Below are 55,315 nucleotides of genomic sequence, written 5' to 3' on the forward strand. Positions count from 1 at the left end.
CATCACGAGCTCGACCGTGTCCAGGCTGTCGGCGCCGAGATCATCGATGAAGCTCGCGGCTTCAGTGACCTTGTCCGCATCGACACCAAGGTGTTCGACAACGATCTTCTTCACGCGTTCTGCGGTGTCGCTCATATGGGCATCCTCGTCTAAAGAATTCGCTTACTTCGTTAGCGGCACGATTGCCACTGATCAAGGCTTAAGATGTTCCCTCAAAGGGGCGGTTTTTCCGGCAGTTCTGGGCCGGACGACCGCTTCGGAGGCCGCATTACACGAAATCCTCGGCCTGTCCAAGGCGAAAACCCGGCATTCCACGGCGTTCCCCAGTCAACTCTCCCCAGAGTCCGCTGTTCTCAGATCATCGCCATGCCGCCGTTGACGTGAATTGTCTGCCCCGTCACGTAGCCGGCCTCGTTCGAAGCCAGGAAGACGACGGCCGCGGCGACTTCGTCGCCCGTCCCCATGCGCTTCATGGGAATCGCGCCCATGATGGCTTCCTTCTGCTTGTCGTTCAGCTTGCCGGTCATCGCCGATTCGATGAAGCCCGGCGCAACGCAGTTCACCGTCACGTTGCGGGTGGCGATCTCCTGCGCCAGCGACTTGGAGAATCCTATCATGCCGGCCTTGGAGGCACAGTAGTTCGCCTGGCCAGGGTTGCCGGTCACGCCCACCACGGAGGTTATGTTGATGATGCGGCCATGCCGGCGGCGCATCATCGGGTGAGTCAGTTCGCGAGTCAGCCGGAATACGGCCGTCAGATTGACCTCGATAACCGAATCCCAGTCCGCATCGGACATGCGCACGAACAGGCCGTCCCTGGTGATGCCGGCGTTGTTGACCAGGATATCGACGCCTTCGAGATCGGCCTCGGCCTTCTGGCCTAGCGCCTTCACCTCATCCCGGTCGGAGAGATTCGCCGGAAACACCATCACGCGGTCCCCGAGCTCAGCGGCCAGCGCCTCGAGTTTTTCCACGCGAGTGCCGTGCAGACCGACGATTGCGCCCTGCGCGTGCAGCAGCCGCGCCACCGACTCGCCTATGCCGCCGGTGGCGCCGGTCACGAGGGCTTTGCGCCCGGTCAGATCAAGCATTGGTTTCTTTCCCTTGTTCCTAAGGACGTGGTCGGAGCGATCATCGACAAACGTTGTGCCGATTTCCCATCGCCACGCCCAGGATGACGTTTCTCTTGTCCGGGGCATCGCAGTTCACTCTGCAGTCGCCCACGCGATAACTCCAGAAGTCGGCCAGCGGCGCCAAAATCCCGCTTGCCCGGCATGCGGCGACGCCGTCTTTGAGTGTTGCTGACCTGAGCATATCGGATCGAAACGATCCCCGCGCTACAAGGATCTGCCCAACCTCACCCCAACGCCGCTGCCGCCGCCTCCACGTCGGCGGGCGTCGACACATTGGCCGTCGACACGTCCTTCGCGATGCGCTTGGCAAGTCCCGACAGCACCTTGCCGGAACCGATCTCGTAGAGCGTGGTCACGCCATTCGCGGCGAACCACTCCACCGTCTCGCGCCACCGGACGCGCCCGGTCACCTGCTCGACCAACCGCTTCACGATCTCGTCCGGATCGGTGACAGGATTGACAGAGACGTTGCAAACGACCGGCACGATCGGCGCGCGCTTCCCGACTTTTGCCAGCGCGTCGCGCATGGCGTCGGCCGCCGGTCCCATCAGTGCGGAGTGGAAGGGAGCCGAAACCTGCAGCATCAGCGCACGCTTGGCGCCCTTGTCGGTGCAAAGCCGTGCCGCCTCCTCTACCGCCGCCTTGGCGCCAGAGATGACCAATTGGCCGCCGCCGTTGTCGTTGGCAACCTGGCAGGGCCCGCCCGCCTCGCGACAGGCGTCCTCGACCGCCTGCTGCTCCAGCCCCAGGATGGCGGCCATGGCCCCCTCGCCCGCCGGCACGGCCTCCTGCATCGCGTTGCCGCGGATGCGGAGCAGCCGCGCCGTATCGGCCAGCGAAAACGTGCCCGCCGCGCACAGCGCCGAGTATTCCCCCAGCGAGTGGCCGGCGACGTACGCGACCTTGTCCTTGAGCGAAACGCCTTGCGCTTCCAGCGCCTGCAGCGCGGCCATCGAAACGGCCATCAGCCCAGGCTGGGCGTTGGCGGTGAGTGTCAGGCGGTCCTCAGGCCCCTCCCACATAACCTGCGACAGCTTCTCGCCGAGCGCATCGTCCACCTCGTCGAAAACGCGCCTCGCCTCCGGGAACGCCTCGGCCAACGCCTTGCCCATGCCGACTGACTGGCTGCCCTGACCGGGGAAAGTGAATGCAATTGACATCTCGGGCTCTCCCAAGGTTTTTCGGATGTTGCCGCCGTGTTGCGCATCGCCGCGCGACGAGTCAAGGCCGCCGGTGGGCGCGCCCCGGAACTTCGGGGGGCGCATCCACAGCCCGCATCCTGCTGCGGGATATCACATCACCATCGCCAGCAGGAACCGCACGCAGACGGTCAGGATGAAGAGGCCGAAGAGGATCTCCAGCTTCCGACGCGACATGGAATGGGCCAGATTGACGCCGATCTGCGTCGTCAGGAAAGCCGTGGGGATGACGAGCGCGCAGCCGAGAAGCGACACGAAGCCAAGCGCGTCGGGAGGCAACCCGGCGCGCCCCCAGCCGGCCGCCACATAGCCCAGCGCACCGGGGATGGAGATCAGCATGCCGACGCCCGAGGATGTCGCAACCGCCTGATGGATGGGGCGGCCATGCAGGGTGAGAACGAGCGTGGACAGCGCCCCTCCGCCGATGCCCATGAGCGCGGACAGGAGGCCGACCACCATACCGTAGAGGCGCAGGATGTTTCCCGACGGCAATTGCTCTGCCAGCCGCCACGACTCGCGCCCGAACAGCAGCTTGGTGACAGTGATGCCGCCCACGATCACGAAGGCTCCCTGAAACACGGCGGGCGTGGCGTAGCGGGCGATCACCGAACCCAGGAGTACGCCGAGAATGATGGGCACGGCCCATTTGCGCAGGATGCCGGTGTCGACCGCGCCCTTGCGGTAGTGGCCGCGAAAGGAGCGGAACGATGTCGGGATGATGATGGCGAGCGAGGTGCCCACGGCCAGCGGCATGCGCACCTCGTCCTCTATCCCAAGGACCCCGAACACCTCGAACAGCACCGGGACGGTGATGGCGCCGCCGCCTACCCCGAATAGCCCGGCCAGAATGCCGGTGACGGCTCCCCCGAAAACCAGCATGCCGGCCAGCCAGAGCAGCGTTTCCAGATCGATTCCGTCGATCACTGCGGTTCGCCGCCCTGCATCGGATCGCTGTTGGTTGCCGCCAGCACCTTGGCCTCATAGAGCTGCAGCGTCAGCTCATACTGAGCCACCAGGCGCTGCACGGCGAGGTCGGCATTCCCTTCGAGGGCGGCATCGGCGATCGCGCGGTGCTCCGCATCCGAGTCGCGACGCGGATAGGTATTGATGCCCGAAATGTAGCGATACCTTTCGGCCTGATCCATCAGCTCCTCACAGAAGCGCAACAGCCATCGGGAGCCGCAGTTCGCAATCAGCGCCCGGTGGAAGTGCCGGTGCCGGGCTTCCCAGTCGCTATTGTCGTCCTTGAGCGACACATCCTCGCCGAAGCGGAACGGGGTGCGCAGCAGGCGATGCAGCGAAAGAACAACGCCGTCCTCCCAAGCCTCCGTCCGATTGCGCACCGATTCCGCCAGCGCCTTGCCTTCCAGCCAGCAGCGCGTCTTCACCAGTTCGCGGAAGTGATCAAGCGAGAGCGCCGGAACCGAAAAGCCGCGCTGGTCAGCGCGATCGACCAGCCGCTCAGCGGCCAGACGGTTGAGCGCTTCCCGGACGGGATTGGTGCCGGCGCCGTATCTTTGCGCGACCGTCTCGATCAGCAGCTTCTCGCCCGGCCCGTAGAGACTCTGCAACAGGTCGCGCTTCAGCTGATGATAGACGAGCGTCGCGCTGGTGGCCTTTTCGGCGCCCCGGCGTCCCGAGCCGCCCCGTTCCCTCGACGATCCGGCGTCGTCGCCGGGTTCGCCCTGTACCAAGATCGGCATGGAAGTCAGTCACGCTCCAGTTGCTTCGATGTGAGGCTCATAGCGCTACGGCGGCCGTCAGCGGGCGTCAATCTGCGCCGCCGTCGAACGATGCCAGAATACCAGCCGGCGCTCTATCAGCACCACCAGCCAGAAGAGCGCGAAGCCCAGGAGGCTGAGGTAGAGGATCAGCGAGAAGACCCGCGGCGTCTGCAATTGCGACGCCGCAACCCGGATGAGCTCGCCAAAACCCTTGCCGCCGCCGAGAAATTCCGCGGTGATCGCGCCCGCCATGACACCGACAGCGGCAATCTTCAGCCCCGTGAAGATCTGGGGCAGGCCCGTCGGCACCTTCATCTTGAACAGCGTCTGCCAGCGCGATGCGCCCATCGTCTTGAACAGCATGCGGGCGTTCTCGTCGGCGGCGTGGATGCCGGCTGCCGTGCCGACCACGATGGGGAAGGTTGCGACAAAAGCCGCAAGCGCCACCTTGGAGCTGATGCCGAAGCCCAGCCAGGCGAGAAACAGCGGCGCGAAGGCAACCTTCGGCATGGTGTCGATGGCCACCAGATAGGGCAGCACCGCTCGCTCGCCGAAAGCCGTCTCACCGACCAGCACGCCCAGGCTGAAGCCGATCAGCGTAGCGAGTACGAAACCGAGCAGCACCTCCTGCGTCGTGATCCAGAAGGCCGTCAGCATGTAGCCGCCCGTCAGGAGATTGGCGCCGACCGTCAGGATGTCCTGCCAGGTTTCGGCGGGCGACGGCAGGATGATCGGCGACACGATCCTGAAGAAATGTATGCCCTGCCAAACGGCGAGGAACGTGATCAGCACGCCTGCGATCGCGACGGGGCGGGGAATGCGATCGATAAGCGGGACCTTTTCGGTCCAGACGGTATCGATTTCACCGGCGACATCGCTCATTTGAACGCCCCCTTGTCGAGCAAGGACCGAATGCGGTTGACGTAGGCCCCGAATGCCGGATCCACCATCATTTCCACCGTGCGCGGCCGCGGCAGGTCGATGTCGACGATCTCGACGATGCGGCCCGGCCTCGGCGACATGACGTAGATTTTGTCCGACAGGAACACCGCCTCCGGGATCGAATGGGTGATGAGGAAGGCGGTCGCGTTGCGCGCCATGCACACCCGCTGCAGCTCCAGGTTCATGAAGTCGCGCGACAGCTCGTCCAGCGCGCTGAACGGTTCGTCGAGCAGCAACACCTGCGGCCGCGTGATCAGCATCCGGCAGATCGCGGCGCGCTGCGCCATGCCGCCGGAAAGCTGATGCGAATAGACGCTGTCGAAACCTTTCAGGCCAACCAGCTCGAGCAACTCGCGCGCCTCGGCGTGGGTGTTCCGTGCGGCAGCGCGGCCGTCGCGGATTTCGATGGGAAGCACGATGTTCTCCAGCGTCGTGCGCCAAGGAAACAGCGTGGCCTGCTGGAACATCATGCCGATGTCCCGACGCGGCCCGGTGACGGGGGTGCCGTCAAGCACCACCCTGCCTGAGCTCGGCGGCGTCAGGCCGGCCATTATCTTGAGCAGGGTCGACTTGCCGCATCCCGACGGGCCGATCACCGAGGAGAAGCTGCCCTCGGCGAGTACGATGTCGGTCTTGCCCAGCGCCTCGATCTTGCCCTGTCCGTAGGTCTTGGTGACGCCCCGCAGCTCGTAGACCGGCCGCGCAGCGCGACCGGTCTCCTCGCGACGGTCGCCCATCGCCGCCTGTAACGTCATCTACTTGTTCCAGGTTTCCACGAACTCGTTCGTGTAGGCTTTGGTCAGGTCGTCCAGCGGCGCGGGGATCGACTTGGACTCGACCACGCTCTTGTGCCACTTTTCCCAGTCTTCGGGCGGCTGGTAGCCTGACGGGCGCGAGGCATCGAGCGGGGTCATGCGCTGCTTGACCGCTTCGAACACCGCCAGCGCGAACTTGCGATCTTCCGCCTCCTGCGGGTTGGCCACCGCAGCATGCTCGATCACCTTGTCGGTGTTGGCGGGATCGATGCCGAACTTGTAGCCCTTGACGATGGCGCGGCCGAATCCTTCGATCACCTTGGGGTTGGCCTCAATATAGGCGCGGTTCGCGGCGAAGCCGTTGGCGAAATAGCCCAAATATTCGTCAGGGGTGATCTCGCGCAGCGGAATGCCGCGGGATTCGATGATAACCATATCCACGACGGCCGCCGCATAGGCGTCGACCTCATTGTTGAGGAAGGCTGCGGCCGCGGTTCCGCCGTCGCCGACGGTCAAGAACTCGTAGTCCTTGCCTTCGGTCAGCCCCAGGCCGGTCATGATGTTGCGGGTGAAGCCCACCTCGGCGCCGTCGGCAGTGCCCACGCCAATGGTCGTGCCCTTGAGATCAGCCGGCGTCTTGGCAGTGGATTCCTCCCGCACGACCACGCCGAAGCCCGTTTTCGGATAAAGATTGTAGAGGAACACGACGTCCTCGCCGCGCGAGCGCGCCGCCAGAACGGGGCCTGGGCCCGGCTGACCGATCTGGCCCTGCCCGGACGCCAGCGTCTGCAGCACCGAAGCGGAGCCGTTCACCGCCTCGACCCGCACCTCGAGACCTTCCTCCTTGAAATAGCCCTCACCGATCGCGACGTGCAGCGGAAACACGTTCAGCGCAGAGGGGTTGGGCAGCACCACCGTGATCGGGGTTGTTTGCGCCATCGCGGCGGTGACCGTCGCCGCGGTCAGGGCGATACCTGCCAGGGTCGCCTTCAGAAAATGCATCGACATTCGTTTCCTCCCAAATGTTCCGCCCCCGCCGCTTCACTACCGTCCGGCCGGAACGCACGACCCGGATGCTAACGGAACCCATACATGTGTCAAAGGGCATTTTGCATTTTTGGAAGGATTCCAGACGACTCCATGCATCAGACATAAATCATACATTTTCCGCGATTGACTCGACGAACATGTATGATACCCATCGGGCAGTTCATACAAACGAGAACGGGAGGAATGATGATGGACGCGCGCACTGATTTTGTGATCGCACCTTCGCCACCGGTAAGCCTTGCGGTCGCGGGATCGGCCCAGCGCTTTCCCGTGCGCCGGATCTATTGCGTGGGGCGCAACTATGTCGCGCATGTCCAGGAAATGGGCGGCGACGTCGAGCGCGACCCGCCAATCTTTTTCCAGAAGCCGACCGATGCGATCGTCGCTTCCGGGGCCACTGTTCCCTATCCTTCGGTGACCAAGAACTTCCATCATGAGATCGAACTGGCGATCGCCATCGGCAAGGGCGGACGCAACATCTCCGAGGCGGAGGCGATGGATCACGTCTGGGGCTACTGCGTCGCGCTCGACATGACCCGCCGCGACATCCAGGGCAACGGCAAGCCTTGGGAGATCGGCAAATCCTTCGACTTTTCCTGCCCTTGCGGACCGATCAGCCCGGTCAGCAAAGTCGGCCACATCACGTCCGGAGCCATCAAGCTCACCGTCAACGGCCAAGTGCGGCAGGACTCCGACCTCAGCCTGCTGATCTGGACGCTGCCCGAGATCATCGCCCGCCTTTCGGAGTATTTCGACCTGCAACCGGGCGACATCGTGCTCACCGGCACGCCCCACGGCGTCGGCCCTGTCGAGGCGGGCGACAAGCTGGTCGGCACGGTCGCCGGCCTGGCGCCGCTCGAGGTGACCATCGGTCCGCAGCTCGCCTAGTCACCAGATGCGCCGGCGACCTCAATCAGGCGTCGGCGCATTGCCGGGTTTGCTGTCTGGGAAATTGGAGCTATTAGACAGGCAACTGTAGAACGCTCCGAAAGCCACGCCTATGCCAGCCTATCGTTCCCGTACAACCACTCATGGCCGCAACATGGCCGGCGCCCGCGGCCTGTGGCGCGCCACAGGCATGAAGGACTCCGACTTCGGCAAGCCGATCATCGCGGTGGTCAACTCCTTCACCCAGTTCGTGCCGGGCCACGTGCACCTTAAGGACCTCGGCCAACTCGTCGCCCGCGAGATCGAAAAGGCTGGCGGCGTCGCCAAGGAATTCAACACGATCGCCGTCGACGACGGCATCGCCATGGGCCATGACGGCATGCTCTATTCGCTGCCGTCGCGCGAAGTGATCGCCGACAGTGTCGAGTACATGGTCAACGCGCATTGCGCCGACGCCATGGTCTGCATCTCCAACTGCGACAAGATCACGCCCGGCATGCTGATGGCCGCCATGCGCCTCAACATCCCGGCCGTCTTCGTCTCCGGCGGCCCGATGGAAGCCGGCAAGGTCGTCTGGAAGGACAAGGTCACCGCCGTGGACTTGATCGACGCCATGGTGGCCGCCGCCGACGACAGCGTCTCCGACGAGGAGGTCAAGGTCATCGAGCGCTCCGCCTGCCCGACCTGCGGCTCCTGCTCGGGCATGTTCACCGCAAATTCCATGAACTGCCTCACCGAGGCGCTCGGCCTGTCGCTGCCCGGTAACGGCACTACGCTCGCCACCCATGCCGACCGCGAGCGACTGTTCGTCGAGGCCGGACATCTCTCGGTCGACCTCTGCCAGCGCTACTACGAGCAGGACGACGAGAGCGTGCTGCCGCGCAGGATCGCCTCGAAGCAGGCGTTCGAGAACGCCATGGCGCTCGACATCGCAATGGGCGGCTCGACCAACACGGTGCTGCACATCCTGGCCGCGGCCTATGAGGGCGGCGTCGACTTCACCATGGACGACATCGATGCGCTGTCGCGGAGGGTGCCGGTGCTGAGCAAGGTCGCGCCGGCCAAGGCCGACGTGCATGTCGAGGACGTGCACCGCGCAGGCGGCATCATGGCGATCCTCGGCGAACTCGACAAAGCCGGCCTCATCAACCGCGACTGCCCAACCGTCCATACGGCCACACTCGGCCAGGCCATCGAGCATTGGGACATCGGACGGACGAACAGCTCCAAGGTGCACGAGTTCTTCAAGGCGGCGCCGGGCGGCGTGCCCACCCAGGTCGCGTTCAGCCAGAACCGCCGCTGGGACGATCTCGACCTCGACCGTGAGAATGGCGTGATCCGTTCCGCCGAGCACCCGTTCTCCAAGGACGGCGGTCTCGCCGTGCTCAAGGGCAACATCGCGCTCGACGGCTGCGTGGTGAAGACCGCCGGCGTCGACGAGTCCATCCTGAAATTCACCGGTCCGGCAAAGGTGTTCGAGAGCCAGGATGCCGCCGTGAAGGGCATTTTGGGCAACGAGGTCAAGGCCGGGGATGTCGTCGTCATCCGCTACGAGGGCCCGAAGGGCGGTCCCGGCATGCAGGAAATGCTCTATCCGACGAGCTACCTGAAGTCGAAGGGCCTCGGCAAAGCCTGCGCGCTGTTGACCGACGGCCGTTTCTCCGGCGGCACGTCGGGCCTCTCCATCGGCCATGCCTCGCCGGAAGCGGCGACCGGCGGCGCGATCGGCCTCGTTCGCGAGGGCGACATCATCGAGATCGACATTCCCAACCGCACGATCAACCTCAAGGTCAGCGACGACGAGCTTCTGGCCCGCCGCGCCGAGCAGGATGTGAAGGGCTGGAAGCCGGTCGAGAAGCGCAAGCGCAACGTGACCACCGCGCTGCGCGCCTACGCCGCCTTCGCCACCAGCGCTGACAAAGGCGCCGTGCGCGTGGTGCCCGAGGAATAATCTCGGCAGGCTTCAGAGGCGACGACGACGCACCCTGAAAGCCAACCAGAAGACCACAAGAACAAGAATAGAACCTACCCGGGCAGCGCTCGCCGCCCGGGCAACTATGGAGATAGCCGTGGCGGACAACTCACGGATCCATCAGGCGAAGTTGCGCTCGAAGGTGATGAGCGTCGACGCCGCTGCGGCCCTGATCCCGAGCGGCAGCACCGTCGGCATGAGCGGCTTTACGGGTTCAGGCTATCCCAAGGCCGTGCCGCTGGCGCTGGCGGCGCGCATCGAGGCCGAACACGCCGCAGGCCGGCCCTTCGGCATCCGGGTATGGACCGGCGCTTCGACGGGTCCCGAGCTGGACGGTGCGCTTGCAAAGGCCGACGGCATCGAGTTCCGCCTGCCCTACAATTCCGATCCGATCGCGCGCGAGAAGATCAACCGCGGCGAGATGGAATATTTCGACATGCACCTCAGCCAGGTCGCCCCGATGGCCTGGCAGGGTTTTCTGGGGCCGCTCGACACGGCCCTGATCGAGGTCACCGGCATCCGCGAGGACGGCGCGTTGATCCCCTCTTCCTCGGTCGGCAACAACAAGACGTGGCTCGACCGCGCCGATCGCATCATCCTCGAGGTGAACAGCTGGCAGAACCCGGCGCTCGAAGGCATGCACGACCTCTACTACGGCACGGCGCTGCCGCCGAACCGCGTGCCGATCCCGTTGGTTCGGCCCGACGACCGTATCGGCGACACCTGCTTCCGCGTCGATCCCGACAAGATCGTCGCCATCGTCGAGACCGATTCGCCGGACCGCAACCAGCCGTTCACGCCTCCCGACGCCGTTGCCCGTTCGATTGCCGGCCATGTGATCGAGTTCTTCCGCCACGAGGTCGCCAAGGGGCGCCTGCCCGCCTCGCTGCTGCCGATCCAGTCGGGCGTCGGCAACATCGCCAATGCCGTGCTCACCGGCTTGGCCGAAGGCCCGTTCGACGGCATGACCGCCTACACGGAAGTGCTGCAGGACGGCATGCTGGACCTGCTTCGCGCGGGACGGCTGCGCATGGCGTCGGCTACGTCGCTCTCGCTTAGCCCGGACGCTGCCGCCGAGCTCAATGCCGAGATGGACGCGTTCCGAGACCGCATCATCCTGCGGCCCCAGGAGATCAGCAACCACCCGGAGCTGATCCGGCGCCTCGGCGTCCTTTCCATGAACGGGCTGATCGAGGCCGACATCTATGGCAACGTGAACTCCACCCATGTCATGGGCTCGCGCATCCAGAACGGCATCGGCGGCTCCGGCGATTTCGCCCGCAACGCCTACATCTCGATCTTCACGACGCCGTCGACGGCCAAGGGCGGCAAGATCTCGGCAATCGTGCCTCAGGTCAGCCACGTCGACCACATCACGCAGGACGTGCAGGTCATCGTGACCGAGCAGGGCCTGGCCGACCTGCGCGGACTGTCGCCGAAACAGCGCGCCGAGGTCATCATCGAGAACTGTGCGCATCCCGACTACAAGCCGACGCTTGCCGACTATTACAGGCGTGCGCGACAAGGTTCCTACGGCCAGCAGTCGCCTTCCCTGCTCGCCGAAGCCCTGTCCTGGCATCAGCGTTATATCGAGACCGGCTCGATGAAGCCCTGACCGATCTGGTCCTGCCAACACACTATCGCCACGTTTCTGCTGATTTGCTGAGTGCATGAGCGCACTCGGGGGATAAGAAGGTGCGCCTGGAGAGAGGTTGTTAACCATACTCGGCCATTCTCGGAACCGACCGGTTCAACGGTCGACTTCGAAGCCGGATCTCGCGGCTGCGCGCCCGAGCTCCACCGGACGCAAATTGGGTTGGTTGGTATGGCGTACATGAGTCGCAGGACCGCGCAGCCCGTCGCCCGCGGCAATGCCAACTCCGGCATCGTCCGCGTGACGCGTAAACTGGCCGCCGCGTCGGCTGGCATCGCCTTCGCGCTCTGGGGCGCCGCCGTGATGCTCAACCTTCCGTCAAATGGCCTGACGTCGCCGACCGTGGCGACTGCATCCGCCGCCTATGTCCACCCCATCTTCGCTGAGCCGAATCCGGCCTCTCAGGCGAAGCCCACCGAAAAGGCCGCGAGGCGCCGTCCAGCCATTTCAGGCAAGTCGGAGCGCGCCGCTCGCCTGCCCGGAGACACCGCGTCAGATCAAGCCGACGCGGCACGGCCGCCCGCCGGCGCCAAGTCGAAAAGCCGGCATTGGTCGGAAATCTTCACACAGCGGAACGTCGCCTTCGTGGCCGATCCGACCCTCAAGGCTCGGTTCGAGCGTGTCTCGCTTGAGAATCCGCGCGCCCGAGAAAAGCTCGCCGTCGTGCTTCAGGCCGCGGAGGCCGCTGAACCGCGAGCGACGCAGGCGGCAGTCGCCGCTGCGCCCGGCGGTCAGATGGCGGAACGCTTCGCTCCGGTTCCTCCGGCGACCCCAAGCCTTCCCGTGCTCGCCTACGCCGACCCCTCGCCTGCCGGCCAGACCGGCGCACTGGCGACGATGCCGGCCGCCACTGCCGTTGACGAGGCAGCCCGCGCGGCCGAGGACAACGAAGAGAACGATGCGGACGGAACCGCGCTCTCACCCGACTATGACGACACGCCCGAGGCGACGCCGGTGCCGCTCGCCCGCCCGCGCACCGACGACGACGTCAGGCCTGACCCGCGTGCCAGCGTGCCGGATCGGAGCGTCGCGCAAAAGCCTGCCGCCCGGCCGCGGGAAGATGTCGTCGAGGAGAAGCTGAAGCGCGAAGCCCAGCCGGCGCGCCGCGCCGAATCGAAGGTCGCCTATGCGCGACCGGACGACCCGTCCGACAAACCGTCCGGCGGTCTTTTCAGGAATCTCTTCGGTCCCCGCGCCGGCAGCGGCGTCGCCGTCTACGACATCAGCGCCGCGAAGGTGTACATGCCGGACGGTTCCGTGCTGGAGGCGCATTCGGGGATCGGCAAGATGGCCGACAATCCCCGATATGCGCATGTGAAGATGAATGGGCCCACGCCGCCCCACACCTACAATCTCAAGATGCGCGAGAAACGCTTTCACGGGGTCGAAGCGATCCGCATGCTGCCCGTCGACGGCAGGAACAAGCACGGCCGCGACGGTTTCCTGACGCACAGCTATCTTCTGCGCGGCGGACGCGCGGAGTCGCATGGCTGCGTCGCTTTCAAGAATTACGACAAGTTTCTGAACGCCTTCAAGAAAGGCAAAGTCAGGCAGCTTGTGGTGGTGCCCGGCGGCGGCAAGCCCGCCATACAGGTGGCCAAGAACGGCCGCGACGCGTAGCGCCGCTCTCAGCGTTCGGCGCGGGGTGGGCAATTCTCTGCGTGACGCCGACATTCGGCGAACGTTGCTCCTGTCGCACCAAGATGACGTCCGCCCCGACAGCGATGTCTGACGGCCCCCTGCGCGGCGGCGGTGAAGCCCTCCCCGGACGCGTCGGGATGCGCGCTTTCTCGATCGGATAAACCTTACGCGCTCTCCGCAGCCGGTTGCTTCGGCGCATGCAGGCCCGTCGATAGATTTGCGCCATCGCGCACAGGCGGCCTGTCGATGCGCATGACCGGAGCAACCCATGAAGCGTCATCACTATCTTCTCGCGGCAAGCATAACCCTCCTCCTTGCTGGAACGAGCCTGAGTTCAGCCCAACAACCGGCGAACGGGCCTTGCAGGCCGGACGGAACGATCGAGAGCATCCTCTGCCGTCCGACGGCGACAATACCTGCTTCGAACGAAGCCCTCCCGGGCGGCGGCCATGAGTCAAGCGGCCCCAAGACCGACGGCGGCGGCGATGGCGGTGATGGCGATGGCAGCGGCGGCGGTGACGGCGGCGGCGATGGCGATGGCGGCGACGGCGGCGGTGATGGCGGCGGCGGCGATGGCGGCGATGCCGGCGGCGATGGCGGCGATGGCGGCGGCGGTGATGGCGGCGACGGCGGCGATGGCGGTGGTGACGGCGGCGGTGGTGATGGCGGCGGCGGCGGCGATGGCGGCGGCGGCGATGGCGGCGATGCCGGCGGCGGTGACGGCGGTGGCGGCGGCGGTGACGGCGGCGATGCCGGCGGCGGTGACGGCGGCGATGGCGGCAATGGCGGCGGCGGCGGCGATGGCGGTGGTGACGGCGGCGATGGCGGCGGTGGTGACGGCGGTGACGGCGGCGGCGATGGCGATGGCGGCGGCGGTGACGGTGGTGACGGCGGTGACGGCGGCGGCGATGGCGATGGCGGCGACGGCGGCGGTGATGGCGGCGGCGGCGATGGCGATGGCGGCGGCGGCGGCGGTGACGGTGGTGACGGCGGCGGCGGCGGCGGCGATGGCGATGGCGGCGGCGGTGACGGCGGCGGTGACGGCGGCGGCGGTGACGGTGGTGACGGCGGCGGTGACGGCGGCGGCGATGGCGATGGCGGCGGCGGCGATGGCGGCGGTGACGGCGGCGGCGAAGGCGGTGACGGCGGCGCTGATGGCGGCGGTGATGGCGGTGACGACGGCGGTGATGGCGGCGGCAGCAACGGCGATGGCGGCGGCGGTGACGGCGGCGGCGAAGGCGGTGACGGCGGCGGTGATGGCGGCGGCAGCAACGGCGATGGCGGCGGTGGCGGTGACGGCGAAGGCGGCGAAGGCAGCAGCGAAGGCGGCGGCGGTGACGACGGCGGCGGCGGTGACGGCGGCGATGGCGGCGATGGCGGCGGTGGTGACGGCGGTGACGGCGGCGGAGGAAGCGATGAAGGCGGAAGCGGCGATGAGGGAGGAAGCAGTGCCGCCACTGGCTTCAGCGGAGGCAAGAGCAGCCATGGCAAAGATTTTAGCCGAAGCAGCGCAGCCAAGGGCTTTTACGAAAGCAAGGGCAGCCACAGCAAAGACGGCGGCGGCAAGGGCCTCTCAGGAAAGGACTTCGGCGCCAGCAAGAGCATGAGCACCCTCAACCACGCCAGCCACGACGGTGACGGCGGCGGTGGCGGAGGTCATGGAAGCGGCGCCGGCGGCGGAAATTCCTACCGCTAGATCGATGTCCGCGAAAACGTGAGCGTAGCGATGGAGGCCGGGACCTTTGCCGGCCTCCCATGATTCGATCAAGGCGATCGCGCGACCGCACCTGTCATCAGCATGGCAAGCCTTCAACTGCACATGGCCGAACCAGGCCGGGATGCCTGGATCGAGCGGTTGCCGCACCTGCCCGCGCTCAAGGGACCCGTCGCCTGATCACCGCCAGGTCGAGCGTCGTGCGGATGGAAAAGCCAATCCTTTCATAAAGATCGATAGCGGCCTGGTTGGTGTCGTAGGCGTGCAGGAACGGCTTCTCACCGCGCGCCATGATGCGGCCGGCGACAAACAGCGAGAGCCGCCTGCCAAGCCCCTTACCCTGAAAGTCCGGATGTGTGCACACCCCGCTCAGTTCTGCAAAGCCGTCCTGCTTCATCCGCTCGCCGGCCATCGCCACCAGCCTGCCGTTCACCTTGACCCCGAAGAATTGGCCGAGCGCCGCGGCGCGCAGCGTGAACGGACCGGGCTTCGTCAGCGTCGCCAGTTCCAGCATGTCCTCGGCATCCGCGTCCGACAGCCCTACGATATCAGGATCGCCCGATGCCGCGATGGGGCGCTGCGCAACCATCTGCACGACGCGTCCGGTTCCGGATGCTTCCGCGGATGGAGGCAGCACGACGCCGCCAGTCTGCACCACGACCAGCGTTTCGTCCCCCTCCAGCAGGTCCGACAGCGCCCGAAGGCTGTCATCATCGTCTCCGCCCGTTGCGGCAAAAGGGATGATGCCTCGCTGGTATCGGCGTGCGAGCGGTCCGCCCGCCGCGAATGGCGCCTGACGCGTCGTCAGCGCGCTCCACACGGGACGGTCGAGAATGTGCGCGGTCATGGCGCAACCTCTTTACCGTTCTGGGCCCGGCGATCGAGAGGCGTGGCCGTGAGCCGCCGCTCGATGTCGCCAAGCTGTCCCAGCAGTGGACCGGAGAGATCCGCGCAGACGTCCTTTACGGCTGCCTCGATGCGCGGCCAGACGTGCTTTCGCGAAAACTCGATCAGTCGCCGTCCCTCCGGCGTGAGCGTGACCACGCGACGCCGCTGGTCGTTGCCGGCCGGGCCCACCGCCAGAAGGCCCTGCCTGACCAGTTGCCCCACGGTGCGCGTCACACCCGGCTGGCTGATTCCGACGGCCAGCGCGAGATCGCCAATGCTCAGCGGTCCCTGACCATCGATCGCCGCCAGGATCGGGTACTGGCTGGATTGGATCGGCACGTCATATGCATCCATGATGCGCTGCGCGTCGGTCTGCAGCCGGTCGCCGATGCGCTTTAGGCGGGTCCCGAGGGTGAGAAAGCCGAATCCGCGAACGATGTCCTCAACCATTTCCTCACTCGCATTTGCATAACCTGTTATATAACACCTTATACACCCTGTCCACCACAGTTCTGTTGCGACATCATTGCTCCCGCGCAGCTGCCTGCATATTCTGGATCGCGCACGCCGCAGGAGAAGGTCGCATGGACTGGCATCACATGAAGAGCGCGCCGAAGGATGGCAGCCGGATCCTGGTGACGGTGAGGCCGTCCGAGCAGGGAGCCGCGGAAGTCGACGTCGCATACTGGGCCCGGGCCGACCAGTTCGGCATGGAAGGCTGGCGCGCCGCCGACTCCTATCCTGGACATATGATCGGCTACGCCGAGCCCGAGCTGAAATGCTGGATGCCCTTGCCCAGGGCCAATGCGGGGCAGGACGCCGCGACCATCGACGAGATGCCTGCGCCGTGGGAAGGCGAGGACGTCGAGGAACTTCATGGTTCCGGGATCTGAGGGACAGCGTCCATCCCGCGATCGCCGCCGCCGGATTGACTGGAAGTCAGCCCGCTGCGGGTGGCAAACGTCCGGGTTCTCCCAAGCCTTGCCAATCCACATCTCCTCCTGTATGGAGCGCCCCAATCTGCCGGTCCCGACTGGGGGCTGAACGGAGGGCCGGAGGTTTACCGAGGGATTCGTATCCCGAAGTTGCCTTCGTCGCGTCGGAATAGTCCGTCCGCCTCCCGTGTCTCCGCTCTCGACCGTCTCGACATGCGCCTTTCTTCTCCTGAGGGCGGCCGCAAGGCCACCGAAGGATCCAAGAGAAGTTGCAGAGGCTTAGCCGTTGGGCCGCCGGTAGAGACGATAAACTGAAGAAAGGCAAAGACGAGCATGGCTCTCTACGAACATGTGTTCCTTGCCCGCCAGGATCTGTCGCAGCAGCAGGTCGATGCACTTGTCGAAAACTACAAGGGCATCATCACTGCCGGTGGCGGCTCCGTCGGTCGGGTCGAGAACTGGGGACTGAAGTCCCTCACCTACCGCGTGAAGAAGAACCGCAAGGCCTACTACACGCTCATGGACATCACCGCGCCGGCGGAGGCCATCAAGGAGATGGAGCGCCAGCAGGGTCTGTCGGAAGACGTTCTGCGCTTCATGACCATCAAGGTCGAGAAGCACGAGGAAGGTGCCTCGGCCATGATGCAGAAGCGCGAAGAGCGCTCCGAGCGCGGCTTCGGCGATCGCGGTGATCGTCCGCGTGGCGGCTTTGGCGATCGCGACCGTGGTCCGCGCAGCTTTGGCGACCGCGACGGCGGCGACCGTGGTCCGCGCCGTCCGCGCGAAGAGGCAGCAGGAGCTAGCGAATAATGGTCGACATCAACCAGATCCCGACCCGGCGTCCTTTCCACCGCCGCCGCAAGACCTGCCCGTTCTCGGGCGCCAACGCGCCGCGCATCGACTACAAGGACGTGCGCCTGCTGCAGCGCTACATTTCCGAGCGCGGCAAGATCGTGCCGTCGCGCATCACGGCGGTCAGCCAGAAGAAGCAGCGCGAGCTCGCCCAGGCGATCAAGCGCGCCCGCTTCCTCGGCCTTCTGCCCTACGTGGTGAAGTAAGGCTTCCTGCGGGCGGCCTGGCCGCCCGCAACCCATCCCCGGCGATCGGCGCCGAGGTTGAGCATTCAATATCCGAGTTGGAGCTGCGGCTCCTAACTGCCGCGACAGGCAGGACAGCGAAATCGGCGGAAACGCCCCTTGCTTCCAGCCTGTCTCCAATTCCGCCAACTATGGCAACTGTGGAGATTCACAATGGAAGTCATTCTTCTCGAACGCATTTCGCGCCTTGGCCAGATGGGTGAAACCGTCAGGGTGAAGGACGGCTTCGCCCGCAACTTCCTGCTGCCGCAGGGCAAGGCGCTGCGCGCCAACGAAGCCAACAAGAAGAAATTCGAAGGCCAGCGCGCCCAGCTTGAAGCCCGCAACCTGGAGCGCAAGTCGGACGCGGAGAAGGTCGCCGAGAGCCTCGACGGCAAGGCATTTGTCGTGGTGCGCACCGCCGGCGAGACCGGCCAGCTCTACGGCTCGGTGTCGACGCGCGACATTTCCGATCTGCTGAGCGCCGAGGGCTTCACCGTCGCTCGCAACCAGGTCGAACTCAATCATCCGATCAAGACGATCGGCCTCAACAAGGTGGCGATCGCGCTGCATCCGGAGGTCGAGGTCACGATCACGCTCAACATCGCACGCAGCGCCGAAGAGGCGGAGCGTCAGGCCCAGGGCGAGACGCTCACCACCGCCGAGGCGATCTACGGCGAGGACATCAACGAGAACGCGCGACCGGACAGCTTCTTCGACCCGAACGCCGACGAAGGCGAGGAAGCGTAAGCTCGCCCACCAATTCCGTAACTGGACTAAAGACCCGGGCCTCGCGCCCGGGTTTTTTATTGTTCTGGCGCATTTCCCGTTGCGTTAGAATGACGCAGGATAAGGTAAGATAGCCTTACTTTGTTGAGTGCCTTCTGATGAACATTCTGCTTGAGCGCGTGATCCGTCGCCTGGTCAAGACGGGAAATCTCAAGGTTACCGGACCGAAGGGGTCGACAACGACCTTCGGCGACGGGAGCGGTCCGCCGGTCCACCTGCATATCAAGACCCGGCACGCAGAGCGGGCGATCACCATCGATCCCAGTCTCGGCCTGCCCGAATCCTTCATGGACGGCGAAATCGACTTCCTCGAAGGCGACGTGTTCGGCTTCCTGCGCATCGTCAACCAGGCCATCGGACCGACCGGAATTGTCGACACGGCATGGACGCGTGCGTTCGAGGGCCTGCGCGCCGCCTTCCGGCGGCTGCAGCAGGTGAACACGCAGGCGCGCTCGAAGCGCAACGTGCAGCGCCACTACGACCTTTCCGGGGAACTCTACCGGCTCTTCCTCGACGAGGACATGCAATACTCATGCGCGTATTTCGAGCGGCCCGACATGACGCTGGACGAGGCGCAGCAGGCCAAGAAGCGCCACATCGCCGCGAAGCTGAAGCTGAAGCCCGGGCAGACCGTGCTCGACATAGGCAGCGGATGGGGCGGTCTCGGCCTCTACCTCGCCAAGACATTCGAAGCGGAGGTGCTCGGCGTCACCCTCTCGACCGAACAGCATGGGGTTGCGACCCAGCGGGCGCAAGCGGCGGGCCTGGAGGATCGCGCGCATTTCGAGATCCGCGACTACCGCGATCTCAACGAGCGGTTTGACCGCATCGTCTCGGTCGGCATGTTCGAACATGTCGGCGTCAACCACTACCGCACCTTCTTCGACAAATGCGCGACGCTGCTGAAGCCCGACGGCGTCATGGTGCTCCATGCCATCGGCCGGTTCGGACCGCCGACCGCCACCGCGGCGTTCATCCGGAAGTACATCTTCCCGGGCGGCTACATCCCTGCCCTTTCCGAGGTCTTCCCGGCCATCGAGAAAGCCGGCCTCATGACGGACGATGTCGAGATCCTGCGGCTCCACTATGCCGACACCCTGAAACATTGGCGGGATCGGTTCCTCGCCAACCGCGACCGCGCAAGGGAGATCTACGACGAACGCTTCTGCCGCATGTGGGAATTCTATCTGTCCGGCTCGGAAGCGGCTTTCCGCTGGCAGGACCTGATGGTCTTCCAGATCCAGCTCACCAAGAGGAACGACGTGCTGCCAGTGACCCGCAGCTACATAGAGAAATGCGAGAAGGCGCTTTCGATGCACGAGATGGCGCACGGTGGATCTCTGGCGGAGGAGACGGAAGCAGCACCCGCCAAGCGCCGGACGGGCCGGCGGGTCTCGGGGAAGGATTAGCGGCGGACCGGCGCGCACACACGGCGGCGCCGTCGTGTCTTGTGCGGTCGCTCCGAACCACGTCCGGCAGCAGCTCGCCGGCTTGACCTGTTTCACAGCAGGCCCTAGCCAGACGCCAGCCCGCCGCAACCCGGACCAACCATGACCTACCCCCTCTTCATCGCCGCCGCACTGGCGGAAATCGCCGGCTGCTTTGCGTTCTGGGCATGGTGGCGCCTGGACAAGTCGCCTCTGTGGCTGCTGCCCGGCATCGCCTCTCTGATCCTCTTCGCTTGGCTGCTCTCGCTCGCAGATTCTCCCGCCGCAGGCCGTACCTACGCCGCCTATGGCGGAATCTACATTGTCGCCTCTCTGGGGTGGCTTTGGGCTGCCGAAGGCCTGCGGCCGGACCGCTGGGACGTCATCGGGGCCGCGATCTGCCTTGTTGGCGCCACGGTGATCTTCGCCGCGCCACGGAGCGTCTAGGACGATGGAACTCCCGGCGCCGCTCAGAGCGGCAATTGACGCAGTGCTCGATGGCATTTCCCTCAGCGATCTGCAACGCGCGGCCACCCGCCTTTCCACGCGCTATCGGGCCGAGACACAGGACGGCACGATGCATCTCGACGAGGAACTGGCCGTCAAGGCCTACCTCGCGACGCGCATGCCAGCGACCTACGCGGCAGTACGCTCGAGCTTCGACGCCGCCCGCGAGGTCCTGCCGGACTTCGAGCCGAAGACGTTTCTGGATGTGGGCGCAGGACCCGGCACCGCGCTCTGGGCAGCCGGAGCGTGCTGGCCGACAATTGCCAGCGCCACGCTGGTGGAAGGCAGCGCGCCGGCGCTCGCCACGGGCGCGCGCCTGGCAACCGCACATCCGGTCGCCGCGCAATGGCTAGCTGGCGACGTTTCAAGCGGACTGCGCGATCTCGCCCCGGCCGATCTCGTCAGCATCGCCTATGTCCTCGATGAGTTACCATCCCGGGCGATCGCTCCTCTCATCGAGCGCCTCTGGTCATTGACGGCAGGCGTCCTCATGGTAGTCGAGCCCGGCACGCCGGCCGGCTGGAAGCGCATCCTCGCCGTCCGAGAGCAGTTGATCGCGGGAGGAGCGCACATCGTTGCCCCATGCCCGCACATGGCATCCTGCCCGATCACCGAGCCCGACTGGTGCCATTTCTCACGCAAGGTTGCGCGCTCGCGCGTGCATCGCCTCGCCAAGGGCGCCGAGGCCCCGTGGGAGGAGGAAAAATTCGTCTACCTGGCGGCGTCACGCGCCCCTCAGCCGTCGCTCCCCCGCGCCCGCGTCATCGCGCCGCCGCGGACGGCCTCCGGTCGGGTCCGGCTGAAGCTCTGCAGCCTGGACGGAAGCGCTTGCGAACGGCTGCTGACCAAGCGTGACGGGCAAGCCTACCGCGACGCAAGACGCGCCGATTGGGGCGACGCGCTTTAGGGCGAAATCCTGGCAGCGAGATGCATCGCGTTTCGGCGCCGATGCCGTTGCGCGCGCACACCCGCTTCGCCTATGACTCGGACCCCTCCAACCTTGCACCTGCAATGAGCCTCGGCGAACCATGGACAAAGATCAGCTCCTGAAAGAGATCAACCGCGATCTTCCCGAGTTGGACTGGAAGGAAGGAGCTCGAGAATACCTTCAGAGCTATTTTACGAAGTATGATCGCTCGACCGTGGAGCACATGTCCTTCGCGAAGCCGCTGTTGCCGATCACACCGGAAGACCCGACAGGAAGCCTGATCGAATCGGTCTCCTACATCGCAAACTTTTCCAACGCAGTACGGCTTCTCGCCCTTCCCCGGGAAGCCCGCATTCTTGACGTCGCCTGTGGCGGCGGCTGGCTGTCGCACTGGCTCTCGCGACTTGGATACGACGTCTACGGGATAGACATCTCCGCCGACTTCATCGAACTGGCACGCAAGAGGATCGAGCGCGATCCGCATGTCTATGCCGCTGGCGCCGCCGAATTCGAGGTGCTGGACATCGAGACGACGCCATTGCCCGCTTCACGCCAGGGCAGCTTCGATGCCGTCATTCTGGAATCGTGCCTTCATCACTTCTTCGACCCCGTTACGGCGCTCGAGCACATTCGCGAGGGATTGAAGGAGGGCGGCGTCGCACTGATCGTCGAGGGCGAGAACCGGCAAGGCCCTATCCGGACGGAATATCTGGACGTCATGCTCGAAACCAGGACATTGGAGCGTCCGTATAGCCGCGAGACGCTGTTGAAGGCGCTGACCATGGCCGGGTTGGGCGAAGTCAGCTTCCTCGGATGCATCGATGGCTACATTTCCGAGCACGATCCCTCACGCGCGCAGTTGCTCGACTTGCTCAACGCGACCACCCACGGTCGGAACACATGCGTCGCCGCGGCGGATCCGACGGCTTTGCGACGCATCATCCCCGGGTATGGGGCGATCCCGGACACGCCGGTTACGCAGCCGCCCGCGCCGACGCCCCGCTACCCCTGGATACGGGGTCCGCTTCGCCGCGCGTTGCGACATTTGCGCGACAGGCTGTCCTGACCCTGATCGGCAAGGGTGACTTCGCCGTATGCGAAGAATGTTCTTGCTCCGTTCTGCGTCCGTGAGTAGATTCCACGCGCGAGTCAATCGGTTTCAAGGTACGTAGCGATCCTCCTGTGGATGGATGTCGTTTCGTTGTGAATTGCGGGATTCGGCGAGCGAAAATCGCCCCTCCTGCGAGCGCATCTGCTAGGCGAGACCCTGGGGCAGGGTGACGGGAAGATATGGCAGAAGCAGCACGTAAACTCAGCGTGGCGGAAGCGCCGCTGCACCGCGAGGCGCCGAACAATATCGAGGCGGAGCAGGCGCTGCTCGGCGCCATACTCGTCAACAATGACGCCTTCTATCGCGTCTCCGACTTCCTGAAGCCGGCGCATTTTTACGAGCCGCTGCACCGCAAGATCTTCGAAGTCGCCGCGCAGCTCATCCGCATGGGCAAGATCGCGACGCCGATCACGCTGAAAACCTTCCTGCCGGCCGACGAGAAGGTCGGCGACATCACTGTAGCCCACTATCTCGTGCGGCTTGCCACCGAGGCGGTGACCGTCATCAACGCAGTCGACTACGGCCGTGCGATCTACGATCTGGCGACCCGCCGCGCGCTGATCACCGTCGGCGAGGACATGGTCAACATCGCCTACGACGCCCCCGTAGACATGGCCCCCGCAGAGCAGATCGAGGACGCGGAGCGCCGACTTTTCGAGCTGGCCGAGACCGGCCGCTACGACGGCGGCTTCGAGAGTTTTTCGGACGCGATCAAGACGGCGATCGACATGGCCAGCGCTGCCTATATGCGCGATGGCCACCTTTCCGGCATCGCGAGCGGCCTGCGCGACCTCGATGCGCGCATGGGCGGGTTGCAGCCGTCCGACTTGATCGTGCTCGCCGGACGCCCCGGCATGGGCAAGACCTCGCTGGTCACCAACATCGCCTTCAACGTGGCGCATGCCTACGAGCCGGCCCAACAGGCCGACGGCTCGTTCAAGGCGGCCAATGGCGGCGTCGTCGGCTTCTTCTCGCTCGAAATGTCGTCGGAGCAGCTCGCTACCCGTATCATCTCCGAGCAGGCCGAGGTTCCCTCCTCGAAGATCCGGCGCGGCGACCTCACCGAATCCGATTTCGAGAAGCTGGTCGGCTGCACCCAGATGCTGCAGAAGATCCCGCTGTTCATCGATTCGACAGGCGGCATCTCGATCGCCCAGCTGGCGGCGCGGGCCAGGCGTCTGAAGCGGCAGCGCGGGCTCGACCTGATCATCATCGACTATATCCAGCTGATGCAGGGATCGAGCGCCAAGGCCTCTCAGAACCGCGTGCAGGAGATCACCGAGATCACCACCGGCCTGAAGGCGCTCGCCAAGGAACTCAACGTGCCCATCATCGCGCTGTCGCAGCTGTCGCGTCAGGTCGAGAACCGCGAGGACAAGCGTCCCCAGCTCTCGGACCTGCGCGAATCGGGCTCGATCGAGCAGGACGCCGACGTGGTGCTCTTCGTCTATCGCGAGGAGTACTACCTGAAGAACAAGGAGCCGAAGCCCGGCACCGAAGAACACCTGAAGTGGGAAGGCGAGATGAACGATTCGCGCGGCAAGGCCGAATGCATCGTCGCCAAGCAGCGCCACGGCCCCACCGGCACGGTTTCGCTGGGCTTCCAGGGCGAGTTCACGCGCTTCTTCGACCTGGCAGAGGAGCATCACCTGCCAGAGAGGTTTGGAATTGAGTGATCGCTCGTCGTCCCTCCCCACGCAGGGAGGGCTAAACCCTGGCTAAACCCCGCATCACCTTCATCTGCCAGTCCTGCGGCGCGGTCTCAAATCGCTGGGCAGGCAAGTGCGACGCGTGCGGCGAGTGGAACACGATCGTCGAGGAAGGCCCGTCTGGCGGCGGCATAGGCGGCGGCCCGGGTGGTCTGCGCTCTTCGCGGAAGGGACGTCCGGTCGCCCTCGCCAGCCTGTCGGGCGAAATCGAGGACGCTCCGCGCATCGTTTCGGGGATCGGGGAGCTGGACCGCGCCACGGGCGGCGGCTTCGTCCGCGGCTCGGCGCTTCTTGTCGGCGGCGATCCCGGCATCGGCAAGTCGACGCTGCTCATGCAGGCGGCAGCGGCGCTTGCACGCAACGGTCACCGGGTGGTCTACGTTTCGGGCGAGGAAGCGGTCGCCCAGGTGAGGCTGCGCGCGCAGCGGCTCGGTGCGGCCTCCGCGCCGGTGGAACTGGCCGCCGAGACCAATGTCGAGGACATCCTCGCCACGCTTGCCGAAGGAAAACGTCCCGACCTGGTGATCCTGGATTCGATCCAGACGCTGTGGACGGATCTGGCGGATTCCGCGCCCGGTACGGTGACCCAGGTGCGTGCGTCGGCGCAGTCGGTGATCCGCTATGCCAAGTCCACGGGATCCGCCGTGGTGCTGGTCGGGCACGTGACAAAGGAAGGCCAGATCGCCGGACCGCGAGTGGTCGAGCACATGGTCGACGGGGTTCTATATTTCGAAGGCGAAGGGGGCCATCACTACCGCATCCTGCGCACCGTGAAGAACCGCTTCGGTCCGACCGACGAGATCGGCGTCTTCGAGATGTCCGACGGCGGCTTGCGGGAAGTTTCCAACCCCTCGGAGCTATTCCTCGGCGAGCGGCACGCGAAGGCGCCGGGAGCCGCTGTCTTCGCCGGCATGGAAGGCACACGTCCCGTGCTGGTGGAAATCCAGGCACTGGTGGCGCCCTCCCCGCTCGGCACGCCCCGCCGGGCGATCGTCGGATGGGACGGTCCGCGCCTGTCGATGGTGCTGGCCGTCCTCGAGGCGCATTGCGGGGTGCGATTCGCGACCAACGACGTCTACCTGAACGTCGCAGGCGGCTACCGCATTTCGGAGCCCGCCGCCGACCTTGCGGTCGCGGCAGCTTTGGTGTCGTCGCTTACCGGACTTGCCCTGCCCGCCGATTGCGTCTATTTCGGCGAAATCAGCCTTTCGGGGGCGGTGAGGCCGGTGGCGCATGCGCAACAGCGGCTGAAGGAAGCGGAGAAGCTGGGGTTTGGACAGGCGGTCATGCCTGCCGGACTCGAGGAAACGTCGGCCGCCATGGTGCGCCGCTCCTTCCAGCCTTCGACGTTGGCCGACCTCGTGGCACGGATAGCAGGCTCTCGACGCGGCCGTCCGGACGACGACTGATACGGAATTTGGCGGAGCGAGGCCCACTATATGCCGATCACCCTGCTTGACGGAGTTCTCGTCGGCTTCACTCTGGTCTCGGCAATGCTCGCGATGGTCCGCGGCTTCTCCCGCGAGATCCTGTCCATTGCCTCGTGGGCGGCAGCGGCGGCAGCGGCCTTCTTCTTCTATCCGGCCGTAGTGCCCTATGTGCAGCCCTACATCGACAACGAGCAGCTGGCGATGATCGCGGCTGCGGCCGCCGTTTTCGTCATTGCGCTGATCGTGGTGACCGTCATCACCATGAAGATCGCCGACTTCATCATCGATTCGCGCGTCGGCGCGCTCGACCGCACGCTCGGCTTCCTCTACGGCGCGGCGCGCGGCATCCTGGTGGTTGCCGTCGGGCTTCTGTTCTTCAACTGGCTGGTGGGAACAAACCAGCCGGGCTGGGTGGCCGAGGCCAAGTCCCGCCCGTTGCTCGAAAGCATTGGCGCCTATCTGCAGGGCATGCTGCCCGAAGATCCGGAGAACTCGATCCTGAACCGGTTCTCGCCTGGCAATGGAGAGGAAGCGCCGGCCGATGGGGGCGCGGCCCCTGCCGACGGCGGCACCAACGCGGCGCCACCGGCCGAAGCGCCTGCGAACAATTGACCGTTGGCGCAGTTGCGCCACGAGTTCTATATAGCCGTTTGGCGGCAATGGCTCCGGTAGATCCGGGCGCGAGAGAACCCAAGCAATGGCAGACCAAGCTGACGTGCTTTTGGCGGAAGCGGACGATCATTTCCACGACGAATGCGGCGTGTTCGGCATCTTCGGCCGGCAGGATGCCGCGGCAATCGTGACGCTGGGGCTTCACGCCCTCCAGCACCGCGGCCAGGAGGCTGCCGGCATCGTGTCGTATGATGGCAACCAGTTCCATGTGGAGCGGCATGTCGGCCTGATCGGCGATACCTTCACCAAGCAAACCGTGCTCAACCGCCTGAAAGGCACGCGCGCGATCGGGCATACGCGCTATGCAACGACCGGCGGATCGGGGCTGCGCAACGTGCAGCCCTTCTTTGCCGAGCTGGCCGACGGCGGGTTGGCGATCGCCCACAACGGCAACATCACCAATGCCATGACGGTGCAGCGCCGCCTGCAGAAGGACGGCTCCATCTTCTCCTCCACCTCGGACACGGAGACGATCCTGCACCTCATCGCCACCAGCAAGGAGCGCGACACCAATGCGCGCTTCGTCGACGCGGTGCGGCAGATCGAGGGCGCGTTCTCACTGGTCGCGCTGACCTCCAAGAAGATGATCGGCGTGCGCGATCCGCTCGGCATCCGCCCGCTGGTGCTCGGCGACCTCGACGGCGCCTGGATCCTGGCGTCGGAGACCTGCGCGCTCGACATCATCGGCGCGCGTTTCGTGCGCGACCTCAAGCCCGGCGAGATGGTCGTCGTCACCACCAAGGGTGTCGAGAGCCATTTCCCCTTCGAAGCGCAGAAGCCGCGCTTCTGCATCTTCGAGTATGTCTACTTCGCCCGCCCCGATTCGATCGTCGAGGGCCGCAACGTCTATGACGTCCGCAAACGCATCGGCGCGGAACTTGCGCGCGAAAACCCCGTCGAAGCCGATATCGTCGTGCCGGTGCCGGATTCGGGCACGCCCGCGGCGATCGGCTTCGCGCAGGCAGCCAACCTCCCCTTCGAGCTTGGCATCATCCGCAACCACTATGTGGGCCGCACCTTCATCCAGCCGACCGATTCCATCCGCCACATGGGCGTGAAGCTGAAGCACAACGCCAATCGCCGCATCCTCGAGGGCAAGCGCGTGGTGCTGGTGGACGATTCCATCGTGCGCGGCACGACCAGCCAGAAGATCGTGCAGATGGTGCGCGACGCCGGCGCGCGTGAGGTGCACATGCGCATCGCTTCGCCGCCGACCCGGGCCTCTTGCTTCTACGGCGTGGATACGCCGGAAACGGCAAAGCTGTTGGCCTCGCGCATGTCGATCGAGGATATGGCCGAGTTCATTCGCGTCGATTCGCTCGGCTTCCTGTCGCTCGACGGACTTTATCGGGCAGTCGGCGAAGAGGGCCGCAACGAGGAGCAGCCGCAATTCTGCGACGCCTGCTTCTCGACCCAGTACCCGACGCGCCTGGTCGATCACGATGGCGCCGACAACGTGCGCACGCTGTCGCTGCTGGCGAGCGGCGGGCACTAGGCGCGATTACCAGGGATAGCTTCATGACCACGTTCCCCGATCTTTCCGGGCGCGTCGCGCTCGTCACCGGCGCCTCGCGCGGCATCGGCTATTTCATCGCCAAGTACATGGCCGAGGCCGGCGCGCATGTGGTCGCCGTCGCACGCACGGTCGGCGGGCTCGAAGAACTGGACGACGAGATCAAGGCGGCCGGGGGCCAGGCGACTCTGGTCCCACTCGACCTGACCGACATGGCCGGCATCGACCGTCTCGGCGGCGCCATTCATGAGCGCTGGGGCAAGCTCGACATCATGGTCGCAAACGCCGGGATACTCGGCGTGATCGCGCCAATCGGGCATGTCGAAGCCAAGGTCTTCGAGAAGGTGATGGCGACGAACGTCACTTCGGTGTGGCGGCTCATCCGCTCGGTGGATCCGCTGCTACGCCTGTCCGACGCGGGGCGCGCGATCACGCTGACATCGAGCCTCGCCCACAACTCGCGCGCCTTCTGGTCGCCCTATGCCGCTTCGAAGGCGGCGGTGGAGGCGATGACCCGCTCATGGGCGGAGGAGACGCAGAACATGGCGCTCCGCGTCAACTCTTTCGACCCTGGCCGCACCCGCACAGCCATGCGCGCACAGGCGGTTCCAGGCGAGGATCCCGAAACCGTGCCGCATCCCGCCGACGTGGCGAGGAAGGTGCTCCTGCTTGCCGACCCGACTCTGGCGGAAACCGGAAAGATCTACCAGGCGGTCAGCGATCGCTTCGTCACGCACCGTTCTCCGGAATAATCGTCCCCTTCCCTTCGTTCAGCTTCTGACATCCGCATACGACCGGGCGCCGTGCCGTTTCGTGTGCGTGCGCGAGCCATTGCGATCAGAAGCGGAAACGGAGGAACACCATGAAACGTGCACTCATCCTGTCGGCGGCGCTGCTCGCGGGCGGCATGGCCCTGGCGCAAGCGCAGGACACGACGATGAGCTTCTTCGTAACCAGCGCCGGCAGCGGCAAGGGCGCGGACCTCGGCGGCCTGGCCGGGGCGGATGCGCATTGTTCGCAACTCGCTGAGGCAGCCGGCGTCACCGGCAAGACCTGGCGCGCCTATCTCTCGACGAGCGACACCGACGCCAAGGACCGTATCGGCGCGGGGCCCTGGCACAACGCCAAGGGCGAGAAGATCGCCGACGACGTGGCGTCGCTGCACAGCGCTTCCAACGGCATCACCAAGCAGACTGCGCTCGACGAGAAGGGGAACGTGATCAACGGCCGCGGCGACACGCCAAACAAGCACGACATCCTGACCGGCACGATGCCGGACGGCGCCAAGAGCGACAAGACCTGCGGCGACTGGACAATGAGCGGCGCGGACGGCGCGGCGATCGTCGGTCATTCCGACCGCATGGGGCTGGACGACTCGGATGCCGCGAAACCCTGGAACTCGTCGCATCCGACGCGCGGCGGCTGCAGTCAGGAAGCGCTCAAGGGCACGGGCGGCGACGGCCTGTTCTACTGCTTCGCGGCGAACTGACTGGCGCAATGCCGCGCCGCTGAGGACATCCCCGGCGCGGCTTCTGTTTCTGCAACAGCCATCAGGCCCGGCGCTAAGGCGTCTCGTAGGGCTTGATCGGATCCAACTGGACTTCGGCCGCCTGCTCCCGCCGTGAGCGCAATGTGTAGGCCCGGGCGCTGAACGGCAGGAACACGAGATAGGCAAGCGCCGACACGGTAAGCGTCACCCAGGGGTAGTTCACCAGCAGCAGCACGTAGATCATCACGCCGAGGATGATCGGCAGGAACGCATCACGCGGTATGCGCTTGCCCATCGTCTTGGCGGACCAGACTGGCAGTCGGCTCACCAGGAGCAACGCCACCAGCAGGGTAAAGACGACGCTGCCATACGCGTAGGCCGGACCGGGCACCACGCCGTTGAAGACCAGATATGTCGGCAGCAGCACCAGCAATGCGCCGGCGGGCGCGGGAACGCCGACGAAATATTCCGCCTGCCAGGCCGGACGATCGTCGTCTTCATCCAATACGTTGAAGCGGGCCAGCCGCAAGCCGCACGCAATGGTGAAGATCAACGCGGCCATCCAGCCGAACGGGCCCGTGCCGTCGAGCAGGAACGCGTAGGTCACCAGCGCAGGGGCAGCGCCGAAGTTCACGATGTCGGCGAGCGAATCCATCTGCGCGCCAAAACGGGACGTAGCCTTGAGCGCGCGGGCCAGGCGCCCGTCGATACCGTCAAGAAATGCGGCAATCAACACCATCACGACCGCGGTCTCGAACCTGTCCTCGAACGCAAGTCGAATGCCGGACAAGCCAGCGCAGATGGCCAGCACTGTGATGAGGTTCGGAATGAGCATCCGGAAGGGAATCTCGCGGATGCGCGGACCGCCGCCGCCATGCGGCTCGAAGGAGGAGAAGGGGCGAGGCATCCGCCGGTCCTACGAGATGCGGTAGAGCGGGAGCGTCGGCGAGCCGTCCAGATCCGCGATGATCGTCTCGCCTCCCACCGCCGTCTGCCCTACCGCCACGCGCGGACGCGCGCCCTCCGGAAGATAGACGTCGACGCGGGATCCGAATCGGATGAGCCCGAAGCGCTCGCCCGTGCCGATGTTCTCGTTAGGCTCCGCCCAGCAGACGATTCGGCGCGCCACCAGTCCGGCGATCTGAACGACAGCGACAGGACCGTGCGGACTGTCGATGACAAGGCCGTTGCGCTCGTTCTCCGAGCTCGCCTTGTCCATCTCCGCGTTGAGGAATTTTCCGGCCCGATGCTGGATCGTGGTGATGCGCCCGCGGGTCGGGGCCCGGTTCACGTGGCAGGAGAAGACGTTCATGAAGACGGAGATCCGCGTCCGCTCTCCGTCGCCCAGGCCAAGCTCCTGAGGCGGCACGGCCGGTCCGACGGATGACACCACGCCGTCGGCGGGGCTGATGATGAGCCGGTCGTCAACGGGCGTCACCCGCTGCGGATCGCGATAGAAATATACGCACCAGGCCGTAAGGATCAGGCCGGCGAAGAACAGATAATCGGAAATGAGCCACAGAACCAGCGTGGCGACGGCAAACGCCGCAATAAACGGATAACCTTCGCGGTGGATAGGAACAAAGGTCTTCCGGATGGTGTCGGTAAGGCTCATCGCGCGTCGCAGGCTCCGTAATGGAGGCCTGATTAGACGAAACGACCGCCCACCGCAACGCGAAGCCGCTACGCAATCATGTCGGGCAATGGGTGAGCAGCTCGTACGCCTGGATGCGCGCGACAGCACCCCAGTTTCTGCGGGCCGTCTGCTTGGGTCTTGCGTCGCCTATGTCGCGCTGGCTTCCGCCGCCGGCAGCGCCAATCGGCTCGCTGCCGCGAGGGTGTCGTCAGCTGACCTCGGGAGTCCGCCGGCGCACCACAATGCCCAGTTCGTCCTCTTCGCGGGCAATGCGCAGCCGTTCTTCGGCCTCGGTCGCCTCGCGCTGGCGGCTCCACATGGCCGCATAGAGGCCGTTTGCAGCCAGAAGCTGCGGATGCGTGCCGCGCTCGGCAATCGCGCCATCCTTCAGCACAATGATCTCGTCGGCCGAAACCACTGTCGACAGACGGTGCGCGATCACCAGCGTCGTCCGTCCCTTGCTGACAAGATCGAGGGCTGCCTGGATTTCCCGCTCGGTGTGGGTGTCGAGGGCTGATGTCGCCTCGTCCAGGATGAGGATCGGCGGCGCCTTGAGGATGGTCCGGGCAATCGCAACGCGCTGTTTCTCGCCGCCTGACAGTTTCAGCCCGCGCTCACCGACCATTGACTTGAAGCCGTCCGGCAGCCGCTCGATGAAACCGGCGATCTGGGCGAGTTCGGCCGCCTGCCGAACGTCGGCCTCCGAGGCATCCGGTCGCCCGTAGCGGATGTTGTAGGCGATGGTGTCGTTGAACAGGACGGTGTCCTGGGGGACCATGCCGATCGATCGCCGAAGGCTTTCCTGCGTCACGTCGCGGAGGTCTTGGCCGTCGATCAGAATGGAGCCCGACTGGATGTCGTAGAAGCGGAACAGGAGCCGCGAGATCGTCGACTTGCCGGCGCCCGACGGACCCACGATGGCGACCGTCTTGCCTGCCGGCACTTCAAAACTGACGCCGCGCAGGATCGGCCGCGCCGCGTCATAGGCGAAATGAACGTCCCTGAACTCCACCCGTCCCGGTCCGACCGCCAGCGGCGGCGCGTCCGCGCGATCGACCACCTCCTGCTTCACGTCGAGCAGGTCGAACATGTTCTCGATGTCGGTCAGCCCCTGCCGGATCTCGCGGTAGATGAAGCCGATGAAGTTCAGCGGCACCGAAAGCTGCATCAGCATGGCGTTGACGAAGACGAAATCGCCGATGGTGTGCGTGCCGGCGGCAACCTCCCTCGCCGACATCAGCATCACGACCAGCATGCCCGCGCCGAAGATGGCGGCCTGGCCGAAGTTCAGCCAGCCGAGCGAGGTCCACGTCTTGGTCGCAGCGACCTCGTAGCGCGCCATGGAACGGTCGAAGCGCTGAGCCTCCATCTTCTCGTTGTTGAAGTATTTTACCGTCTCGAAGTTGAGCAACGAGTCGATCGCCTTGGTGTTGGCGTCGGTGTCGGATTCGTTCATCTCGCGGCGGATGGAGATACGCCAGTCGCTCGCCCAGACCGTGAACCATGTATAGAGCGCCACGGTCAGGGCAATGACGGCAACATAGAGCCATCCATAGGCGACCGCGAAGATGACGGCCGTCAGCGCGAACTCAATGACCGTCGGCAGCGTGTTCAGGATGGTGAAGCGGACGATCGCCTCGATACCCTTCACCCCGCGCTCGATGACGCGCGACAGACCGCCGGTGCGGCGTTCCAGGTGGAACCGGAGGGAGAGATCGTGCATGTGCACGAACGTCCTGTAGGCGAGCTTGCGCACCGCATACTGGCCGACGCTTGCAAAAAGAGCATCGCGCAGCTGGTTGAGACCAGCCTGGATAAGACGCACGACATTGTAGGCGATGACCAGCGCCGCCGGTACGACGAGGAAGGCCGGCAGCGGCGGCGCCGAGGCGGTGTTTCCGGTCAGCGCATCGGTCGCCCATTTGAAGAAATAGGGGACGGCGACGAGAACCAGCTTCGAGACGACGAGAAAGACCGTCGCCCAGACGACCCGTGCACGCAGATCCGCGCGGTCCACCGGCCACATGTAGGGCCAGAGGTTGCGCAACGTCGTCAGGGTCGACCCGGACTCGGCCGATACGGTTTTTGCGGTCACAATCAAGCTTTCGGGTTAGGCAGGCGGCAGCAGGCATCCGCAAAACGCGCCACCTGAGCGGAAAGTTCGGCCATTGTGGCGCGGTCGATCTCGTAGCGGGAACGCTGACGGTCCGGCGCATAGCTGAGCAGGCCGGCGTCCACCAGGATCTTCAGGTGCTGCGACACGGTCGACTGTGCGAGATCGAGGCAGGCGACCACGTCCTTGCAGCAACAAGGTCCAAGGCCAGCGACGCGCGCCAGGATTTCGATGCGGACGGGGTGTGAGAGGGCCGCCAGCTTCAGCGACACGTCACGGGATGCGACCGGTGCGCAGCAGTCGTCCTGAGATGCACTCGTTCCATTCATCGTTCATCGTCGATATACGATGAAGAGTTCTATCGCAAGCGCGGTCGCACCCTCATTCGGATTTCGACGTGGCCTGGTCGCCCATCCTGGTCATGTCGGCCGCTTCGCCCTCTTCGGTCTTGCCGGGAACGTTAAACACCTGGCCCGGCCAGATCAGATCGGGATCGCGGATCTGATCCTGGTTGGCGAGATAGATGGTCGAATAGCGAATGCCGCGGCCATAGACGCGCTTTGAGATCCGCCAGAGTGAATCTCCGCGTCGGATGATGACGGCGCTTGCAACCGGCTGCAACGCCGGCGCGGTCGCCTGCGTCGCGGTTGCCGCCGCTGCCACATCGGCGGGCTGAGATGCTGCCGGAGGCGCGGACTGGTCGGCGGTTCCCGCCGCGGTTGCGCCGGACGGCGCCGGCTCGCCTGTCGCTGCTGGCGCTTGTGCGGGTACCGCAGGTGCAGGCCATTCGCCCGTCTCCTGCTGGCCGGCGTTCCCGGACGGCTGTGCGTCTGCCGAGGCCGCGGCAGTTCCCTGCGCCCCGCTCGAAGGAGCCTCCCCCGCGGCCGGCGTGGCAGCGTTGGCGGGCGCGGCATCTGGTGCAGGGACGAAAGGGCCGCTGCCGCTCCCGACCGAGCCATCTGACGGCGGCGCTACCGCGGCGATATTCTCGCCCGGCTCCCGCTCGAAAGGAACCGCCGCCCGTGCAATGACCTGGACGCCATCGGGCCCGATCACATCGGCGCGCACGATGTAGTTGCCGACGGGCAGATCCTTGAGCGCCTCGACGAGGAACCGCCCCGCCGGGGACGCCTTCGATTCGCCGAGCGGGCTCTCGCCGGCGTAGACGCGGACGCTCGAACCAGCGGGCGCCCTTCCCGCGACGAAGACTTTGGGGCCGTCGATCTCGACAGCCTCCACCGCGACATCCGGGGTCGGGCCACCCGGCTGCGCAACGGCCGGCTGTTGCGCAGGCGTCGGTTCGGCGGCCGCCGTTTCGGCGGGCTTCGCCGGATCGGCCTGGGCAACGCTTTCATTTGGCTTCGCCTGACCGGCAGCGCCGTCTGAACCTGCCGGCTGCTCCGATGCAGCCTCCGCCGGCTTCTGTTCGGTTGGCTGGGCAGCGGTTGCTGAGGGCGCAGGCTGCGGCACGGTGATGATCTCGCTGGGCTTGCCCGGCTCCTCGATCATCGCCAGCACCTGGCCGCCGGCCTCCTTTGGAATGGAAACGATCGCAGTCTGGGTGGACGCGACGGCGGCTTGCGGATTGGTGGCGCGGATCGTGATCTGGTAGTCGCCGGGCGCAAGCGGCTTGTCGAGCACGATGACGAAATCGCCGCCTTCGCCTGCCCTCCCCTCACCGATCGCATCGCCGGCCGTGAGCAGCTCTACCCTTGCCTTCGGGGCCGCCTTGCCAGCGATCACCATGGAGCCGTCGGCCTCGACGCGAACAAGATCGAAGGTCGGCACGGGCGATCCGTCGGCTGGTGCGACCGGCTGCGGAGCGGCATCTTCGGCGATGGGTTTGTTCGGATCGATGGCGGCGATTTCAGGCGCCTGCGGTTTCTGTTCGCCCTGCGCGCCCTGGTCAGAGGCCGGCGCCGGCGACGCGGCCGGCTTTTCCGAGCCTTCGAGACGGCTCTCCTTTGTTGCGGCCTCGTCTCCGGTCTTCGCGGTGGCGGGCTTTTCAGGCGCTTCGGCGACAGCAGCAGGCGGCGATTTGAAGAGCGGATCCAGCGCGCCCGTCGCATAGGCCGCGACGCCTGCGACTGCGGTTCCGCCCGCCAGGAACAGCAACGCCTTCAATGGATTGATCATTCCCGCTTGCCCCTTCGCCGCCCAACCGATCTAGCCTGTTTTTGGTCGACCGACAAGAAATAGCCCTAACGTGACTTGACCGATCCGCGCGCGCGACCACCAATCAGGATATGAACACGATTCGGTCGATCTGCGTCTACTGCGGCTCCTCGCCCGGCCGTGATGCCAGCTATCTCGCCGCCGGACAGCGACTCGGCCGCTCGATTGGCGAAGCCGGCCTGCGCCTGGTGTATGGTGGAGGCACCAAGGGCATCATGGGCGCAGTCGCCGACGGCACGCGACGGGCGGGCGGCCAGGTCACCGGCATCATACCGCGCTTCCTGATGAACAAGGAAGCCACTGAGGCAGCACTCGGCCGCCTCGACGAACTCGTCGTGACCGAGAACATGCACCAGCGTAAACATATCATGTTCGAAAAATCCGACGCCTTTGTGGCGCTGCCCGGCGGCATCGGGACGGTGGAGGAAATCGTCGAGATCATGACGTGGGGCCAACTCGGCCACCACCGCAAGCCGATCGTCTTCGTCAACGTCAGGGGCTTCTGGTCGCCGATGCTCTCGATGCTCGATCACATGCGCAGCGAGGGTTTCATCCACACCGGCCACCTCGTGCAGCCGATCGTCGTGGACGAACCGACAGCCGTGGTGCCGGCCGTGCTTGCAACCGTTTCGGCGTCCGGCGAACCGACTGAAGGCGTCGATTCCGTCATCCAGAAGATGTGAGGTTCAGACAGTCGCGCGCAGATCCGCGACGATGGCTCCCGCCCGCACCACTTCGGCCTCGTGCCCCGGCTCGCGCCAAGTTTCCGCCAGCGCGGCCTCATACCATTCCCGCATGGGGACAAGATCAAGGAGCCGCGAAGGGTAGGCCGCGGCCGGTCCATCGAATTCGAGGCCGTAGGTCTGCGCGCGAAAAGCAACTGGAGCGTAGAACGCATCGACGGCGGTAAAGCGGTCGCCGGCCAGGAAGGGCCCGCCGAAGCGCTTCAGGCCGTCGTTCCAGAGATCGTTGAGGCGGAAGAGATCGTGCTTCAGCGCCGCCGATCTTTCGCCCAGCCGCACACGGACGCCGCAGTTCATAGTGCAGACGTCCCGCAGGGCGACATAGCTCGAGTGCATCTCGGCCGCGGCCGAACGCGCCCAGGCCCGCGCCCTTGCATCGGCCGGCCAGACATCCGGATGACGCTCGGCGAGATATTCCACGATGGCGAGCGAATCCCAGACCGGCCAGCCGTCGTCGACCAAACACGGTACGCGGCCGCTGGGCGAGAACTGCCGATAGAGCTCGAAACCGCCGCTGCTCGGGAACGGCGTCTGCCGCTCCTCGAAGGGGATGCCGAGCATGCGCAGCAGCACCCAGGGTCTGAGCGACCATGACGAATAGTTCTTGTTGGCGATGTGCAGCGTGTACATGCGGGACACCCCTCAGCTTTCCGGCCGCAACTTGCTGCCGGAGAAGATCGACCACGTATAGATGATGAGCGCGAACCAGATCAGGCCGAAGGCCATGGCCTGCACGCCGCCGAACGGCTCGCCGAAGACGAACACCGCGGTCAGCAGCACCATGGTCGGCGCGATGTACTGCATGAGCCCGATCGTCGACAGCCGGAGCAGCTTGGCTCCGAATGCATAGAGAAGGAGCGGTATCGATGTGATGGGCCCGCACAGTACCAGCAGCAGCATGTCGCCCGGCGCGGTAGGCAGGAAATGCCCCTCGCCCTGCGCCTGCAGCCAGACGATGTAGCCTAGCGCCGGCAAACAGAGGATCAGCACCTCGAGGAAAAAGCCCTGGCTCGGGCCGATCGGCAATGTCTTGCGCAGGTAGCCATAGACGGCGAAGGTCAGCGCAAGCGACAGCGACACCCACGGCAGACCGCCCGACTCGACCGTCAGCAGGACGACCGCGGCTGTCGCCAGAACAAGGGCGATCGTCTGCGGCAGGGTAAAGCGCTCGCCCAGAAACGCTGCGCCCATCGCGACGCTGACCAGCGGATTGATGTAATAGCCGAGCGCCGTTTCCACCGTGCGGTCCACGGCGATGGCCCAGACATAGATGCCCCAGTTCAGCGTGATCAGCGCAGCCGTCACGCCTGCCATCATCAAGGTGCGCGGCGAGCGAAACGCCGTCTTGAGGTCGGCCGTCCGGCCGAGCATCAAGAGAACCGCGGCAGCTATCGGCACCGACCAGAGAATGCGGTGCGCGACGACCTCGGCGGCGGGAATGTGCGCCACGGCCTTCATGAACACGGGCTGGGCGCCCCAGATCATGTAGGCGACGAGCGCGAACAGAAAGCCACGCGTGGCGGCATTCGTTTCGGGCTGGATCGGAACCTGGCTGTCCATGCCGGAAGCCTATGCGCCGATCGTGTTACCAACTCCATCGCAAAGTGCTGATGGATCGACCAATTCCGGTGATGGACCAACAGCCGGGTGCTACTCCGCCGCGGCCAGCCCCGCCATCTCCCGGTTTTTCATCAGTTTGTAGACGATCGAATCCATCAGCGCCTGGAACGAGGCGTCGATGATGTTGTCGGAAACGCCGACGGTCCACCAGCGCGCGCCGGTAGCGTCCTGTGATTCGATAAGCACGCGGGTGATCGCCTCGGTGCCGCCGTTGAGGATGCGCACCTTGTAGTCGGCCAGTTCCAGATCAACGATCTCGTGCTGGAACTTGCCGAGATCCTTGCGCAGCGCGATGTCGAGCGCGTTCACCGGACCGTGCCCCTCGGCGACCGACATCTTCTCCTCGCCATCGATCAAAACCTTCACGATCGCTTCCGACACCGTCTTCAGCTGGCCATTCGCGTCGAAGCGGCGTTCGACCATGCAGCGGAACGATGTGACATTGAAGAAATCCGGCACCGTATGCAGCATCCGCCGGGCCAGCAGCTCGAAGCTGGCGTCCGCACCCTCATAGGCATAGCCCTGCGCCTCGCGCTCCTTGACGATTGCGATCAGCGCATCGAGGCGCGTATCGGACTTCGGCACATCGATGCCGCGCCGATTCAGCTCGGCGATGAAATTGGCCTTGCCGCCCTGGTCCGACACCATGACCTTGCGACGGTTGCCGACCGATTCCGGCGGCACGTGCTCGTAGGTCTTTGGTTCCTTGAGAAGTGCGGAGGCGTGGATGCCCGCCTTGGTGGCGAAGGCGGACGCCCCGACATAGGGCGCCTGGGGCTCCGGCGCGCGGTTCAGGAGTTCGTCGAAGGCCCGCGACAGGCGCGAGATGCCGGCAAGCGCCTCTGCCGAGACACCGGTATCGAAGCGCGTGGAATAATAGGGTTTGAGGGCGAGCGTCGGAATCAGCGTGATGAGGTTGGCGTTGCCGCAGCGTTCGCCGACGCCGTTCAACGTGCCCTGCAGCTGACGCGCGCCCGCCTCGACCGCGGCGAGTGAATTGGCGATTGCCTGGCCAGTGTCGTCGTGAGCATGGATGCCGAGATTCCCGCCGGGAATGCCCGCCGCGATCACCGCGCCCACGATCTCACGCACCTCCTCGGGCTGCGTGCCGCCATTGGTGTCGCACAGCACCACCCAGCGCGCGCCGGCCTCGTAGGCCGTCCTGGCGCAGGCCAGCGCATAGTCCGGGTTCGCCTTGTAGCCATCGAAAAAGTGTTCGCAGTCGACCATCGCCTCCTTCCCGGCGGCGCGCGCCGCCTCCACCGAAGCGTGGATGGATTCGAGGTTCTCCTCATTCGTGCAGCCGAGCGCGACCCGGACGTGATAGTCCCAGGCCTTCGCGACGAAGCAGATGGCGTCCGACTTCGACTGGACGAGCGCAGCCAACCCCGGATCGTTCGACGCCGACACGCCTGCGCGCTTGGTCATGCCGAAAGCAACGAAGGTGGAGCGCTGCGTACGCTTCTGCCTGAAGAATTCGGTATCGGTCGGGTTCGCGCCCGGATAGCCGCCTTCGACATAATCCATGCCGAATTCGTCGAGCAGCTTGGCGATGGCGATCTTGTCTTCAACGGAGAAGTCGATGCCGGGGGTCTGCTGGCCGTCGCGCAGCGTGGTGTCGAAGAGATAGAGGCGCTCGCGAGAACCCTCCCCCTTCAATGCGGTGGCATAGCTCATCGCTTGCCCCCGAACGTGTCCGTCGCCCTGATCAGCCGGTCCAGGATGCCGGGTTCGGAGTAGGCATGGCCTGCGCCCTCGATGAGGTGAAATTCGGCTTCCGGCCATGCCTTGTGCAGCTGCCAGGCATATCTCGCCGGGCACGGCATGTCGTAACGGCCGTGCACGATGACACCCGGAATGCCTTTCAGCCTGTGGGCCTCGCGGATGAGTTGCCCCTCCTCCAGCCAGCCGGCGTGGACGAAATAGTGGTTTTCGATGCGGGCGAAGGCGACCGCAAAATCCTCCTCGCCGAACTTGTCGCTGGTTTCCGGTTCGGGCAACAGCGTGATCGTCTCGCCCTCCCACGTGCTCCAGGCCAGCGCGGCCTCGACCTGCGCGGCGCGGTCCGAGCCGACCAGGCGCTTGCGGTAGGCGCCCATCATGTCGCCGCGCTCGGGCTCCGGGATCGGCGCCTGAAAACGCTCCCACTTGTCCGGGAACATCTCGGATACGCCGAACTGGTAGTACCAGGCGAGTTCTGCCCTGGTCAGCGTATAGATGCCGCGCACCACGAGTTCACTGACGCGATCGGGGTGCTTTTCGGCGTAGGCAAGCGCGAGCGTGGAGCCCCACGAGCCGCCGAAGACGAGCCACTTGTCCACGCCCGCCCTCTCGCGCAACCGCTCGATGTCGGCGACGAGATGCCATGTGGTGTTGGCCTCCAGCGACGCGTTCGGCGTCGATTTTCCGCAGCCCCGCTGGTCGAAAAGCGTGATGTCATACAGCTTCGGGTCGAACAGCCTGCGATGTTGGGGAGACATCGCGCCGCCCGGCCCGCCATGCAGGAAGACCGCAGGCTTGGCACCCTTCGTGCCGCAGCGTTCCCAGTAGACGCTGTGACCGTCGCCGACGTCCAGCATGCCGGTCTCGAACGGCTCGATCTCGGGGTAGAGAGTACGCAGGTCAGAATTCATAGCTTCAATCCGTGGGCCGGCCAGGCCGTGGTTTCGTGGTCGGGATGCTGGAAGGAGATGATCGCCTCCTGGCGGACGTAGTAGTCCGGGTCCTCGTGCACGGGCGCTTCGAAGATGTGTTCCACCCAGGGAAGACGCCGCGAATAGTTGACCTGGATCTGAGGCGCGAGATCGGAGCGGTCGTCGAAGGCGCCGATCGCAATTTCGAGACCGTCCGGATGGCGATAGGTCATCGGCGTGCCGCAGCGCCGGCAAAAGCCGCGCTCGATGTTGACGGAAGACTGGAACCAGCTCGGCTCCTCGCGCGTCCATTCCACACCATCTCGCGGCGCCGTGACGAAGGCGCCGAAGAAGGACCCGAACTGTTTCTGGCACATGCGGCAATGACAGATCGAGGGGCGGCCGAGCTTGCCTTGGATGCGAAAGCGCACCGCACCGCACTGGCAGCCGCCGGTCCTGACATCGTACTCACTCATGATCTCGCCTCCTCCGGCCAGGTCTCGGTTTCATGGTCGGGATGCTGATGGCCGATGACCGATTTCAGGAATTCGTCAGCTGCCAGGCTGTCGCCCTGCCTCCTGAACGGGAGCGTGTGCAGCCGATCGAAGAAAGGCAGCATGTCGGCAGGATTGACCTGGATGACGGGCCCCGCCTTCGCGGGCTCGTCCAGCGCGCCGATGGCTACCTCGACGCCGCCCTCGTATTCGTAGGTGAGCGGCGTGCCGCACTTTGCGCAGAAGCCGCGTTTGACGACGTTCGAGCTCTGGAAATGCGAAGGCGCGCCGCGCGTCCATTCAAGCCCCTTTGCTGTCACCAGAGGCCCGAAAAACGAGCCGAACGCTTTCTGGCACATGCGGCAATGGCAGATCGAGGCCCGTCCGAGCCCGGCGGCCCGGAAACGCACGGCGCCGCATTGGCAACCGCCGGTGATACTCATTTGCGTCCCTCCGGCGGCCAGACGTCGGTATCGTGATCGGGATGCTGGTAGGACACGAATTCGTGCAGGTAGCTGCCCGCGTCCATGTCCTCCAGCGTGCCCTTGCCGGGAAGATCAGGGACGCCGTCCACGTAGGGCAGCTTTGCCTCGACGCCCCACTGGATCACCGGCGCGATCTCCTCCGGATGATCGAACGCCGCGATCGCCAGCGCCATCCCATCGGGCGCCTCGAAGGTCAGCGGCGTGCCGCACTCGCCGCAGAAGCCGCGACGGGAATGCGACGACGACTGGAATCTTTTCGGCTCGCTCCGGGTCCAGGTGACGTGCGCTCCACGGACCGAAACCAGCGGCAGGTAAAAATTGCCGCTGGCCTTCTGGCACATGCGGCAATGGCATACGGACGCGTCGCCCAGCGCGCCTTCGACATGGAAGCGCACCGCGCCGCACTGGCAGCCGCCGGAATAGTGCGGTCGGTTGTCGAGGCTCATCATGCGCCGGCCTCCGGCTTGTGGCAGACCGCCTCGATGTTGTTGCCGTCGGGGTCGAAGACGAATGCGCCGTAATAGTCCTTGTGGTAGTGCGGCCGCGGACCTGGCGCGCCGTTGTCCCTGCCTCCGGCGGCGATCGCCGCAGCATGAAAAGCGTCGACTTCGGCGCGGCTGTTGGCGGTGAAGGCGTAGTGACGCCCCGGTCCGGCGTCACTCCTCTCGTGCAGCCAGAAGTCGGGCTTCGTGCGCCCGTAGCCGCCCACCTTGACGCCGCCGGTATGTTGCTCCGGCACCATGAAGAGCAGCGACGCGCCCAACGGAGCGAACGCCTTGTCGTAGAAAGTCTTGGACTTTGCGAAGTCGGAAACGGATATGCCGACGTGGTCGATCATGGGCGTGGCTCCTCCTAAAGATCCAAAACCTGGCTCAACATAGCATCGAACGAGCGCTGCGGAGCGGCGCGCGTGCTGATCCCCTCACCTCTTAACCTCCCACGTGGTCACCCGCTCGCCGGTGGCAGGGTCCTTGCCGTCCTTGAGCTGGATGCCCTGCGCCAGAAGCTCATCACGGATGCGGTCGGCTTCCGGCCAGTTCCTGGCAGCAATCAAGCGCAGACGTTCGGTAATCCGACCTCCGATGGCGACCTCGTCCACCCCCGCACTGGTCACGTCAAAACCAAGGAATGCGAGGCTCGCCTTGAGGGAGCCGGCCGTCTGAGCGGATTCGGGCGCTTCCGCAGCAAGCTGGGTGAGTACCTGGAATGCCACATATGCGCCGAGGTCGTCGCTCAGCGCCGCTATAACATCTTCCTCGACCTGCCCGTCGTCGCCGGCCAAGTCTGCAGCGCGCTTCCACTTGCGAAGCGTGTTCTCCGCCTCCTCGAGCTTGCGCACGGAAAAATCGATCGGCTCGCGGTAGTGCGTCATCAGCATCGCCAGCCGCAGCACCTCGCCCGGCCATTTGCGGCCGCCGAATTTTTCCGTCTCGAGCAGTTCGTGGATGGTGACGAAGTTTCCTTCGCTCTTCGACATCTTGCGGCCTTCGACCTGCAGGAAGCCGTTGTGCATCCAGTAGTTCGCCATCACCTCGGTGCCGTGCGCGCAGCGCGACTGGGCGATCTCGTTCTCATGGTGCGGGAAGATGAGGTCGAGCCCGCCGCCATGGATGTCGAAAACCTCGCCAAGATAGGCGGCCGACATTGCCGAGCACTCGATGTGCCAGCCGGGGCGGCCGCGGATCACAACGGCCTCACCGCCCGGGACGCGGAATTGCGCGTCCCAGCCAGGCTCCTCAGGCGAGGACTGCTTCCACAGCACGAAGTCGCCAGGGTTCTTCTTGTGCGCGTCCACCTCGATGCGAGCACCGGCCTGCTGCTCGTCGAGTTTGCGCTTCGACAGTTGCCCGTAGTCTGCCATCGACGCCGTGTCGAACAGGATTTCGCCTGACGCAACATAGGCATGGCGGCGATCGATCAAGCGTTGAATCAAGGTGGCCATGTCCGCCTTGCCGTCGGCGCGGGGCAGCACGAATTCGGTGGCGCGCGGCTGGAACGTTGGCGGCAGGCAGCCCAGCGCGGCGACGTCCTTCTGGTACTGGTCGTTGGTCGTCTCGGTGACCCGGCGGATAGCCTCGTTCAGCGACAGCGTTCCTCCGGCAATCTCGCCGCCGAAGTCGCGCAGCGCCCGCGCGTTGATCTTGTCGTCCAAGTCCGTGATGTTGCGAACGTAGGTGACGTGATCCTCGCCATAGAGATGGCGGAGCAGGCGGAACAGCACATCGAAGACGATCGCCGGCCGCGCATTGCCGATATGGGCGAAGTCGTAGACGGTCGGCCCGCAGACATACATGCGCACATTCTTCGGATCGCGGGGAGCAAAGTCCTCCTTCGTCCGCGTCAGCGTGTTGTAGATGCGAAGTTTCTGAACCTTGTCGGACATCCAAAATCCCGGTCACGCAAAGGGCGTCGCCGCCCGGAGAACATCAAATTCGAGGCGCAATGACGCTCGGCCTGCTGGCCCGTCGTGTTTTGTCTATCTGTCGAGAGAAGGCGAAAACGACCGGACCAGCGCGAGCGCTAGCCAATAATGCAAATCCCACAAATGGTGGTCAGCGTTTTCATGGCCGGTTTATCGCCGTTTCGGGGTGTTGCCGTCAAGACGCATTCGCGGCTTTTCGCGTCGCCCTGCTGGCGGAACTGCAACAGGTAGGATTTGATTAAACATGTAGGGAGAAGAATCGCGGGCATGGGCGACAGACCGCATACAATGTCACGATTTCGACGGATTTGGGCGGCATCTGCGCCGATAAGCGTCACATTGACCTTGGGGAAGAGAAAATGACTCCGGCAAAAAGCGAAGCAGAACGCCTGCGAAAACAATACGCTGCGTTCACCAAGCACTACCGCGCGATCGGACCGGCTGCGATCGTCGCGGCGCTCCTGCACGCCAGGAAGCGCACGAACCTCAAGCCGAAGGCTGCCTGAGAAGTCTGTTCCGGCGCGGCCGGAAAACCTAAAGCAGCCTCATCTGTCGGTCATCGTCGACGCGGTGGTCGGCCTTCGCCAGTGGTGCGGGGCTTTGAAGCTCGACGCGCTGCTGCAGATCCGGGCCGGTATTGGCGACCTTGTTGACCTTGTCGGAAACCGGGATCGCCTCGAAAAAATCGGGATCAGCCGGCTGCATGAGATCGGCGACGTCGCGCGGCTCCTGATTGCGGCAATCGAGCCAGCGCGCAAAATCCTTCGGGTGAACGACCACCGGAGCGCGGTCGTGGATGGCCGCAAGCTCACCGCTCGAGCCGATAGTGAGGATCGCGCCGGTATCTATCTCCGAACCGCCCGGCTCCGCCCAGGTCTCCATCAGCCCGGCAAAGGCGACTGGCGACCCATCGCGCGGACGTACCCAATAGGGCTGCGACCGCTTCGCACCATCACGCTTCCATTCATAGAATCCCGAAGCGGGCACCAGCGTCCGCCTATGGCGCATCGCCGCCTTGAACGTGTTTTTCGCGGCGGCGGTCTCCGACCTTGCATTGATGAGCAGCGGAAGTTGTTTCGGATCCTTCGCCCAGGCGGGAATGAAGCCCCAGCGAACCAGAACCACACGGTTCTCCGGAAGATTGGAGCCAGGAGGGCGCGGATGGTCACGGATGACCATCATGATCGGCTCCGTCGGCGGAATGTTGTAGCGGGGCGGAAACGGCATGACATCGGCGACGCGGAACAGCGCGACGATGTCTTCCGGGGTGAGGTCGAGGGCGAAACGGCCGCACATGGAACGGATGCCTTGCTGCAAAATGTATGAGGGCCGCCTGTGCGGCGCGCCGGTCCGCCCTTATGTTGGGGATTCGAGCGGTGTCGGCAATGGGCGGCCGATTCTTGAATTGGTTGCCGCGGCTGAACAGGGGACGGTGAAGATGGACATACGACCGACATGCGCCGAAATCCCGGCGGTATCCGTCGCAGTCACCGAGCGCGGCAAAGTGCTTCTGGTCAAGCGCGGGCGGCCGCCGGCGCAAGGCCTCTATGCTTTTCCAGGCGGAAAGGTGGAGCATGGCGAGAACCTCGAGGAGGCTGCCCGACGCGAACTTCGCGAAGAAACCGGGCTAGAGGTGGGCGGCATTGCCCCGATCGTTGCCATTTCCATTCCCGCCGAGGGCGGCGCCTCACCGCATGCCTACCGGCTGACCGTATTCCGCGGCCAAGACCCCCGCGGCGCCCTTCTGGTCGGGGACGACGCCGCCGAGGCGGATTTTTTCACACTCGAGCAAGCTAGGCGCCTGCCGTTGACCGATTCCGTCATCGAGATCGTGGAGGAACTGCTCTCTCCTTCAGCCGCGCCATCGCGCTGACAAATTCATTCGCGACAAAGGTTTATGGCGCGCACTTCGATCATCCTGGCAGTTCTGGTGGGCCTCACCGCGGCGAAGCCGGCGGCCGCGGTCGAAGCGGCCTATGAGCAGGACCTGCTACGGCTTGCCGAGGTGCTGGGTTCCCTCCACTACCTGCGCAACCTCTGCGGCGAATCGGGCGACGCCTGGCGCAAGGAGATGGAGCAACTGCTGGAGACCGAGCGGCCAAGCGAAGCGAGGAAGGCAAAGTTCGTTGCCAGCTTCAATCGCGGCTACCGGTCGTTCGAGACCGTCTATTCGACATGCACGTCGTCCGCTGTCGAGTCGATCCGCCGCTACATGAAGGAAGGCGAGGCTCTGGCGCGAGACGTGGCGACGCGCTATGGCAATTAGGACACTGTTAACTTTTATGCCAAGGTCGGGGATGCGCCTGCGCGCGATCGTGCTAGAAGTGTTAATGGGACATTAAGGGGATCGCTCGAATTGACCCGATTCGGGACCCTGGGGCATGGAAGGGTGACAAAATGAGTGTCGAGCCTAACGCCAGCGAACTGGCCGCACTTGTTCGCGAAGAGAAGCGCCTCACAGCAATCGAAAGCCATGAAGAAGCCTGGGCGGAGAGCATCTGCGCCGGCATCGAGGCGGAAATTGTCGCGGAAGCCGCCCTCGCGACGGCGTTCTCCGAGTTGCTTCGCAGCAATGGAGAACGGGCAGCACTGTTGCTGATTGATCGCATGCGGGAAAAAGTGATCGCAGGGGACTTTGAACCGCAGCGTCTGCGTCACTAAGCGACGCTCACACCTCCCTCAATCGTGTATGGTCCGAATTCGATCGGAGAGTCGCGAGTTCGGAGTATGCGATCGATGAACCTGCATGTGCGCAGTCGGCGCGAAAGCAATCACCTGCACGCCTTGGTGTCGATTGCCTGCGGCCTCGGTCTTGCCATCGCATCCTACGGGGCCAGCACGACGACGGCTCATTCCCTGAGCGAGATCCAGCGCGAGCAGATCCCGCCGCCGACCACCCAGCCCGAGGCTACCCCTGGGGCTGACGAAACGGTTCCCCTGCCCGATCCGATCAACCCGGCCACGCCCAGCTCCGAGTTTCCGGAAGACCAGGCGCCGGCTCAGGAACAGACGCCAGGCGACCAGCAGGCGCCCGATGCGGACAACGCCGGATCGGAGGCCGACGGGCCGCTTCCCGAAATCCAGTACGACCTGAGCACGCTGCCAGAGCCTGTTCAGAGGACGCGAAGCCTGATCCTCGACGCGGCCAGGAGCGGCGACATCGAGAAGCTGCGTCCGCTGATCGGCTTGGGCGACGCACAGACGCAGCTGTCGCTCGGCGGCATCGACGGCGACCCGATCAAGTATCTGCAGGAACTGTCAGGCGACGAGCAAGGACAGGAAATCCTCGCCATCATCGAGGAAGTGCTCTCGGCTGGTTATGTGCACATGGAGCCAGGTACGGCGAACGATTTCTACGTCTGGCCGTATTTCTTCGCCATTCCGCTTGACCACCTGACCGCTCCGCAACGCGTCGAGCTGTTCAAGATTGTCACAGCCGGCGACTACGAGGACATGAAAACCTACGGCGCCTACATCTTCTACCGTGTCGGCATCACGCCCGACGGCAAGTGGTCGTTCTTCATCGCCGGAGACTGAAGGCTCAAAGTTTGGCGGCCTTTAGGATTTCGTTGATGCGGGTGATCCTAACCTTGTGTTTGCTCGGACGAGGCGTGTCGCCGCCTACGGCTGCAGCGCTTCGGCAAAGGCCACCGGCTGCCCCTGCCCCGGCGTGACGATTTCGCCTTCCCACATCACACGGGCGCCGCGGATGATCGTGCCGACCGGCCAGCCGGTGACCTTGCGGCCGTGATACGGCGTCCAGCCCGCGCGCGAGCCGGCCTGCTCGTTGGTGATGACCTCCTGCCGCTTCAGGTCCACGATGGTCAAGTCCGCGTCGTAGCCCGCTGCAATGCGGCCCTTTCGCGCCATGCCGAAGAGCCGTTGCGGACCATGGCTCGACAGGTCGACGAACCGCTCGATGGTCAGGCGGCCGGCATTCACATGGTCGAGCATGATCGGCACCAGCGTCTGCACGCCAGTCATGCCGGAGGGCGACGCAGGGTACGGCTTTGCCTTCTCCTCCAGCGTATGCGGCGCATGGTCGGAGCCGAGCACATCGATGACGCCTTGCGAAATTCCACTCCAGATGCCGTCGCGGTGGCGGGCGGCGCGCACCGGCGGGTTCATCTGGATCAGGTTGCCGAGCGCCGCGTAGTCGTCCGCCGTCAGCGTGAGGTGGTGTGGCGTCGCCTCGCAGCTCGCGACGTCCTTGTGGCGCTCGAGGAAGGCGATCTCCTCCGCCGTGGAGATGTGCAGGACGTGGATTCGCGCGCGGCTCTCGCGGGCGATGCGCACGAGACGCTCGGTGCACCGAAGCGCCGCGATTTCATCACGCCAGACGGGATGCGACGACGGATTGCCCTCGACGCGCTCGCCGAGCCGCTCGCGTAGGCGGAACTCGTCTTCTGAGTGGAAGGCGGCGCGCCGCCGCGTATTGCGCAGGATCGACGCCACGCCCTCGTCGTCCTCGACCAGCAGATCGCCGGTGGACGACCCCATGAAAACCTTGATGCCGGCAGCCCCGGGCAGCCGCTCCAACTCCGCCACGTCCTGCGCATTGTCGCGGGTGCCGCCGACCCAGAAGGCGAAATCGCAATGCATGCGGTTGCTCGCACGTCGTACCTTGTCCGCGAGCGCATCCTCGCTGGTCGTCAGGGGGTTGGTGTTCGGCATCTCGAAGACGGCGGTGACACCACCCAGCACGGCAGCGCGCGAGCCCGTCTCCAGGTCTTCCTTGTGCTCCATGCCGGGTTCTCGGAAATGAACCTGGCTGTCGACGACGCCGGGCAGGATATGCAGGCCGGTGCAGTCGATGGTCTCGCCGGCAGACGCCGCCCCGAGATTCCCCAGCCGCGCGATGCGGCCATTTCTGACGCCGACGTCGCGGACGCCCGCGCCGTCATGATTGACGACCGTGCCGCCCGTCAGGATGAGATCGTAGGTTTCCGGCATGACCTTGCTCCCAGAGATGCCGCGGCTTACGTAATGGCCGGCTCCATTGCAAGCGCAGGACTTATTCCATGCCCACCGTTCGGCTCACGGATCGCGCCATCATCAACGTCGCCGGCCCAGATGCCGAGCATCTCCTCCAGAACGTGATCACCACCGATCTCGACGCCTTGAAGGACAAGGATCTGAAACCAGGCGCGCTGCTCGCGCCCCAGGGCAAGATCCTGTTCGACTTCCTCATATCGCGCGCTGGCGAGAACGCCCTTCGGATCGATGTTCGGGCAGATGTGGCGGACGATCTCGTCAGGCGCCTGATCCTCTACCGGCTGCGTGCCAAGGCTGAAGTTTCCAAGCTGGATCAAGCCGATGTGATCGTTTCCTGGGACAATGATTCCGGCGCCTCAGAAAATGATTCAAGTCCTCTGACAGCGGGCGAGATGGTGGTCGATACTCGCTTTCGCGACGTCAGCGTGATTCGCACCTACGCGTCCGGCGCCCAAGCAACGGACGATGCAAACGCCTGGACGCGTCTTCGCATCGAACATGGGATCGCCGAAAGCGGGACCGACTACGGGCTCGGGGACGCCTTCCCGCATGATGTGCTTCTGGACGAAACCGGAGGCATCGGCCTTCGAAAGGGCTGCTATGTCGGCCAGGAAGTCGTGTCGCGCATGCAGCACCGCGGCACCGCTCGCCGCCGCGCGCTGATCATGACGGGGGACAGCCCCCTGCCCGCAAGCGGAACCCCAATAACGGCCAACGGACGCGAGGTGGGCGCGCTTGGCAGCGTCGACGACGCAAAAGCCCTGGCGATCGTCCGCATCGACCGGATCAAAGAAGCGCTCGATGCCGGCACGCCCATTCTCGCCGGGGAAGTTGCCGTGTCGCCCTCCATCCCTGCCTGGGCGAAATTCACCTATCCGCAGGCGGCAAAGGCGGAAGACGCCTGATGGCTGAACGCGAAGACGCGCCGCTCCGCGCCTGGCAGAGGATGCTGTCGGGACGGCGGCTGGACCTGCTCGATCCCTCGCCGCTGGACGTGGAGATCGGCGATATCGCCCACGGACTGGCGCGCGTCGCCCGTTGGAACGGGCAGACCGTGGGCGATCACGCATTTTCGGTGGCGCAGCATTCCCTGCTCGTGGAAGATATCTTTTGCCGCCGCCGGCCCAACGCCACCCCGGAAGAACGACTCGTCGCACTGCTCCACGACGCGCCCGAATATGTGATCGGCGACATGATCTCCCCCTTCAAAGCGGTCGTCGGGGGCGGCTACAAGCTTGTCGAGGAGCGGCTGCAACGGGCGATTCACCTCCGCTTCTCGCTGGACGCGCGCGTCGGCGACAGGCTCAGGAAGGAGATCAAGCGCGCTGATCGCGTCGCCGCCTACTTCGAAGCCACCTTGCTCGCCGGTTTCTCGGTAAGCGAGGCGACGAGGTTCTTCGGCCGGCCGGCCGGCATAGCGCTCTGCGAGGACGACCTGACGCCGATGCCGGTCAAACTGACCGAGAGCGCCTTCACCCGGCGCTTCGACCAGATCGAGGGCGAGCGGTCGCAGGTTGCCCGGCAGGCTGGCTGAGGACGCGAAAGCTCAACGGCCCTGCCGCTCCAGCCGGTCCAGGAACCACTGGGTGAGCCGGACCCACACCTCGTCCTTCTCGCCGCCGTCCTCGCAGCCATGCTCGAGATTGGGGTTGTCGTTCACTTCGATGACGAAGATACCGTCCGCAGTCTCCTTTAGGTCAACGCCGTAAAGACCGTCGCCGATGCATCGTGCGGCGCGGACAGCGGTATCGATCACCTCCCGCGGAGATTCCTTCAACCTGAAGATCCGGAAGCCGCCCTCTTGCCACTTGCCGTTGGCCTTGTGGTTGACGATCTGCCAGTGCTTCTTCGCCATCAGGTACTGGACGGCAAAAAGCGGCTGCCCGCCAAGCACGCCGATGCGCCAGTCGAATTCGGTCGGGATGAATTTCTGGGCGATCAGCAGGTCGGAATCCTCCATCCAGCGTGCGGCGAGGGTCTTCAGCTCTTCGAGACTCGAAACCTTCTTCACGCCGCGCGAGAACGAACTGTCCGGGATCTTGAGCACCAGTGGAAAGCCCAAGTGTCGGCGGCAAGTTGTAGATCGGATGGACCCGCAATCATCACGGTCGGGGGAACGGGAACCTTGTTGTAGGTCATCAGTTCGTTGAGATAGACCTTGTTGGTGCACCGGATCATCGACAGAGGGTCATCGATGACCGGCATGCCTTCCTGTTCCGCGCGGCGGGCGAAGCGGTAGGTGTGGTTGGAGATCGATGTGGTCTCTCGAATGAAGAGGGCGTCGTAGTTGGCTAGCTTCGCGAGGTCCTTGCGCCCGATCGGCTCGACCTCGACCCCCATCTTCTCGGCGATCCGCGACCAGTGACGCAGCGAGGAGATCGGCGATGGCGGCAGGGTCTCTTGTGGATCGACAAGCGTCGCGAAGGTGTAGCGGGCCGGCGTCCGCGCCCGTGAATCGCGCCACTCGCGGCTTGTGTAGGTCTCGAGGCCGGCGAGAAATCGCTTCTTCTCGTCCGGCGTCATCCGCAGCAGGGACAGGAAGCCGATCCTCCTGATCGAAGCCCAGCCCGCCTTGTCGCTGATCGTCACCTCGAGGGCAGGCGCACGAAACCAGTCGAAGAGCAGCCTGGCGAAGCGGTCCCAGGCCTTTGACGGTCCGATGCCGAAGAAGACGGCGACCTTCTCCGGAAATGAGCCGCCGAGATCCTTGCGGCACTTGTTCAGGGCGGTTTCCAGCTCCGGCAGCGCGTTCTCGTAGAGCTTCGGCTCCGACAGGTCGATCATGGTCTCGACCGAGGGAATGACCTTGTGGCCGCGGGACCCCGCCAGCAGCGAGGCATAATAGCCCCGGCTCTGGTAGTCGTAGCGGTTGGACAGGTTGATCACCTTGGGCCGCTGGCCGCTAAACAGGCCGGGATGCGCCAGGTAGTCCCGGCTGGTGATGATCTTGTGCGGCGTGTCGACCTGACTGAGGTCGGTCTGCCGGCCGGTGATGATGACCCAGCTCATGTGCGGTCGATTCGTCCGTCCAGAGGTTTAAGAAAGCGCAGCGCCGCTTCGCCATCGGCATAGTAGTCGGCCTTGTGTCCGATGCGTCGGTAGCCGGACCTCTCGTAGAGCGAGATGGCGCGCGCATTGTCGGCGCGGACCTCAAGCCGCATTCCGGATGCGCCACGTGCGTGCGCCTCCTGCTCGGCGGCGACGAGGAGCAGCCGTCCGACGCCCGATATGGGCGGGGATGCATCCGCAGCCAGCGAGTAGAGCCGCGCCGCGGCGTTTCCGCGGCGAAACAGCACGAGCGCGTACCCGACCAGACAGTCGCCCCAGTCGGCGACCAGAAGGCTGCAGCTGTGGCGCTCCAGGAACCTTCGGAAGGAGCGACGGGAGATCCGGTCGCCCGAAAAGGCGCGATGCTCGATCGCCAGCAGGGCGTCGAGATCGGTCATGCGGCCGGCGCGGATGGCAGCTGACATGCTTTCGTGGAGATGCTCGATCGAACAACCGCTGAGACCGACGAACCCAAGCGAATCGTCGTGTCCCTACCCCGTTGCGCTTTCGCGCCCGGAATCGGGCTGAATTGTGTCTGGCGTCACCGCGCTGTCAACTGCAAGAGAGGATTACCGGAGGATCCGGAGGCGGGCGGTGCCCTATTTCGGCATCTCCGCCGCGAGCAGCTGACGGTAGGCCGCATCCGCCATGGAAAGCAGCGCCTGCTCCGGCGCCGCACCCGCGATCGCGCAGCCATAGTCCTCGTCCATCCAGTAGAATGCCCGCGTATCCCCCTCCACCCTGGACTTGAAGCCGGTCTGGGCACGGCCCTTCTCGCGTGTGACATAGAGCGACACACGCTCTCCGGACGGATTCTGATACATGAACTGGGCCGCCGCCTTGCCTTGATCGGGCAGCAGGCGGCCGCCGATCAAATCATAACCCTGCGGCGACAGGTCCGGCGCCACCAGATGCACGCCCACTCGCTTGGACAGCCAGCCGAGCAGATGGTCGCGCTGGTCAGCCTTGACCTCGACCACGTGAAGCTTTTCCGCGGCGTACATGACATGCGCCTGGATGGCGTTTTCCGCGAACGCCCGGTCGTGCAAGGCGAGCGGCTGCTTCCAGAGGCCGAACCCGTACCCCGCCGCAGCGCCGGCGGCGAAGATCAGGACGGCGGCGGCCAGGTGACGAAGCGCCAGCCACTGGCGCGGCCTCCGCGCATCGGCGTCCAGCAGGCGCTGTAGGCGCTCTGGCACCGCTTCTTCCGCGATGGGTCCAAGCGCGTCCTGCAGGCGGGCGCGATCAGCCGCAAAGCGTGCGCTACGCGCCTTCATCTCGGGATTGGACTCGAGCCACGCGTCGAAGCTGCCCCGCTCCTCCGGCGGCATCTCACCGTCCAGCGCAAGATGGGCGTCCTGCTCGGTGAAATCGCGCCTGGTCATTTCTCGACGACCTTGATGGCGCGACGGCGGGCCGCGTCGTCGAGAAGACCGCGAAGCTCGTCCCGACCGCGCGCGATGCGCGACATGAGCGTGCCGGCGGGAATGCCGAGGACGTTCGCGGCTTCGGCATATGAGAACCCTTCGACCCCGACGATCAGCAGGGCGGCGCGACGCTCGGGCGAGATGGACTGCAGGGCGTCGATTATGTCCAGCGTGGCGACACTGTCGAACTGTGTCGCCGGCTGCGCCAGCGCTTCATTGGAATCGAGCGGCAGCATCGCCTGCTCGCCCCGGCGCGACACCTTCCTCATCTGGTCGACGAATAAATGATGCATAATCGTAAACAGCCACCGGCGCGGGTTTTCGCCCGTACGCCAATTGTCCATGCGGCCCAAAGCCCGCTCGAGCGTGTCCTGAACCAGGTCGTCGGCCTTGTCGCGCTCACGCAACAACGCCCGCGCATAGCGGCGCAGGCGCGGTATCTCCGAGAGGATTGCCGACTTCCTGTCGTCCATTTGTGTCTTGTCACATACCGGTCGTTCAACGCCCGCCGAGCAGAATTTATTCCCCGGGAAAGATCAACGAAATTGACCCATGGGCCAGATCAATTCGTTTGTCTCGTCGATCGTTCTCGATACTATCCCGCCATTTTTCACAAGGAACGCCCGGATGGCAACCGCCCCCGCTACTCCCCGCACAGCCGGCACGCTACCCTGGCTCATCATCATCTGCGGTTGCCTGATCGCCGCGCTGACATTTGGTCCGCGGTCGGCCATGGGCTTCTTCCAGCTGCCGATGCTTGCCGAAAAGGGATGGGACCGCACCACGTTCGGCCTTGCCATGGCGATCCAGAACCTCGCCTGGGGTCTTGGCACGCCCATTTTCGGGGCGCTGGCCGACAAATACGGCACATGGCGCGTGCTGGCGCTCTCTGGCATCATCTATGCGGCGGGCCTGGTCCTGATGGCATGGTCGCCAACGCCCGGAATACTGCATCTTGGCGGCGGTCTGCTCGTCGGGCTGGGCGTGGCCGCGGGCTCCTTCGGCATCGTGCTCGCCGCCTTTGCCCGCAACGTCGCCGCCGAGCGCCGCAGCTTCGTCTTCGGACTGGGCACCGCGGCGGGCTCGGCCGGCATGTTCATCTTTGCACCGCTGGGCCAAGGGCTGATCTCGGCCTTCGGCTGGCATGATTCGCTGATCATCATGGGCCTGATGATGCTGGTGATTCCGGCGCTGGCTATTCCGCTGCGCGGCAACGCCAGTTCGGGCAGCGCAGCGCAGGCGACGTTCCAGCAGACCGCGGCGCAGGCGCTTCGAGAAGCGCTCTCCCACCGAAGCTACATGCTGCTCGTTTCGGGGTTCTTCGTCTGCGGCTTCCAGGTCGCCTTCATCACGGCGCATTTCCCGGCCTATCTCGGCGACCTCGGCATCGACGCGCGCTATGCCGTCATCGCCTTGGCCCTGATCGGCTTCTTCAACATCATCGGCTCGCTCGGCGCCGGCATCATCGGCCAGCATTACTCCAAGCCGTACTTCCTGAGCTTCATCTATCTCGCGCGATCGATTCTCGTGACAGCCTTCCTGCTCCTCCCGCAGACGCCGCTCACCGTCATCGTTTTTGCGATCTTGATGGGCCTGCTCTGGCTGTCGACTGTGCCGCCGACCAACGCCCTGGTCGCCATCATGTTCGGCACGCGCCACCTCGGCATGCTGGGCGGCGTCGTCTTCTTCTCCCACCAGATCGGCTCGTTCCTCGGCGTCTGGCTCGGCGGCTATCTCTACGACCGGCTCGGTTCCTACGATCCGGTCTGGTGGCTCGGCGTTGCGCTCGGCCTGTTTGCCGCCGTCGTACATCTCCCAATTGCCGAAAAGCCGGTCGAGAGGGTGCAGCTTGCGCCCGCGGAATGATCCCTGATTAGGCCACCGGCCTGCGCAGCTCCGGTCACTCTCCGGCGGCAGGCCGGATCACCGCGGCGCGAGGTTCGCCGCCGGAAAGATGGAGCATGTCTCGGTGCCGAAGGCCAACAACTTGCCGTCGCGGTCTTTCAACGTCGCTTCGGAGACGGCAAGCGTGCGCCCCCGATGCACCACCCTGCCCTCGCAGATCACCTCGCCCGTCTTCGGCGTGATCGGTCGCGTCAGGTTCACCTTGAACTCCGCCGTCGTATAGGCCTCGCCCCTTGCGAGCGTCGTCTGCACGCAGCAACCGAGTGACGAATCGAGGATCGTCGCCGCCCATCCACCGTGGACTGCACCCAGCGGATTGAGGTGATTGACGCCCGGCAAGCCACGGAACACGGCGCGGCCTTCGGAAACTTCCGTCAGCGCGAAACTGAGGGCGGCCGCCATCGGCGGCGCCGGATACTTTCCATCGACGATGCGCTGGAGCAGCTCGAGGCCGGTGTACCTTTCGAGATCCT

General features: G+C 65.0%; 59 protein-coding genes and 1 pseudogene (2 of these 60 running past the window's edge). 28 read left to right on the plus strand and 32 right to left on the minus strand.

Translation table 11 applies throughout. From position 1 onward, the window contains the following. The 8 genes from PD284_RS17360 to PD284_RS17395 form a co-directional block, all read right to left on the minus strand. Positions 1 to 135, minus strand: the 5' portion of a protein-coding gene (locus PD284_RS17360; protein ID WP_018427111.1) for an acyl carrier protein. Its footprint begins 102 nt before the window's first position; only the first 135 of its 237 coding nucleotides appear in the window; its start codon is at positions 133 to 135; its stop codon lies off the left edge, out of view. 218 nt (positions 136 to 353) lie between these two features. Next, a complete protein-coding gene (fabG, locus tag PD284_RS17365; protein WP_274629413.1) occupies positions 354 to 1,091 on the minus strand; it encodes a 3-oxoacyl-[acyl-carrier-protein] reductase in 738 nt (245 codons plus the stop codon). Positions 1,092 to 1,357: 266 nt separating this feature from the next. Next, positions 1,358 to 2,293, minus strand: coding sequence for an ACP S-malonyltransferase (gene fabD, locus PD284_RS17370; RefSeq protein ID WP_274629414.1), 936 nt, complete (start codon positions 2,291 to 2,293; stop codon positions 1,358 to 1,360). Between the two features lie 132 nt (positions 2,294 to 2,425). Continuing rightward, positions 2,426 to 3,256, minus strand: a complete 831-nt coding sequence (locus tag PD284_RS17375) for a sulfite exporter TauE/SafE family protein (RefSeq protein ID WP_274629415.1) — start codon at positions 3,254 to 3,256, stop codon at positions 2,426 to 2,428. Beyond that, on the minus strand, positions 3,253 to 4,035 hold the full coding sequence (locus PD284_RS17380) for a GntR family transcriptional regulator (RefSeq protein WP_274629416.1): 783 nt from the start codon (positions 4,033 to 4,035) through the stop codon (positions 3,253 to 3,255). Before PD284_RS17380 ends, PD284_RS17375 begins: the two co-directional genes overlap by 4 nt. A 57-nt stretch (positions 4,036 to 4,092) precedes the next feature. Further along, positions 4,093 to 4,938 (minus strand): ABC transporter permease, encoded by an 846-nt coding sequence (locus PD284_RS17385; protein ID WP_274629417.1) that lies wholly within the window; start codon positions 4,936 to 4,938, stop codon positions 4,093 to 4,095. After that, positions 4,935 to 5,753, minus strand: coding sequence for an ABC transporter ATP-binding protein (locus tag PD284_RS17390; RefSeq protein ID WP_274629418.1), 819 nt, complete (start codon positions 5,751 to 5,753; stop codon positions 4,935 to 4,937). Before PD284_RS17390 ends, PD284_RS17385 begins: the two co-directional genes overlap by 4 nt. Beyond that, the gene (locus PD284_RS17395) at positions 5,754 to 6,761 is read right to left on the minus strand and encodes an ABC transporter substrate-binding protein (RefSeq protein WP_274629419.1); all 1,008 of its coding nucleotides are present in this window, start codon (positions 6,759 to 6,761) and stop codon (positions 5,754 to 5,756) included. It lies immediately after the preceding gene. Positions 6,762 to 6,989: 228 nt separating this feature from the next. On the opposite strand from PD284_RS17395, the gene PD284_RS17400 reads away from it, so the two are divergent. The 4 genes from PD284_RS17400 (at position 6,990) to PD284_RS17415 (ending at position 12,937) form a co-directional block, all read left to right on the plus strand. Further along, on the plus strand, positions 6,990 to 7,691 hold the full coding sequence (locus tag PD284_RS17400; protein WP_411956277.1) for a fumarylacetoacetate hydrolase family protein: 702 nt from the start codon (positions 6,990 to 6,992) through the stop codon (positions 7,689 to 7,691). 112 nt (positions 7,692 to 7,803) lie between these two features. Beyond that, on the plus strand, positions 7,804 to 9,642 hold the full coding sequence (gene ilvD, locus PD284_RS17405) for a dihydroxy-acid dehydratase (protein WP_274629421.1): 1,839 nt from the start codon (positions 7,804 to 7,806) through the stop codon (positions 9,640 to 9,642). Between the two features lie 106 nt (positions 9,643 to 9,748). Beyond that, a complete protein-coding gene (locus PD284_RS17410) occupies positions 9,749 to 11,278 on the plus strand; it encodes an acetyl-CoA hydrolase/transferase family protein (protein ID WP_411956227.1) in 1,530 nt (509 codons plus the stop codon). 219 nt (positions 11,279 to 11,497) lie between these two features. Further along, positions 11,498 to 12,937 carry a tlde1 domain-containing protein gene (locus PD284_RS17415; protein ID WP_274629423.1) on the plus strand — a complete coding sequence of 480 codons (1,440 nt, stop codon included), beginning with the start codon at positions 11,498 to 11,500 and terminating at the stop codon, positions 12,935 to 12,937. Between the two features lie 475 nt (positions 12,938 to 13,412). Here PD284_RS17415 and PD284_RS17420 read toward each other — a convergent pair whose 3' ends face one another. From PD284_RS17420 to PD284_RS17430, 3 genes are all read right to left on the minus strand, one after another. Beyond that, on the minus strand, positions 13,413 to 14,444 hold the full coding sequence (locus PD284_RS17420) for a hypothetical protein (RefSeq protein WP_274629424.1): 1,032 nt from the start codon (positions 14,442 to 14,444) through the stop codon (positions 13,413 to 13,415). 388 nt (positions 14,445 to 14,832) lie between these two features. Next, entirely contained in the window at positions 14,833 to 15,519 is a 687-nt protein-coding gene (locus PD284_RS17425; protein WP_274629425.1) for a GNAT family N-acetyltransferase, read from the minus strand. Beyond that, positions 15,516 to 16,010, minus strand: coding sequence for a MarR family winged helix-turn-helix transcriptional regulator (locus PD284_RS17430; RefSeq protein WP_274629426.1), 495 nt, complete (start codon positions 16,008 to 16,010; stop codon positions 15,516 to 15,518). Before PD284_RS17430 ends, PD284_RS17425 begins: the two co-directional genes overlap by 4 nt. Before the next feature lie 134 nt (positions 16,011 to 16,144). Between PD284_RS17430 and PD284_RS17435 the strand changes: the two genes are divergently transcribed. From PD284_RS17435 to PD284_RS17500, 14 genes are all read left to right on the plus strand, one after another. Continuing rightward, on the plus strand, positions 16,145 to 16,453 hold the full coding sequence (locus tag PD284_RS17435) for a hypothetical protein (protein ID WP_274629427.1): 309 nt from the start codon (positions 16,145 to 16,147) through the stop codon (positions 16,451 to 16,453). A gap of 375 nt (positions 16,454 to 16,828) precedes the next feature. Then, positions 16,829 to 17,305: a 30S ribosomal protein S6 gene (rpsF, locus tag PD284_RS17440; RefSeq protein WP_274629428.1), complete on the plus strand. Its 477-nt coding sequence runs from the start codon at positions 16,829 to 16,831 to the stop codon at positions 17,303 to 17,305. Beyond that, the gene (rpsR, locus tag PD284_RS17445; protein WP_072603868.1) at positions 17,305 to 17,553 is read left to right on the plus strand and encodes a 30S ribosomal protein S18; all 249 of its coding nucleotides are present in this window, start codon (positions 17,305 to 17,307) and stop codon (positions 17,551 to 17,553) included. Before rpsF ends, rpsR begins: the two co-directional genes overlap by 1 nt. Positions 17,554 to 17,745: 192 nt before the next feature. Then, positions 17,746 to 18,321: a 50S ribosomal protein L9 gene (gene rplI / locus PD284_RS17450; protein WP_274629429.1), complete on the plus strand. Its 576-nt coding sequence runs from the start codon at positions 17,746 to 17,748 to the stop codon at positions 18,319 to 18,321. A 137-nt stretch (positions 18,322 to 18,458) separates the two neighbouring features. After that, entirely contained in the window at positions 18,459 to 19,769 is a 1,311-nt protein-coding gene (locus PD284_RS17455; RefSeq protein WP_274629430.1) for an SAM-dependent methyltransferase, read from the plus strand. Between the two features lie 141 nt (positions 19,770 to 19,910). Further along, the gene (locus PD284_RS17460) at positions 19,911 to 20,234 is read left to right on the plus strand and encodes a YnfA family protein (protein ID WP_274629431.1); all 324 of its coding nucleotides are present in this window, start codon (positions 19,911 to 19,913) and stop codon (positions 20,232 to 20,234) included. 4 nt (positions 20,235 to 20,238) lie between these two features. Further along, complete coding sequence (locus tag PD284_RS17465) at positions 20,239 to 21,201, plus strand: small ribosomal subunit Rsm22 family protein (protein ID WP_274629432.1); 963 nt, start codon at positions 20,239 to 20,241, stop codon at positions 21,199 to 21,201. Positions 21,202 to 21,322: 121 nt separating this feature from the next. Beyond that, positions 21,323 to 22,288 carry a class I SAM-dependent methyltransferase gene (locus PD284_RS17470; RefSeq protein WP_274629433.1) on the plus strand — a complete coding sequence of 322 codons (966 nt, stop codon included), beginning with the start codon at positions 21,323 to 21,325 and terminating at the stop codon, positions 22,286 to 22,288. Between the two features lie 224 nt (positions 22,289 to 22,512). Further along, positions 22,513 to 24,009, plus strand: coding sequence for a replicative DNA helicase (locus tag PD284_RS17475; RefSeq protein WP_274629434.1), 1,497 nt, complete (start codon positions 22,513 to 22,515; stop codon positions 24,007 to 24,009). A 38-nt stretch (positions 24,010 to 24,047) separates the two neighbouring features. Next, positions 24,048 to 25,451, plus strand: a complete 1,404-nt coding sequence (gene radA, locus PD284_RS17480) for a DNA repair protein RadA (protein WP_274630679.1) — start codon at positions 24,048 to 24,050, stop codon at positions 25,449 to 25,451. 30 nt (positions 25,452 to 25,481) lie between these two features. Further along, the gene (locus tag PD284_RS17485; protein WP_274629435.1) at positions 25,482 to 26,084 is read left to right on the plus strand and encodes a CvpA family protein; all 603 of its coding nucleotides are present in this window, start codon (positions 25,482 to 25,484) and stop codon (positions 26,082 to 26,084) included. Positions 26,085 to 26,169: 85 nt separating this feature from the next. Continuing rightward, positions 26,170 to 27,639, plus strand: a complete 1,470-nt coding sequence (gene purF / locus PD284_RS17490; protein ID WP_274629436.1) for an amidophosphoribosyltransferase — start codon at positions 26,170 to 26,172, stop codon at positions 27,637 to 27,639. A 23-nt stretch (positions 27,640 to 27,662) separates the two neighbouring features. Next, positions 27,663 to 28,409 carry an SDR family NAD(P)-dependent oxidoreductase gene (locus tag PD284_RS17495; RefSeq protein WP_274629437.1) on the plus strand — a complete coding sequence of 249 codons (747 nt, stop codon included), beginning with the start codon at positions 27,663 to 27,665 and terminating at the stop codon, positions 28,407 to 28,409. 110 nt (positions 28,410 to 28,519) lie between these two features. Beyond that, positions 28,520 to 29,146 carry a hypothetical protein gene (locus PD284_RS17500; RefSeq protein ID WP_274629438.1) on the plus strand — a complete coding sequence of 209 codons (627 nt, stop codon included), beginning with the start codon at positions 28,520 to 28,522 and terminating at the stop codon, positions 29,144 to 29,146. Between the two features lie 73 nt (positions 29,147 to 29,219). Here PD284_RS17500 and PD284_RS17505 read toward each other — a convergent pair whose 3' ends face one another. From PD284_RS17505 to PD284_RS17525, 5 genes are all read right to left on the minus strand, one after another. Next, complete coding sequence (locus PD284_RS17505) at positions 29,220 to 30,053, minus strand: CDP-alcohol phosphatidyltransferase family protein (protein WP_274629439.1); 834 nt, start codon at positions 30,051 to 30,053, stop codon at positions 29,220 to 29,222. A 9-nt stretch (positions 30,054 to 30,062) separates the two neighbouring features. Then, entirely contained in the window at positions 30,063 to 30,761 is a 699-nt protein-coding gene (locus PD284_RS17510) for a phosphatidylserine decarboxylase (protein WP_274629440.1), read from the minus strand. A gap of 229 nt (positions 30,762 to 30,990) precedes the next feature. Next, positions 30,991 to 32,877, minus strand: a complete 1,887-nt coding sequence (locus tag PD284_RS17515; RefSeq protein WP_274629441.1) for an ABCB family ABC transporter ATP-binding protein/permease — start codon at positions 32,875 to 32,877, stop codon at positions 30,991 to 30,993. 2 nt (positions 32,878 to 32,879) lie between these two features. Further along, a complete protein-coding gene (locus PD284_RS17520) occupies positions 32,880 to 33,224 on the minus strand; it encodes an ArsR/SmtB family transcription factor (protein WP_274629442.1) in 345 nt (114 codons plus the stop codon). 52 nt (positions 33,225 to 33,276) lie between these two features. After that, positions 33,277 to 35,031: a LysM peptidoglycan-binding domain-containing protein gene (locus tag PD284_RS17525; protein WP_274629443.1), complete on the minus strand. Its 1,755-nt coding sequence runs from the start codon at positions 35,029 to 35,031 to the stop codon at positions 33,277 to 33,279. Positions 35,032 to 35,141: 110 nt separating this feature from the next. Here PD284_RS17525 and PD284_RS17530 point away from each other — a divergent pair, with 110 nt between their 5' ends. After that, on the plus strand, positions 35,142 to 35,753 hold the full coding sequence (locus PD284_RS17530) for an LOG family protein (protein WP_274629444.1): 612 nt from the start codon (positions 35,142 to 35,144) through the stop codon (positions 35,751 to 35,753). A gap of 3 nt (positions 35,754 to 35,756) precedes the next feature. Here PD284_RS17530 and PD284_RS17535 read toward each other — a convergent pair whose 3' ends face one another. The 9 genes from PD284_RS17535 to cysS all read right to left on the minus strand — a co-directional run bounded on the left by PD284_RS17535 (position 35,757) and on the right by cysS (position 43,428). Then, the gene (locus tag PD284_RS17535; RefSeq protein ID WP_274629445.1) at positions 35,757 to 36,443 is read right to left on the minus strand and encodes a glutathione S-transferase; all 687 of its coding nucleotides are present in this window, start codon (positions 36,441 to 36,443) and stop codon (positions 35,757 to 35,759) included. 12 nt (positions 36,444 to 36,455) lie between these two features. After that, positions 36,456 to 37,373, minus strand: a complete 918-nt coding sequence (gene rarD, locus PD284_RS17540; RefSeq protein WP_274629446.1) for an EamA family transporter RarD — start codon at positions 37,371 to 37,373, stop codon at positions 36,456 to 36,458. Between the two features lie 90 nt (positions 37,374 to 37,463). Beyond that, a complete protein-coding gene (gene cimA, locus PD284_RS17545; RefSeq protein WP_274629447.1) occupies positions 37,464 to 39,110 on the minus strand; it encodes a citramalate synthase in 1,647 nt (548 codons plus the stop codon). Then, on the minus strand, positions 39,107 to 40,066 hold the full coding sequence (gene pip, locus PD284_RS17550) for a prolyl aminopeptidase (protein WP_274629448.1): 960 nt from the start codon (positions 40,064 to 40,066) through the stop codon (positions 39,107 to 39,109). Before pip ends, cimA begins: the two co-directional genes overlap by 4 nt. After that, the gene (locus tag PD284_RS17555) at positions 40,063 to 40,542 is read right to left on the minus strand and encodes a GFA family protein (RefSeq protein WP_274629449.1); all 480 of its coding nucleotides are present in this window, start codon (positions 40,540 to 40,542) and stop codon (positions 40,063 to 40,065) included. The genes pip and PD284_RS17555 overlap by 4 nt, the downstream gene beginning before the upstream one ends. Then, the gene (locus PD284_RS17560; RefSeq protein ID WP_274629450.1) at positions 40,539 to 41,003 is read right to left on the minus strand and encodes a GFA family protein; all 465 of its coding nucleotides are present in this window, start codon (positions 41,001 to 41,003) and stop codon (positions 40,539 to 40,541) included. The genes PD284_RS17555 and PD284_RS17560 overlap by 4 nt, the downstream gene beginning before the upstream one ends. Next, positions 41,000 to 41,491, minus strand: a complete 492-nt coding sequence (locus PD284_RS17565) for a GFA family protein (RefSeq protein ID WP_274630680.1) — start codon at positions 41,489 to 41,491, stop codon at positions 41,000 to 41,002. The genes PD284_RS17560 and PD284_RS17565 overlap by 4 nt, the downstream gene beginning before the upstream one ends. Continuing rightward, positions 41,491 to 41,883: a VOC family protein gene (locus PD284_RS17570; RefSeq protein ID WP_274629451.1), complete on the minus strand. Its 393-nt coding sequence runs from the start codon at positions 41,881 to 41,883 to the stop codon at positions 41,491 to 41,493. Before PD284_RS17570 ends, PD284_RS17565 begins: the two co-directional genes overlap by 1 nt. A gap of 84 nt (positions 41,884 to 41,967) precedes the next feature. Beyond that, entirely contained in the window at positions 41,968 to 43,428 is a 1,461-nt protein-coding gene (gene cysS, locus PD284_RS17575; RefSeq protein WP_274629452.1) for a cysteine--tRNA ligase, read from the minus strand. A 59-nt stretch (positions 43,429 to 43,487) separates the two neighbouring features. On the opposite strand from cysS, the gene PD284_RS17580 reads away from it, so the two are divergent. Both PD284_RS17580 and PD284_RS17585 read left to right on the plus strand, forming a co-directional pair. Then, positions 43,488 to 43,709 carry a hypothetical protein gene (locus PD284_RS17580; protein WP_274629453.1) on the plus strand — a complete coding sequence of 74 codons (222 nt, stop codon included), beginning with the start codon at positions 43,488 to 43,490 and terminating at the stop codon, positions 43,707 to 43,709. A gap of 117 nt (positions 43,710 to 43,826) precedes the next feature. After that, positions 43,827 to 43,973: a transcriptional regulator gene (locus PD284_RS17585; protein WP_274629454.1), complete on the plus strand. Its 147-nt coding sequence runs from the start codon at positions 43,827 to 43,829 to the stop codon at positions 43,971 to 43,973. Between the two features lie 28 nt (positions 43,974 to 44,001). On the opposite strand, the gene PD284_RS17590 is transcribed toward PD284_RS17585, so the two are convergent. Further along, complete coding sequence (locus tag PD284_RS17590; protein WP_274629455.1) at positions 44,002 to 44,763, minus strand: SOS response-associated peptidase; 762 nt, start codon at positions 44,761 to 44,763, stop codon at positions 44,002 to 44,004. Between the two features lie 142 nt (positions 44,764 to 44,905). On the opposite strand from PD284_RS17590, the gene PD284_RS17595 reads away from it, so the two are divergent. From PD284_RS17595 to PD284_RS17610, 4 genes are all read left to right on the plus strand, one after another. After that, complete coding sequence (locus PD284_RS17595; RefSeq protein ID WP_274629456.1) at positions 44,906 to 45,340, plus strand: NUDIX hydrolase; 435 nt, start codon at positions 44,906 to 44,908, stop codon at positions 45,338 to 45,340. A gap of 24 nt (positions 45,341 to 45,364) precedes the next feature. Then, a complete protein-coding gene (locus tag PD284_RS17600; protein ID WP_274629457.1) occupies positions 45,365 to 45,733 on the plus strand; it encodes a TIGR02301 family protein in 369 nt (122 codons plus the stop codon). A 131-nt stretch (positions 45,734 to 45,864) separates the two neighbouring features. Further along, entirely contained in the window at positions 45,865 to 46,128 is a 264-nt protein-coding gene (locus PD284_RS17605) for a hypothetical protein (protein WP_274629458.1), read from the plus strand. A gap of 75 nt (positions 46,129 to 46,203) precedes the next feature. Beyond that, the gene (locus PD284_RS17610; protein ID WP_274629459.1) at positions 46,204 to 47,004 is read left to right on the plus strand and encodes a superantigen-like protein SSL4; all 801 of its coding nucleotides are present in this window, start codon (positions 46,204 to 46,206) and stop codon (positions 47,002 to 47,004) included. An 84-nt stretch (positions 47,005 to 47,088) separates the two neighbouring features. Here PD284_RS17610 and PD284_RS17615 read toward each other — a convergent pair whose 3' ends face one another. Continuing rightward, positions 47,089 to 48,420 carry a dihydroorotase gene (locus PD284_RS17615; RefSeq protein ID WP_274629460.1) on the minus strand — a complete coding sequence of 444 codons (1,332 nt, stop codon included), beginning with the start codon at positions 48,418 to 48,420 and terminating at the stop codon, positions 47,089 to 47,091. 68 nt (positions 48,421 to 48,488) lie between these two features. Between PD284_RS17615 and ygfZ the strand changes: the two genes are divergently transcribed. Both ygfZ and PD284_RS17625 read left to right on the plus strand, forming a co-directional pair. After that, the gene (ygfZ, locus tag PD284_RS17620; protein WP_274629461.1) at positions 48,489 to 49,367 is read left to right on the plus strand and encodes a CAF17-like 4Fe-4S cluster assembly/insertion protein YgfZ; all 879 of its coding nucleotides are present in this window, start codon (positions 48,489 to 48,491) and stop codon (positions 49,365 to 49,367) included. Next, complete coding sequence (locus PD284_RS17625) at positions 49,364 to 49,996, plus strand: HD family hydrolase (RefSeq protein WP_274630681.1); 633 nt, start codon at positions 49,364 to 49,366, stop codon at positions 49,994 to 49,996. The genes ygfZ and PD284_RS17625 overlap by 4 nt, the downstream gene beginning before the upstream one ends. A 12-nt stretch (positions 49,997 to 50,008) precedes the next feature. Here PD284_RS17625 and PD284_RS17630 read toward each other — a convergent pair. The 4 genes and pseudogenes from PD284_RS17630 to PD284_RS17645 form a co-directional block, all read right to left on the minus strand. After that, positions 50,009 to 51,471 (minus strand): annotated as a pseudogene (locus tag PD284_RS17630) (RimK family protein). Beyond that, on the minus strand, positions 51,468 to 51,935 hold the full coding sequence (locus PD284_RS17635; RefSeq protein ID WP_274629462.1) for a GNAT family N-acetyltransferase: 468 nt from the start codon (positions 51,933 to 51,935) through the stop codon (positions 51,468 to 51,470). Before PD284_RS17635 ends, PD284_RS17630 begins: the two are co-directional and overlap by 4 nt. 174 nt (positions 51,936 to 52,109) lie before the next feature. Then, entirely contained in the window at positions 52,110 to 52,895 is a 786-nt protein-coding gene (locus PD284_RS17640) for an anti-sigma factor family protein (RefSeq protein ID WP_274629463.1), read from the minus strand. Then, entirely contained in the window at positions 52,892 to 53,410 is a 519-nt protein-coding gene (locus PD284_RS17645) for a sigma-70 family RNA polymerase sigma factor (protein ID WP_274629464.1), read from the minus strand. Before PD284_RS17645 ends, PD284_RS17640 begins: the two co-directional genes overlap by 4 nt. Positions 53,411 to 53,564: 154 nt before the next feature. On the opposite strand from PD284_RS17645, the gene PD284_RS17650 reads away from it, so the two are divergent. Beyond that, the gene (locus PD284_RS17650; RefSeq protein ID WP_274629465.1) at positions 53,565 to 54,803 is read left to right on the plus strand and encodes an MFS transporter; all 1,239 of its coding nucleotides are present in this window, start codon (positions 53,565 to 53,567) and stop codon (positions 54,801 to 54,803) included. Between the two features lie 57 nt (positions 54,804 to 54,860). On the opposite strand, the gene PD284_RS17655 is transcribed toward PD284_RS17650, so the two are convergent. After that, on the minus strand, positions 54,861 to 55,315 hold the 3' portion of the coding sequence (locus PD284_RS17655; protein WP_274629466.1) for a PaaI family thioesterase. Its footprint extends 64 nt past the window's final position; 455 of the gene's 519 nt are visible here — the last part of the coding sequence; the start codon falls outside the window, past its right edge — the gene reads right to left on this strand; it ends in the stop codon at positions 54,861 to 54,863.

The sequence above is a fragment of the Mesorhizobium shangrilense genome, from assembly GCF_028826155.1.
Lineage (GTDB): Bacteria > Pseudomonadota > Alphaproteobacteria > Rhizobiales > Rhizobiaceae > Arvimicrobium > Arvimicrobium flavum.

Coding starts and splice junctions, on each gene's coding strand:
- PD284_RS17390 (WP_274629418.1), bottom strand. CDS start 5,753: ATGACGTTACAGGCGGCGATGGGCGACCGTCGCGAGGAGACCGGTCGC.
- PD284_RS17465 (WP_274629432.1), top strand. CDS start 20,239: ATGGAACTCCCGGCGCCGCTCAGAGCGGCAATTGACGCAGTGCTCGAT.
- PD284_RS17430 (WP_274629426.1), bottom strand. CDS start 16,010: ATGGTTGAGGACATCGTTCGCGGATTCGGCTTTCTCACCCTCGGGACC.
- ygfZ (WP_274629461.1), top strand. CDS start 48,489: ATGCCCACCGTTCGGCTCACGGATCGCGCCATCATCAACGTCGCCGGC.
- PD284_RS17500 (WP_274629438.1), top strand. CDS start 28,520: ATGAAACGTGCACTCATCCTGTCGGCGGCGCTGCTCGCGGGCGGCATG.
- PD284_RS17635 (WP_274629462.1), bottom strand. CDS start 51,935: ATGTCAGCTGCCATCCGCGCCGGCCGCATGACCGATCTCGACGCCCTG.
- fabG (WP_274629413.1), bottom strand. CDS start 1,091: ATGCTTGATCTGACCGGGCGCAAAGCCCTCGTGACCGGCGCCACCGGC.
- fabD (WP_274629414.1), bottom strand. CDS start 2,293: ATGTCAATTGCATTCACTTTCCCCGGTCAGGGCAGCCAGTCAGTCGGC.
- PD284_RS17565 (WP_274630680.1), bottom strand. CDS start 41,491: ATGAGCCTCGACAACCGACCGCACTATTCCGGCGGCTGCCAGTGCGGC.
- PD284_RS17585 (WP_274629454.1), top strand. CDS start 43,827: ATGACTCCGGCAAAAAGCGAAGCAGAACGCCTGCGAAAACAATACGCT.
- cimA (WP_274629447.1), bottom strand. CDS start 39,110: ATGAGCTATGCCACCGCATTGAAGGGGGAGGGTTCTCGCGAGCGCCTC.
- PD284_RS17495 (WP_274629437.1), top strand. CDS start 27,663: ATGACCACGTTCCCCGATCTTTCCGGGCGCGTCGCGCTCGTCACCGGC.
- PD284_RS17425 (WP_274629425.1), bottom strand. CDS start 15,519: ATGACCGCGCACATTCTCGACCGTCCCGTGTGGAGCGCGCTGACGACG.
- PD284_RS17555 (WP_274629449.1), bottom strand. CDS start 40,542: ATGAGTGAGTACGATGTCAGGACCGGCGGCTGCCAGTGCGGTGCGGTG.
- PD284_RS17460 (WP_274629431.1), top strand. CDS start 19,911: ATGACCTACCCCCTCTTCATCGCCGCCGCACTGGCGGAAATCGCCGGC.
- PD284_RS17640 (WP_274629463.1), bottom strand. CDS start 52,895: ATGACCAGGCGCGATTTCACCGAGCAGGACGCCCATCTTGCGCTGGAC.
- PD284_RS17530 (WP_274629444.1), top strand. CDS start 35,142: ATGAACACGATTCGGTCGATCTGCGTCTACTGCGGCTCCTCGCCCGGC.
- rpsF (WP_274629428.1), top strand. CDS start 16,829: ATGGCTCTCTACGAACATGTGTTCCTTGCCCGCCAGGATCTGTCGCAG.
- rplI (WP_274629429.1), top strand. CDS start 17,746: ATGGAAGTCATTCTTCTCGAACGCATTTCGCGCCTTGGCCAGATGGGT.
- PD284_RS17505 (WP_274629439.1), bottom strand. CDS start 30,053: ATGCCTCGCCCCTTCTCCTCCTTCGAGCCGCATGGCGGCGGCGGTCCG.
- PD284_RS17535 (WP_274629445.1), bottom strand. CDS start 36,443: ATGTACACGCTGCACATCGCCAACAAGAACTATTCGTCATGGTCGCTC.
- PD284_RS17410 (WP_411956227.1), top strand. CDS start 9,749: ATGGAGATAGCCGTGGCGGACAACTCACGGATCCATCAGGCGAAGTTG.
- PD284_RS17595 (WP_274629456.1), top strand. CDS start 44,906: ATGGACATACGACCGACATGCGCCGAAATCCCGGCGGTATCCGTCGCA.
- PD284_RS17525 (WP_274629443.1), bottom strand. CDS start 35,031: ATGATCAATCCATTGAAGGCGTTGCTGTTCCTGGCGGGCGGAACCGCA.
- PD284_RS17485 (WP_274629435.1), top strand. CDS start 25,482: ATGCCGATCACCCTGCTTGACGGAGTTCTCGTCGGCTTCACTCTGGTC.
- PD284_RS17560 (WP_274629450.1), bottom strand. CDS start 41,003: ATGAGTATCACCGGCGGTTGCCAATGCGGCGCCGTGCGTTTCCGGGCC.
- pip (WP_274629448.1), bottom strand. CDS start 40,066: ATGAATTCTGACCTGCGTACTCTCTACCCCGAGATCGAGCCGTTCGAG.
- PD284_RS17520 (WP_274629442.1), bottom strand. CDS start 33,224: ATGAATGGAACGAGTGCATCTCAGGACGACTGCTGCGCACCGGTCGCA.
- PD284_RS17605 (WP_274629458.1), top strand. CDS start 45,865: ATGAGTGTCGAGCCTAACGCCAGCGAACTGGCCGCACTTGTTCGCGAA.
- PD284_RS17455 (WP_274629430.1), top strand. CDS start 18,459: ATGAACATTCTGCTTGAGCGCGTGATCCGTCGCCTGGTCAAGACGGGA.
- PD284_RS17475 (WP_274629434.1), top strand. CDS start 22,513: ATGGCAGAAGCAGCACGTAAACTCAGCGTGGCGGAAGCGCCGCTGCAC.
- PD284_RS17395 (WP_274629419.1), bottom strand. CDS start 6,761: ATGTCGATGCATTTTCTGAAGGCGACCCTGGCAGGTATCGCCCTGACC.
- PD284_RS17420 (WP_274629424.1), bottom strand. CDS start 14,444: ATGGCTGCTCTTGCCTCCGCTGAAGCCAGTGGCGGCACTGCTTCCTCC.
- PD284_RS17645 (WP_274629464.1), bottom strand. CDS start 53,410: ATGGACGACAGGAAGTCGGCAATCCTCTCGGAGATACCGCGCCTGCGC.
- PD284_RS17385 (WP_274629417.1), bottom strand. CDS start 4,938: ATGAGCGATGTCGCCGGTGAAATCGATACCGTCTGGACCGAAAAGGTC.
- PD284_RS17470 (WP_274629433.1), top strand. CDS start 21,323: ATGGACAAAGATCAGCTCCTGAAAGAGATCAACCGCGATCTTCCCGAG.
- PD284_RS17610 (WP_274629459.1), top strand. CDS start 46,204: ATGAACCTGCATGTGCGCAGTCGGCGCGAAAGCAATCACCTGCACGCC.
- PD284_RS17435 (WP_274629427.1), top strand. CDS start 16,145: ATGGACTGGCATCACATGAAGAGCGCGCCGAAGGATGGCAGCCGGATC.
- PD284_RS17650 (WP_274629465.1), top strand. CDS start 53,565: ATGGCAACCGCCCCCGCTACTCCCCGCACAGCCGGCACGCTACCCTGG.
- PD284_RS17570 (WP_274629451.1), bottom strand. CDS start 41,883: ATGATCGACCACGTCGGCATATCCGTTTCCGACTTCGCAAAGTCCAAG.
- ilvD (WP_274629421.1), top strand. CDS start 7,804: ATGCCAGCCTATCGTTCCCGTACAACCACTCATGGCCGCAACATGGCC.
- PD284_RS17615 (WP_274629460.1), bottom strand. CDS start 48,420: ATGCCGGAAACCTACGATCTCATCCTGACGGGCGGCACGGTCGTCAAT.
- PD284_RS17415 (WP_274629423.1), top strand. CDS start 11,498: ATGAGTCGCAGGACCGCGCAGCCCGTCGCCCGCGGCAATGCCAACTCC.
- PD284_RS17590 (WP_274629455.1), bottom strand. CDS start 44,763: ATGTGCGGCCGTTTCGCCCTCGACCTCACCCCGGAAGACATCGTCGCG.
- PD284_RS17510 (WP_274629440.1), bottom strand. CDS start 30,761: ATGAGCCTTACCGACACCATCCGGAAGACCTTTGTTCCTATCCACCGC.
- PD284_RS17400 (WP_411956277.1), top strand. CDS start 6,990: ATGATGGACGCGCGCACTGATTTTGTGATCGCACCTTCGCCACCGGTA.
- PD284_RS17380 (WP_274629416.1), bottom strand. CDS start 4,035: ATGCCGATCTTGGTACAGGGCGAACCCGGCGACGACGCCGGATCGTCG.
- purF (WP_274629436.1), top strand. CDS start 26,170: ATGGCAGACCAAGCTGACGTGCTTTTGGCGGAAGCGGACGATCATTTC.
- PD284_RS17580 (WP_274629453.1), top strand. CDS start 43,488: ATGACGCTCGGCCTGCTGGCCCGTCGTGTTTTGTCTATCTGTCGAGAG.
- PD284_RS17600 (WP_274629457.1), top strand. CDS start 45,365: ATGGCGCGCACTTCGATCATCCTGGCAGTTCTGGTGGGCCTCACCGCG.
- cysS (WP_274629452.1), bottom strand. CDS start 43,428: ATGTCCGACAAGGTTCAGAAACTTCGCATCTACAACACGCTGACGCGG.
- rarD (WP_274629446.1), bottom strand. CDS start 37,373: ATGGACAGCCAGGTTCCGATCCAGCCCGAAACGAATGCCGCCACGCGT.
- rpsR (WP_072603868.1), top strand. CDS start 17,305: ATGGTCGACATCAACCAGATCCCGACCCGGCGTCCTTTCCACCGCCGC.